Here is a 57,671-nt window from a genome sequence, read left to right on the forward strand (position 1 = left end):
TTGTGTAGTAAAGCTTTTAGCTTACCTTGGTTGTTTCCTTTATCAAATAGCTCGTTATATTTTTCGTTATGAAGGACAAGAGAGCTATAAGGAACAACGTGTAGAAGTTGTTTCGCAATGGCAGTAATTTGATCGTCATTTAAGTTTTTAGAGTCTTTTACACCAAGTTCTTTTAGTAGTGGAATTTGCTTCGCATCCACATATACAGCAACGACTGTCATTGGTCCGAAGAAATCACCAGTACCAACTTCATCAGACCCTACAATAGACATTGTACTGATGGAAGCAGGCGGCGCATAACGGTGTGAATCGACAGATTTTTTTACAGCTGTTTTTGGTGTTTGAGAGACAGTTTGCCAACGAGAAGCTTCTGCTTCAGCGCGGCCTCCTTGGAACATTACTTTTCCAGATTTATACGCTGTAATCGTGCAAGATGGCACCTTTGCCATGAAGATTCCGCCTTGTGGAATTTTCGGGCTAAGCGAATGTTTATATTGTTGTTTCATGTCTTCAATTACTGTAGAATTTGTTTGAATTACGATAGAATTTGACATAATGGTCGCCCCTTTTTTTATATTGTTATTTTTATCATATCGGATTGTTCTTTCTGTTTCCATATTATGAAGGTTCATGGTATGATAAACTTTAGGATTCTGTACGTGATTGGAGGCCGGTGAGTTGTCACAACAAAAGGGAAAGAAAAGTCGAATTAATGTAGAAATCTATGGTCAGCAATATTCAGTTGTTGGCGATGAAAGTACAAGTCATATCCGCATGGTAGCAGCGATTGTGGATGATAAAATGCGCGAACTCAATGCCAAGAATCCTTCGCTTGACACGAGTAGACTAGCGGTATTGACGGCGGTAAACGTCATACACGATTACATAAAATTAAAAGAAGAACATGAGAAATTGAAAGAAAGTATGACAAAAAAAGGAATGGAATAACATGATTGATATTATTATCATTTTACTGCTTGTTATGGGATTTTTCCTCGGCTTACGCAGAGGGTTTATTCTGCAACTTGTAAAGTTAACAAGCTTTATTATCGCATACCTTGTTGCATACTGGTACTGTAAAGATTTAGCGCCAGCACTTGCGAAATTTATTCCGTATCCATTTGATAAAAACGTATCTGTTCCAGAATGGATTGATGCAAATAATATTGAGACAGTATTTTATCAAGCGCTTGCGTTTATCATATTGTTTATTATTACAAAAATAGCACTTTCATTACTTGGTAATTTGTTAAATATGTTTGCAGAAATACCGGTTTTAAAGCAAGTAAATGCGTTTGCGGGGGCAATCCTCGGATTTTTAGAAGTATATATTGTTTTGTTTGTCTTAATTATCATTGGAAACATTCTTCCGATTGAACAAGTACAAACACCATTACAAAAATCATCAATTAGCAAAATAATTGTAGACGATACACCGATTCTATCTGAAAAGGTGAAGGAACTATGGCAGACAGGTAGCAGAGTATAACTTCTCTTTTTTCGGAAAGAGAAGTTTTTTTCTATGAAAGAAAGGCGGGGTAATGATGAAAGTAAATAAAAAACAAGTTATCAAATTATTAGAGACAATCGGGCTTTTTATGGAACTAAAGGGTGCGAATCCATTTAAAATATCTGCATTTCGTAAAGCGGCAGCAGCATTAGAAAGTGACGATCGTAGTCTTTCTGAGATTGAAGATTTCACAAAGATTCCGGGCATCGGAAAAGGAACAGCAGCCGTTATTCAAGAATATATAGAATCGGGAACATCTGAAGTATTACAAGAACTTGAAAAAGAAGTACCGAGTAGCTTATTGCCGTTATTAAAACTACCAGGTCTTGGTGGTAAAAAGGTGGCTAAGTTATATAAAGAGCTAGGCGTTATTGATATGGAGACGTTAAAAGCTGCTTGTGAGGAAAATAAAGTACAAGCTTTAGCTGGTTTCGGTAAGAAGACAGAAGAGAAAATATTAGAAGCAATCGATCAAGTAGGCTCTCGTCCAGAGCGTTTACCAATTGCGATGGTATTGCCTATTGCCGGGGAAATAGAGGAGAAATTGTCGAATATTGCTGAAGTAATTCGTTTCTCTCGCGCTGGTAGTTTGCGCCGTGTTCGTGAAACAGTGAAAGATTTAGATTTTATCATTGCAACGACAGAACCAGCAGCGGTACGTGAGCATTTACTACAATTCGATAATATGATTGAGGTAATCGCAAGTGGGGATACGAAAGTTTCTGTTCGTCTTCAATATGAATATGATATTTCAATCGATTTCCGCTTAGTAAAACCAGAAGAGTTTATTACAACACTTCACCATTTCACAGGATCAAAAGACCATAACGTAAAAATGCGTCAAATCGCAAAAGATAAAGGCGAGAAAATTAGTGAGTACGGTGTAGAGAACTTAGAAACAGGTGAAGTGAAAACATTTGAGACTGAAGAAGACTTCTTTGCTCATTTCGGTCTACCATTTATTCCGCCAGAAGTGCGTGAAGATGGAAAAGAAATTGAATTAATTAAAGAGTATCCGAACTTAATTCAGTTTTCCGATATACAAGGTGATTTACATATGCATACAACTTGGAGTGACGGTGCTTTTTCTATTGAAGAAATGGTACAAGCGTGCCGTGCTCGTGGATATAAGTTTATGGCGATTACTGATCACTCGCAATACTTAAAAGTAGCGAATGGTTTAACGAAAGAGCGTCTTCGTGAGCAAGCGAAAGAAATTGAACGTATGAATGAAAAGTATCCAGACATTACAATTTTACGCGGAATTGAAATGGACATTTTACCAGATGCCTCGCTTGATTTTGATGATGAAGTATTAGAAGAATTAGACTATGTCATTGGAGCGATTCACTCTAGCTTCTCACAAGACCGTGAAACGATCATGAAGCGTCTGCGTACTGCACTTGAGAATAAACATGTCACAATGATTGCTCATCCGACAGGACGTCTTCTCGGGCGCCGTGAGGGTTATGATGTAGATACAGATTTATTAATTGAACTCGCAAAAGAGACAAATACAGTTTTAGAATTAAATGCGAATCCGAACCGTCTAGATTTAAGCGCGAAATTATTAAAACAAGCACAAGATGCTGGTGTAAAAGTAGCGATTAATACAGATGCTCATACACTTGAAATGTTAGAAGATATGGAAACAGGTGTAGCAGCAGCACGTAAAGGTTGGATTCAAAAAGATAACGTGATTAACACATGGGATATTGAACGTTTATTAGACTATATTAAACGTAATAAGTAACGCAAGGGGGACCTGCAACATGTTAGAAAGAACGTTGCGTGTATTAGAATACAATAAAGTAAAAGAACAATTACTTGAACATACAGCCTCTTCACTTGGCCGTGACAAAGTGAAGCATTTAGTGCCGAGCACTGATTTTGAAGAAATTGTAGAAATGCAAGATACAACGGATGAAGCAGCGAAAGTTATTCGTTTAAAAGGTAGTGCACCATTAGGTGGTATTACGGATATTCGCTCAAATGTGAAGCGTGCAAAAATTGGGAGTATGTTAAGTCCAAATGAATTACTTGATATTGCGAATACGATGTATGGTAGTCGTAATATGAAACGTTTCATTGAAGATATGGCTGATAACGGTGTCGAGCTTCCGATTTTAGAAACTCACGTCGCTCAAATTGTATCTTTATATGATTTAGAAAAGAAAATTACAAATTGTATCGGTGACGGCGGTGAAGTAGTCGATAGCGCAAGTGATAAACTGCGTGGTATTCGTACTCAAATTCGTACTGCGGAAAGCCGTATTCGTGAAAAATTAGAAAATATGACGCGCTCTTCAAATGCGCAAAAGATGCTGTCTGACTCGATTGTAACGATTCGTAACGAACGTTACGTAATCCCAGTAAAACAAGAATACCGCGGCGTATATGGTGGTATTGTTCACGATCAATCAGCTTCTGGACAAACGTTATTTATTGAACCGCAAGTCATTGTAGAATTAAATAACGCACTGCAAGAAGCTCGTGTGAAAGAGAAACAAGAAGTCGAACGCATCTTATTGATGTTAACAGAAGAAGTGGCAGTAGAAGCCGATATCGTTTTATCAAACGTAGAAGTAGTTGCGAATCTTGATTTCATTTTTGCGAAAGCTTTTTATGCAAAGCGAATTAAAGCAACGAAACCAATCGTAAATAACGAGCGTTATATGGATTTAAGACAAGCTCGCCATCCGCTAATCGATCCAGAAATTATTGTGCCAAATAACATTATGTTAGGTAAAGATTTCACGACAATTGTTATTACAGGACCGAATACAGGTGGTAAAACAGTTACGCTGAAAACAGTTGGTATTTGTGTTTTAATGGCGCAATCTGGTCTTCACATTCCAGTAATGGATGAGTCAGAGATTTGTGTGTTTAAAAATATATTTGCTGATATCGGTGATGAGCAATCGATTGAACAAAGTTTAAGTACGTTCTCCTCACATATGGTGAACATCGTTGATATTTTAGAAAAAGCTGATTTTGAAAGCTTAGTTTTATTCGATGAATTAGGTGCTGGAACAGACCCACAAGAAGGGGCTGCACTAGCAATTTCGATTTTAGATGAAGTATGTAATCGCGGTGCTCGCGTTGTTGCAACGACGCATTATCCAGAATTAAAAGCATACGGATATAACCGTGAGCAAGTTATTAATGCGAGTGTTGAGTTTGATGTAAATACATTAAGTCCAACTTATAAATTATTAATCGGTGTACCAGGCCGTAGTAATGCCTTTGAAATTTCGAAACGTCTTGGATTATCTGATCGCGTTATTGACCAAGCACGCAACCACATTAGTACAGATACGAATAAAATTGAAAATATGATTGCGAAGTTAGAAGAAAGCCAGAAGAACGCAGAGCGTGACTGGAACGAAGCAGAAGCACTTCGCAAACAATCTGAAAAACTTCATCGTGAATTACAACGTCAAATCATTGAATTTAACGAAGATCGCGATGAACGATTATTAAAAGCGCAAAAAGAAGGGGAAGAAAAAGTCGAAGCTGCAAAGAAAGAAGCAGAAGGCATTATTCAAGAACTTCGTCAATTGCGTAAAGCACAGCTTGCAAACGTGAAAGATCACGAGTTAATTGAAGCGAAGAGCCGTCTAGAAGGCGCAGCACCAGAGCTTGTTAAGAAACAAAAAGTAAACGTGAAAAACACTGCGCCGAAGCAACAGTTACGTGCAGGTGATGAAGTAAAAGTATTAACGTTCGGTCAAAAAGGTCAATTACTTGAAAAAGTAAGCGATACTGAGTGGAGCGTACAAATCGGTATTCTGAAGATGAAAGTAAAAGAATCTAACATGGAATACATTAACACACCGAAGCAAACAGAGAAAAAAGCAGTTGCAACGGTAAAAGGTAGAGACTATCACGTTTCATTAGAACTTGACCTTCGTGGTGAACGATTTGAAAATGCAATGGCGCGCGTTGAGAAATACTTAGACGATGCCCAGCTTGCAAGCTATCCTCGCGTATCAATTATTCACGGTAAGGGGACAGGAGCACTTCGCCAAGGTGTACAAGATTACTTGAAGAAGCATCGCGGTGTAAAAACCTTCCGTTACGGCGACATGGGCGAGGGAGGCCTAGGCGTAACAGTTGTCGAATTAAAATAGAAAACAACGAAACAAAGGGGAAACCATTATATGTTTATGGACAAACTTGCAAAAGTATTGTTAGCTTGTTGCGGAATATTTTTGGTGATTGGGGTTATTTATTTAGTTGTTTTTGCGAAGTGAAAAAGCGTCAATCGTGGCAGAATTATATTGCCATAGATTGACGCTTTTAATATATGTGAAAAGGAATAGAACATGAAAATCAACCAATACATAAGCGAAGCAAAATCATGCTCCAGACGTGAAACAGATCGCCTCATTAAAGCTGGACGCGTGGCTATTAATGGTGAAATATGTACGCACGGTGAACTTGTGAGCGATGGTGATGTTGTAACGATTGATGGGCAAGTTATTGTAAAAGAAGAGAAAGAAAAGGTGTACATAGCCTTTCATAAACCAGTCGGAATTACTTGTACAGCAGCTGATCATATTGAAGATAATATTATTGATTATATCAATTATCCAGAGCGAATCTTTCCAGTTGGACGATTAGATAAAGCATCGGAAGGACTTATCTTATTAACGAATGACGGCGGCATTGCGAATCGAATTTTACATGGTGATCATGAGCACGAGAAGGAATATGTTGTCACAGTCGATAAACCTTTTACGGACTGGTTTATTGATGAGATGTCCAGCGGTGTAAAGATTAAAGATGGAATGACGAAGCCGTGCAAAGTGACAAGAGTCGATCAATCAACATTTCGTATCGTTTTAACGCAAGGAATGAACAGGCAAATTCGTAGAATGAGTCGAGCTTTCGGGTTTACTGTAATAAAGCTAAAGCGAGTACGCATTATGAATATAGAGCTAAATGAGCTTGAAGTTGGAAAGTGGCGGAGCGTTACAGCTGAAGAGTTAGAAATTTTAATAGGGCAGTTATAGGGAGGGAAAATTTTCTCCCTATATTTTTTTTGTCAGAAAAAATAAAACTATTGATTTTTTAAAAAATAGCCCATATAATAAAAAACAACAAGTTTCGACAAGATATTTTATAAAAGTAATGATGAGGACATGAGTTGTATTTTACGATTCTCAGAGAGGGAAGCCTTAGGCTGTGAGCTTCCTAATACGAAAAGACAAGCTTACCACCTCTAAACTTCAAGAGTGAACTGCATACATGATGCATTGTAATTCTTGGCGGATAAAACCGTTATCAATTTACACGAGCTATAAAATGAGCTTATTTCGTTATAAATTCATTTTATTAGAATAAGGGTGGAACCACGATTTCAACACTCGTCCCTTTGTTAGGGACGGGTGTTTTTTGCGTTCTTTTACGGGGAAGTATGCTTGAAAGAGGATATGTGACGGATTTTAATTCAGAATATTTTGTTAATTTATTATTTTAGGAGGTTAGTAGAAATGAAATCATCTTTAAAGTTTTCGGAGATGTTTGCAATAAGTTTAATGTTATTTGCACTGTTTTTTGGTGCAGGTAATATGATTTTTCCACCAGCGTTAGGGCAAGGTGCTGGAACGGACGTATGGATCGCGCTGTTTGGTTTTATCGTAACAGGCGTTGGACTACCTTTATTAGGAGTAATTGTTATAGCTTTAAAGGGAGATATTAATGAGCTAGCAGGACGTGTACATCCTATATTCGCACTTGTTTTTATCACTGCAATTTATTTATGTTTAGGCGTATTCGTAAGTGTGCCGCGTACAGGAACAGTAGCTTATGAGATGAGTGTTGCACCGTTTTTACCAAGTGAGATAGCTGGTCAGTCATATCCACTTGTTATCTTTACACTTATTTTCTTTGCAGTCACTTTCTATTTAGCTTTAAATCCTTCGAAATTAGTGGGTCGTATTGGTAAGGTGCTAACTCCAATATTATTAGCTGTTATTGCAATTATCGTAGGTAAAGCACTTATTACACCAATTGGAGAATTTGGTGCACCGACAGAAGCGTATAGTGCTCCTCTCTTTAAAGGATTTATTGATGGATATTTAACTTTAGATGGACTTGCAGCACTGGTATTCGGAAATGTTGTAATTCATGCGTTAAAAGAAAAAGGAATTACAAATAAAAACAGTATTGCAAAAGTAACAATCTTTGCAGGATTTATTGCAGCGCTTGGTCTACTACTTGTGTATTTAGCACTTGCTTATCTTGGAGCTTCTAGTGTGTCACTTGGAATGGGCGCAAACGGAGGAATTATTTTAACAAATGTCGTGAATCATTTATTTGGTAGCTACGGAACTTTATTACTAGGGATCGCAATTACAGCAGCATGTTTAACAACTTCTGTAGGTATTGTTGCAGCTTGTGGTGATTACTTCTCTTCCTTATTACCAAAGCTTTCTTATCAAAAAGTCGTTTTCATTTTCTGTGTATTAGCATTTATGGTAGCAAATCTTGGGTTAACTCAGTTAAATGCATTAGCATTACCAATCTTAATCGCAATTTATCCAATTGGAATCGTACTTATCGTATTATCACTTGTTGAAAACTACGTTCGTCTTCCATTAGCGATGTATGTGGGCGGGATTGTAGGAGCATTTGCAATAAGTTTCTTTGATGGATTACACAATGCAAACCTTCAAATTGCAGCGCTAGCACCTATTTTAGATAAGATTCCATTATATAGTGTAGGAATTGGTTGGTTAGTTCCAGGCATAATCGGTATAGGATTTGGTTATATAGTTTCTAAGTTTCAAAAGCAGGAAATTGCTGTAGAAAAATAGAGAAAAGAGGCTTTCTATTATAGAAAGTCTCTTTTTTTGTAAAAAAAGCCGCATATAGAGAAATTCAGATATTAAAAATTTTATACGTAATATAGTTGACAAAAAAATTATGAGTAGGCTAAGATTGACTTAGTTGTGGAAATATTGGAAGGGAAGTGAGGGAAAAGGGGTTTCTATAACTATAGTGTTGTTGTGGGAAGAGGTGAAAGAAGAGGAGAAGAGATAGTTTATTTTTTTTGATTTGAATTGAGAATGATAATCAATAAATGCGTTTTATCATTTTTTCTCAGTTTCTATGCCTTCGTATAAGGAATAGGGTGAGATATTATTTTTAATATTAAATGAGAATGATAATCAATAATACTTATGTTACATAAAAGAATGCTAATTAAATAATAGGTAGAAGAGATTATTTTTTTCTTATAAATTGAGAATAATTATCATTTTCAAAAAGTGAAATGAAAGATAACCAAGGAGGAAACAAGAAAAATGAAAAAGGTTTCTGTATTACCCGCTTTTATTATAACGTTCGTATGTATGTTAGCTTTTCTTGTAATGCCATACGGGAATGCATCAGCAAAACTAGCTGATGGTACTTACGATATTAATTACGTAATTCAAAAAGCGGAAAATGATTCAGCTTCAATGGCAAATGACTATTTTGAAAAGCCAGCAAAATTAATAGTGAAAAACGGTGAGATGAGAGTACAAGTTCCGATGAATCATAGTGCTTGGATTACAGAATTTAAAGCACCAGAGAACGGGAATTTTGTTGATGCGAAAGTTGTTAGTAAAGATGAATCGGCAGATAAAAGAACAGTAGAGTTTAAAGTAGATGATTTATCCAAACCGGCAGCTGTAAAAATTCATGTTGTTGTACCAAATGCAAACTATGACCATCACTACACAATTCGTTTTGCATTTGATGCAAATGTAAAAGCTGTAGGTGGCGATAACGGCGTAGCTGCTACAACAAAAAATAATGATCAAGCGAAAACAGATACACAAGTAAAAGAAGAGAAAACAAAAGTAGAGAGTAAGGAAACAGCTAAAGAAGTGAACAAAGAAACAAAAAATGAAAATGGAAAAGCTGAAAAAACAGATAACCCAAAAACAGGCGATGAAGCACGTATTGGATTGTTTGTAGCGTTAATTCTTATTTCAGGTGCTTTCTTAATTCGTAAAGTGAAGTTGAGTAAATAAATCTTTTGAAGGGTGATGAATATATGTTTAAACAATTTAAAATGATTATTGCCGTATTTGCTGTTTTATTTACGTTTATCGCAACACTAGGTTTACAAGATGCAAAGGCTGCTACAAAACTAGCTGATGGAAAATATAATATTGCTTTTACTGTATGGAAAGGCGATAAAGATGAATCGTCTAGAATGAATAGTTATTTTGAAAGCCCAGCAACATTAACAGTTAAAAATGGAAAACAATATGTTTCATTTAAAGTGAAAGATAGTGCTTCTATTAAAAGTTTCCAAGTAGAAAAAGATGGTCAATTTGTAGAAACAAACGTGTTAAGTGAAAACAAAAAAGATAATACTAGAGTAGTAGAATTTGAAGTTGCTGACTTGTCAAAAAAACTAAATGGAAAGGTGAAAATTAATATTCCAATTATTAATTATAATGCTTCATATGATATTCGCTTTGTATTTGATGGGAGCAGTATTAAATAATTTTCAAAAGGGAGAGTCGTTCCATTGAACAGGTATACAAAAATTATTGTTGCTATGTTTTTAATGATATTTACATTCGTATCAACATTACAACCACTTGCAGTTCAAGCAGCTACCAAGTTGGCTGACGGTGAATATTCAATTGGGTTCAAAGTTTTAAAAGATACATCAGATGAAGAATCGATGATGAATCAATATTCAGTAAGCCCAGGGACTTTAAAAGTGAAGGATGGGAAAAAGAAAGTATCCTTTACATTAACGAATAGTTCATGGATTACGAAGTTTGAAACAGAAAAAGCAGGTAAGCTAGTTGCGACAAATGTAATTAGTGAAGATAAAGAAAAAGATACAAGAGTAGTAGAATTTGATGTAGAAGATGTAGAGAAGGTATTAAATGCAAAAGTAAAAGTAGATATTGATTTTTTAAATTATCATCATGAGTACGACGTTCGTATTGCATTTGATCAAAATAGTATTACACCAATTCATGTGGAACAACCAAATGAAAAAGAGGACCCAGCTAATAAGCCAGATCCAAATGAAAAACCGGATCCAAGTCAGAAGCCCGACCAAAAGCCTGACCCAGATCAACAACCAAATTCTAACACAATTACAGATGGTGCGTACAGCATTCCATTTAAAGTGTTAAAAGATCAAACAGATGAAGAATCTAAGATGAATACTTACATGGTAAATCCAGGAGTATTAAAAGTAGAAAACGGTAAGAAAAAAGCAATTGTAACATTAAAAAGTAGCTCATTAATTAAAAATTTTCAAACGGAAAAAGATGGCACATTTGTTGATGCAAAAGTAGTAAGTGAGGATACGGAAAAAGATACAAGAGTAGTAGAGTTTGAAGTAAACGATTTATCTAAAAAACTAAATACAAAAGTATTTATCGAAATGGCATCAAGAAATTATAAGCAAACGCATGATGTACAACTTTTATTTGAACAAGATAAACTTGAACAAATTAAAAATGAAGAGAAACAACCAGAAGCAGAAAAACCAGAAGCAGAAAAACCGGAAGTAGAAAAACCGGAAGTAGAAAAACCAGAAGCAGAAAAACCGGAAGTAGAAAAACCACAAGTAGAAAAACCAGATGAAAATAAAAAACCAGATGCTGAAACAATTAAAGATGGTGAATACAGCATCAATTTCAAAGCATTAAAAGATCAAACAGACGAAATTTCAATGATGAACACATATACAAAAAGTCCAGGTGTGCTAAAAGTAAAAGATGGTAAGAAGTATGTATCATTTACGTTAACGAACAGTTCTTGGATTACAAAATTTGAATTTGAGAAAAATGGTTCGTTTGTTGATGCACATGTAATAAGTGAAGATAAAAAAGCTGATACACGCGTAGTGGAAGTAGAAGTACCAGATTTATCAAAAAAGTTAAATGCAAAAGTAAAAGTAGATATCGATTCAATGAATTATCACCATTTTTACGATATTCAATTTGCATTTGATAAAGGTAGCATTAAGCCGTTAGATAGCCAAGGCGGAAACAACAACCAAGGCGGAAACGACAACCAAGGCGGAAACGACAACCAAGGCGGAAACGACAACCAAGGTGGAAACGACAACCAAGGTGGAAACAATAACCAAGGTGAAAATAATAAACCGAGAGTAATAGTTGATCCGAAAAATTTAGTAGATGGCCAATATGATATTACATTTAAAGTATTAAAAGATAAAACAGATGAGATTTCAAAGATGAATGACTATGTTGTAAATCCAGCGAAATTAATCGTAAAAGATGGTAAAAAATATATTGAGATGACGCTGAAAAATAGTGCGTGGATTACGAAATTCCAAGCGGAAAACAATGAACTATTCGCTGATGCGAAAGTAGTAAGCGAAGATAAAAATGCAAATACGCGAGTAGTACAGTTTGAAGTAGAAGATCTATTTAAAAAATTAAACGCAAAAGTAAAGGTAGACATCGATGAGATGAACTACCATCATTTCTACGATGTACAAATTCAATTTGATACAAATAATATCGGCGCGTTAGGAACTATTAAAGAGGAACCGAAAAATGAACCGAAAAATCCATTGACTACACCGAAAGTAGATAATGTAAAAACAGTAGGTACTCCTGATTTTAACCGAAATGCAGATGGTCAGAAGAAAAAAGAAGATACAAAAAATGATTCAAAAAAAGAGAAAAACTCAAAAACTGCAGATACAGCACAACTTGGTTTATACATGGTGTTACTGCTAGGTTCACTTGCTTTACTAGTTCGTAAATATAGAGCAGGTAGATTGTAATTTTTGGAGTCTTGATGCATGTTCGCGTGCATCAAGACTTGTTTCATATTGTATGGAAAGGAGTGGTGATTGAGAGTGAAGAAAATTGCAAGTGTACTAATGGCTATCATTTTGTTAATGGGTATAGCCGGGTGCTCATCACCAAAAAAAGAATCAGCAAAGCAGGTAAAGAGTGAAAGTAAAGAGCACGTTGTTGCAACAACAGTGGCTGTTACTGAAATTATGGATGCGTTAGAAGTAGATTTAGTCGGCGTTCCAACAAGTTCTAAAACTTTACCGAAGCGATATAAAGGTTTACCTGAAGTTGGGAATCCAATGAGTCCAGATATGGAAAAGGTAAAGTCATTAAAGCCTTCAGAAGTGTTATCTGTGACAACACTTGAATATGAATTAAAGCCAGTTTTTGATGGTGTGGGTATGAAAGCAAACTTTTTAGATTTAACGAGTTTGAAAAATATGCAAAGTTCTATTAGCGATTTAGGTAAGAAATATGGGCGTGAAAAACAGGCCGAAGCAGTAGTAACTAAATTAGATAAAAAGGTTGCTAGCATTCAAAAAGAAGTAAAAGGAAAGAAAGAACCGACAGTGCTTATTTTATTAGGTGTGCCGGGAAGTTATTTAGTAGCAACAGAGCATTCTTATATTGGAGATTTAGTGAAACAACTAGGTGGTAAAAATATTGTGCAAGGTGAACAAGTAGAATATTTAGCTTCTAATACAGAGTATTTAAAGAAAGCTGATCCAGATATTATTTTACGAGCAGCTCATGGTATGCCTGATGAAGTTGTAAAAATGTTTGATAAAGAATTTAAAACAAATGATATTTGGAAACACTTTGCTGCGGTTAAAAATAACCGTGTTTACGATTTAGAAGAGCGTTTATTTGGAACGACAGGTAATTTAGCAGCAATTGAAGCATTAGATGAATTGAAAAAAATGATGTATCCGTGATGCATTTTAATATAAAGGAAGAGTAGAATGAATAAAAAAACTTGGAGTTTCCTCATTGTTACTGCATTGCTTATTGTTATGACATCATTGTCAGCGATGAAAGGTAGTTTAGAAGTAGGTATTGTTGAACTTGTACAAGGGATATTTACAGGTGGAAATGAAGATGTTGAAGTCATTAAAGATTTACGTTTTCCGCGTATTATTATTGCGTTGTTCACTGGAGCGGCTCTCGCTGTTTCAGGTGTGCTTTTTCAAGCTGTTATGAAAAATCCACTCGCTGATGCTGGGGTAATCGGTATATCTTCAGGAGCTAGTTTTATGACACTCGTTATTATTACGTTGTTCCCGCAATTCTTTTTCTGGACACCCGTATTCGCCTTTTTAGGTGGTGCGTTTGCGTGTTATCTCGTTTATTCGTTTTCATGGAAGTCAGGATTAAGCCCGCTTCGCATTATTTTAATTGGTATTGCCATTAATGCAATGTTTACTGGGTTAAATGAATCATTCGTTACGATTTGTGGGTATTTTATTAAGAGTATTAAGCAAACGACGACTTCTAACATAACAATGAAGACGTGGGGCGATGTAGAAATAATGGTGACTTATGGAACGATTGGTCTTATTCTTGCTCTGTTCGTAGGAGCTTGGTGTAACTTATTATCGCTACAAGATAAGACTGCGAAAAACTTAGGCTTGCACGTGACGAGAGTTCGTCTTATTATTTCTGCCATTGCAGTACTCTTAGCGGCAGTATCAACAGCGATTGCAGGTGTTATTGCTTTCGTAGGATTACTAGTTCCGCATATTTCAAGACAATTAGTCGGTTCAGACCATAAAGTATTAATTCCATTTTCTGCTCTTGCAGGGGCGTTATTAATTTTGACGGCAGATACGATTGGAAGGTTAATTGTGCCACCTAACGAAATTCCAGCAGCAACAATTATGGCGGTTATTGGTGGTCCATTCTTAATATTCTTGCTTAGAAAGAGTGATAAAGTTCATGGAAATTAAAAATGTAACCTTTTCATACGATAACGTAACAAATCGATTAAAGTCTGTTAGTAGTGAAATAGAAATTGGGAAAATTACAACAATCATTGGACCGAATGGATGTGGGAAATCAACATTACTTAGTGTCATGTCTAGAAACCACGCTCCTAGCAGTGGAGAAGTAATACTTGATGGGAAAGCGATTAGTGAATATAAACCGAAAGAGTTTGCTAGAAAACTAGCGGTTGTCCATCAACAAAATGAGGCTCCAGCAGATATTACAGTGGAAAAGCTAATAAGCTTCGGGCGTATGCCATATAAAAATATATTCTCTCCGCAAACAGATGAAGATAGAGAAGCGATTGAGCGTGCGCTAGTATGTACGAATTTACAAAGTAAGCGTGATAAGCCAATTTATGCTTTATCTGGTGGAGAGAGGCAGCGAGTTTGGATCGCAATGACATTAGCTCAAAATACACCAATGCTCTTCTTAGATGAGCCGACCACATATTTAGATATTTACTATCAGCTAGAAATATTAGAGTTAGTGAAAGAGTTAAATGACGTGCATGGACTAACGATTGTAATGGTATTACATGATATTAATCAAGCCATTCGTTATAGCGACCATATTATCGTTATGAAAGATGGAGAAATCATTACGAAAGGTAATCCTAATGATGTAATAACAGAAGAAATGATTAAAGCAATATATGGTGTAGATGTCATTGTAAAGCAGGATGAAGATACCGGATTGTACATGGTACCTATGGGAATCTAAAGGCTGAGCATAATCCGTTTTGAGGTGATAATTTGAATAGTAAGAAAGGACGGAAAAAGAATTCTTTTTTTCAACGCATACTTACAATTGTGTTTTTAGGAATCTTTTTCTATTCAATGTATGAGTTGGGCGGGATTTTCATGGATTATTATGAAAATCGTAAAGTAATGGCTGAGGCACAACATATTTATAAAAGAAGTCCAATGGAAGAAAAATCAGAAGATGGAGAGGTACGTAAACAGTTTCAGGATCTCCAGAAAATTAATCCAGAGATAGTCGGATGGATTACGATGGATGATACACAAATTAATTATCCAATCGTTCAAGCAAAAGATAATGATTACTATTTATTTCGTAATTATAAAGGTGAAGATATGAGAGCGGGAAGCATTTTTATGGACCATCGTAATGATGTGAAATCTCAAAATCGAAATACGATTTTATATGGCCATCGTATGAAAGACGGTTCTATGTTTGGTAGTTTAAAAAAGATGTTGGAAGAAGACTTTTTTATGTCTCATCGTAAATTATATTACGATACATTATTTGAAGGATACGACGTGGAAGTTTTTTCAGTATACACGACAACAACGGACTTTTATTACATTGAAACGGATTTTGAAAATGATGCAGCATATACATCGTTCTTAAAGGAAATTCAAGAAAAATCACTGTACAAAACGGATACGGAATTGACGGCTAATGATGAAATCGTAACACTTTCTACTTGTGACTATGCGCTTGATCCAGAGGCTGGAAGGCTAGTTGTACACGCAAAATTAATAAAAAGAAATTAAAGAAAAAAGTATAGAATATGAGAAGTGATAGATAACGCTTCTCATATTCTATACTTTAAAAAAGGACTGTTTTTACTGTGCTGCAGCCATTGGCATACGTACAACTTTTACATCATAGTAAGCAATTTTATTATCAAGAATATATTCTGGCATTCCGCCTTGATGTGAGTGAGCATCTTTAAATGCAGCGCTCTTTGTCCAACCTTGGAAATCTTCTTTTGCATTCCAGCGAGTGCTAATTGTTACTTCATCATAATCAACTGTATTTTGCGTTAAAAGAACTTCTAGACCTAAAAAGCCTGGCATCGTTTCAACTTTACCTACTTTATTAAAACGCTCAATTAATTTATGTCCATTTCCCTTTGTAATTTTAGCTGTATTTGTAACGATAATCATGTTTATTCCTCCTATAAATATAGCCTTTATTTTCGAGAACTCATATACATTAAATGATAATGAAAATCATTATCATTGTCAATGCTAAATGTGAAATATAAAAGTTTTTTATATTATATTGGACAGTAAGATTTCCAGTTCAAAATGTAGTAAATATGTGGCAGTTAAGCGAGAGAATGAGCGAGTTGTACTAGCAAAGCAATAATATGGTATAGTGAAACGAGGCTGTTTTTTCAGTCTCGTTTTTTAAATGCTTCCTGTAGAGAAAGCATGCAAATGGAAAGGAAGTTATTATATGCGATCAGAAGTAACTGTAAAAATAAAACCGAAATTTATAAAAGAAATTAAAAGTGGATATCCGCTTATTTTAAAAGATGCGATTCAAAATTTAAATGATGTTCGTGAAGAAGGAACAATCATTAAAGTAGTAGATGAGAAGAACCAATTTATCGGAAAAGGCTATTATGGAAAACAAAATAAAGGGTACGGCTGGATTTTAACGAGAAAAGAGAGTGAACAAATTAATCAATCTTTCTTTGAAAGTAAAATCAAATCTGCCTTACATAAACGAAAGCAATTTTACAAATCAAGTGATACGACAGCATTCCGTGTGGTGAATGGTGAAGGTGATGGTCTTGGAGGACTAATTATCAATTATTATGATGGCTATTATGTAGTAAGTTGGTATAGTGAAGGGATTTATACTTTCAGAGATGAGATTATAGCCGCTCTTCAAAAAGTAGCAAACTTTAAAGGTATTTATGAGAAAAAGCGTTTTGATACGAAAGGGAAATATATTGAGGGGGATGATTTCGTAGCAGGAGAGCGCGGCGAGTTCCCACTTATCGTAAAAGAGAACGGTGTAAACTTTGCGGTTTATTTAAATGATGGGGCAATGGTTGGGGTATTTTTAGATCAACGTAACGTTCGAAAACAAATTCGTGATAAATATGCAAAAGGAAGAACAGTGTTAAATATGTTCTCTTATACAGGTGCTTTCTCTGTATTTGCAGCTCTTGGCGGAGCGAGTAAAACGACGAGTGTTGACCTTGCAAATCGTAGTTTAAGTAAAACGATTGAGCAGTTTAGTGTAAATGAAGTTGATTATGAAGCGCAAGATATTATTGTAGAAGATGTATTTCTTTACTTCAAATATGCAGCGAAGAAAAAAATGAAATTTGATATGGTCGTACTTGATCCTCCAAGCTTTGCACGCTCAAAAAAATATACATTTAGTGCAGCAAAAGATTATAAAAATTTATTAAAAGAAACAATTGCTATTACAGAAAATAACGGTATTATCGTTGCTTCTACAAACTGTAGCGCATTCGATATGAAAAAGTTTAAAGGCTTTATCGATACAGCCTTTAAAGAAATGAATGGCAAATATAAAATATTAGAAGAACATTCTTTACCAGGAGATTTCCGTACCATTGATCAATTTAAAGAAGGAGACTACTTAAAAGTAGTTTTCATCGAGAAAATTAAAGGTTAATAAAGAAAAGGAGCTCGAGTTTACTTGAGCTCCTTTTCTTATTGAACGATATTTTGTACTCTACCGACTTGTCCGTCCTGCAATCGCACTTTAATGCCATGCGGATGGGAAGGGGAGTTTGTTAAAATATCTTTTACAATTCCACGTGTTAATTTGCCTGTTCGTTGATCTTGTTTTAATACAATATCAACTTCAAGACCGGGGGCGATATTAGAACGTTTTTGTCCGTTCATTTATACACCTGTACGTCTACGTTGGTTGTTTGTTTTCTTTGTTTGTTGGTTTTGTAATTTTTTTGTTTCTTGGCTTTGATTTTTTGCATTTTGACCATTTCCATTTCCTTGCTTTTTCTTAGCAAGTTGTTCACGCATTAAATCAGCTAAGCTTACTTTTTTGTTTTCTGACATGATAAGTCTCCTTTATATAAAGTTAATTATGAACAATCGTAGTGAATTTCATCATATCATTGTTAAGGAAGGAAGGGAAGTTGGTTTGAAAATTCATATAATTGTTTCCAGTCTGTAGTAGTTACGATACAATTGGATTGTTAACGTTTGTAAAAAGGGGATAGACATATGTCACATCATATTTTATTAGTTGAAGATGATATCTCAATTCAAGAGATGGTGGAAAAGTATTTAATAAAGGAAGGCTTTCAAGTTACGATTGCGTCTGATGGAGAAGAAGGCGTGAACACATATTTAAAAGGTTCATTTGATTTGATTATCCTTGACATTATGATGCCAAAGCTAGATGGCTTAGAGGTTGTACGAATCATTCGAGAAAAAAGTGCAGTTCCGATTTTAATGATGTCGGCAAAAGATACAGATGTTGATAAAGCTGTTGGATTAGGACTTGGAGCAGATGATTACATTTGTAAGCCGTTTTCTATGATTGAATTGGCTGCACGTGTAAAAGCAGGTATTCGGAGGTCTACGAAATACTCGGCTACAGAAACAATAGAAAAAATGATTCAAATTGGTGATTTAACAATTGATCCAATTAATTTTACTGTAGAAAAAAACGGGAAGCTTCTCAAACTTACTTTAAAAGAATTTGAGATTTTAAAGCTATTCGTAAAGAACCAAAATCGTGTATTTACGAAAGCGCAAATATATACGTTAGTTTGGAATGAAGAGTATTACGGTGACGATAACGTTATTAATGTTCATATGAGAAGATTGCGTGAGAAAATCGAAAGTGATCCATCTAATCCAGAATATATTAAAACGCTATGGGGCATCGGCTATAAGCTGGAAGTGATGTAATATGATCAATTTGTTAATAGGTATTATTTTTATATTGTTATGTGTTATTTATATGCAATATAAAATGAGAAAAAATAGTAGTAAAAATTTACGATACACATATGAAAAGTTAGAAAGTATTGTAAATGAAAAAACAGGTGAGACGTTACTCGTTATGACAGATGATCTAGAATTGCAAAAATTATTAGTGGCGATTAATCAATTATTAGATGCAAAACAGAAAACGAATGCAGATCATGCAAAAGTAGAAATTTCGATGAGAAAAATGCTTTCAAATATTTCGCATGACTTGAAAACACCACTAACAGTTATTCTTGGATATACAGAAATGTTAAATAAGGATAAAACGATAAATAAAGAAGAACAACAAATATTACTTGAGAAAGTGCATACGAAAACACTAGAAGTGATGGAATTAATTCATAAGTTTTTTGATTTAGCGAAATTAGAATCTGGTGACAAAGCAATTGAAATGACAAAAATAAATATGAATGAAGTTTGCCGCGAGAAGATTTTATCATTTTATGATTTAGTGACGTCGAAAGGTTTTCAAGTTCATATTGATATACCAGAAAGAAATATATATGCACTTGGAAATGTAGAAGTATTAGGTAGGGTATTGAATAATTTAATATCAAATGCAATTACATATGGAGACGATGGAAAGGCACTCGGTATGACGTTAAGAGATGATGACACGGGCGTGTATATAGATGTATGGGATAAAGGAAAAGGGATTGATGAATCTCATATTGATAAAGTGTTTGAGCGTATGTACACACTTGAAGATTCAAGAAATAGATTGTACCAAGGAAGCGGTCTAGGATTAACGATTACGAAACGGCTTGTGGAAGCGATGGACGGAAAAATTCATCTTTCTAGTAAACCGTATGAAAAAACAATTTTTACAATTGCATTAACAAAGATACAGTTTTAGCTTGTAGAGCAGTAGATTCTACAAGCTTTTTTTCAGCGTAAGGAATTTGTAAGAAACGGGTAAGAAAAAAGAGATTTCCGTTGTCTATTATAGAAATATAGAGTATTGCGAAAGGGGAAAGTAACATGACATATATATTAAAAACAAACCAGTTAACGAAAGTGTTTAAAGGGAAAGAAGTTATTTCCGGTGTTAACATGCATGTGAAAAAAGGAGAAATTTACGGTTTTTTAGGACCAAACGGTGCTGGTAAAACAACGATTATGAAAATGATTACAAATTTAATAAAACCGACGAGTGGTGATATTGAAATCTTCGGTGAGAAATTAACAGATACATCTTATGAAGTATTAAAAAGAATGGGGACAATTATTGAATACCCAATCTTTTATGATAAATTAACGGCGAAAGAAAACTTAGACCTACATTGTGAATACATGGGCTACTACGATAAAAATGCAATTGACCATGCTTTACATTTAGTGAAACTACAAGGGGTAGATAATAAAAAAGTAAAAGATTTTTCATTAGGAATGAAACAACGACTCGGTATTGCAAGAGCAATCGTGACAAAGCCAGAATTGCTCATTTTAGATGAACCAATTAACGGTTTAGATCCAATTGGTATTAAAGAGTTACGAGACTTATTTAAAATGCTCTGCAAAGAATATGGCATTACATTATTAGTTTCTAGTCATATTTTAGGTGAAATGGAACTAATGGCCGATACAATTGGTGTGATTCAAAATGGAAAACTAATAAAAGAAGTTTCAATGAAGAGTATTAACGGAAAACAAACAGAGTACATTGAAATCACTGTTCCTGATGTGAAACGTGCAGCTTATATTTTAGAAGATAAACTTGGTATAAAAAACTACAAAATAATGAGTGGAACCATGATTCGTGTGTATGATACGTTAGCGTCTCAGCAGGCCATTTCAAAAGCACTTATTATGAACGATGTGGAAATTGAAAGTATTAATAAGAAACATAGTTCCTTAGAAGAATATTTCTTAAATGTAATGGATGGAGAGGGCATTCATGCTTAATGGATTGTTAGTGAATCTACTAAGTGGATTGATCGTAATGTTCATAAGTGGGATTTTATATTATAGAAAACCTGAGCGGAAATGGTTGTTAATTCTAATAGTAATAGGAATGTTAAGCTTCGTTACTGCTGGAATTAGAATGTTAGCAGCATAAAGACAGTTATATAAAGAATGGAGGAGTGGTTTGTATGCTTAGATTAATGAAGCTCGAATGGAAGAAACATAAATTATCTAGTTACTTTAAAGGGGTAGCAATTTGTATTATAGCAATTTTCGCTGCAGTAAGCCTTATGGCGTTGGGAATGAAAGCCGAGGGAGACGTGCTCTTCTTTGACTTCACGCAACAAATGGTTTTAATAAACACTTTTATTAGGATAACATTCATTATTTTTAGTTCGGTCATTTTATCACGTTTAGTAATTGATGAGTATAAGAACAAAACAATGCAACTACTATTTATGTACCCATTGCAACGAAAAATGCTAATGAGAGCGAAATTAACAATTGTTTTTTGTTTTTGTTTTGTGAGCACGATTATCGCTACTTTCAGTATCAGTTTGCTTGTATATTTTGTGAGTCCAATGATGGGACTGATTGAAACACCAGCTACGATAGGTGAAATAATATCTATCGTTCCAACTACTTTTATAAGTGCATTTATGATATCTGGTATAAGTTTAATTCCTTTATTTTTTGGGATGAGAAAGAAATCGACACCCACAACAATTACTTCTGCAGTAATAATCGGAATGCTAATTAGTAGTAACTTTGGTCCTGGAAACGGTCAAGTAAGTCTGTTTAATTTTATAGCTATCCCAATAGTGCTCTGTTTATTAGGAATTTTCATCAGTTATCTTTCATATCGTAAAATCGACAAGATCGATGTGGCGTGAAGCAAGCTTAAAACAAAAACGAACTGGGGTATGAATAGTGAAAAAAATGATAGTAATTGCAATATTATTCATTACAATTGCTAGTGTAGTTTTTGGTATTAAGGTATTTCAGGGGAAAGATTTTAAGAAAGAAAAGTCTTTTGAGATAAATAATATAAAAGAAATAGAAGTAGACAATGAAAACTGGAATCTTGAATTTAAAAATACAGACGCTAATAAAATAGTAATTTCCGCTCAAGGTGAACAAGCAGATAAAGAGATAGATCCCGTCAAAATAGAAAATGATGAAAATAAAATTGTGATTAAGCAAAAACAAAAGATGAACAGATTTTTTAATGGTTTCACGTTTAGGAAGAAAAATAGTATATCTATAGCTATTCCGAAGAAAGAAATAGATAAAATTGTAGTAAATAATAAATCGGGTGATGTGAAAATAAGAGATATAGTAGTAAAAAATATCATGACAAAAGGCAAGTCTGGAGATGAAATGATTACAGGACTATCAGCCGAGAAAGGTGAATTTATATCGCAAAGTGGAGAGTTAGTTTTAAAAGGTAGTTCAGTACAAGAATTAAATATAAAGTCTACGACTGGTGATAACTATATAACAAATGTAAGTAACTCAAATATGAACATCACATCAACATCTGGGGAAGTATTACTGAAAGATATGACAGAAGGAAAATCATTATTTATAGAAACAAAATCAGGTGATATTGGCGTACGGTATAAAGGTGTCCCTGCATCATTGAAGCTTATGGCTAAAAGTAATTCGGCTGACGTAATAGTGGATTTAAAAGGACTTAAGAAAGATAAAAATACAGACAAAATAAAAGTAGGAACGATTGGTGATGCAAAAAATGAAGCGAAGATTTTAAGTGAAACAGGAGTCATTTATATTGATTAAGTCCAAGGAGGAAGGAGGAATATCATGCTACGTCTTATGAAGTTAGAATTGAAGAAGTTTAAGTTTGGATGGTATGTGAGGGGAGCAGTTATTGCAAATATTATTATACTGGCATTATTAATCTTTGTTAGTTTCATTGCACAAATAGAAGGAGATCCAGAAATAAGAGATCCGCAGATGATTTTGTTAATGGCTAGTACAGTAGTAAGAGCAACATTTATTATTTTTGGTAGTGTATTAATAGCAAGGTTAATAATTGACGAATATAAAAATAAAACAATACTACTCATGTTTTCTTATCCCATTAATCGAAAGAAAATGATGGCTAGTAAGTTGGCTATTACAGCGATAGTAACATTTATAACAGTTATTGTATCTAACATTTTAGTAGTAGGAATTTTCTTTGGGATAGATAGTTGTTTTTCAATTATTCCTCATTCATTCACAGTAGATCAATTGGTGCAAGAAGGAATAAAACTAGTTCCTTTAGCCATTGCAACTGCGGGGATGAGTTTAATCCCATTATATTTCGGAATGCGTAAACGTTCAGTGCCAACTACAATTGTTTCATCTCTTATCGTTGTCTCAATTGCAATGAATACCAACCCAGAGTTTCCTACAGCAACTTTACTTCCCCTTCAACTAGCATTGGCGGCAATTGGAGTTGTGATTGCATATTACGGCATTAAAAATATAGAGAAGGAAGATATAACTGTATGAAAAGAATAAGAAAAAGAGTTGGCGTTACACCAACTCTTTTTTGTATATGTATGTTTCGGTACTACTCTGTAAATTTAGAGTGTGTGCTTAAATACTTTTGCACTCCTGGAGAAATGTTAAAGTTATTAGGACTTTTATATTCGATAGTAAACTCTCCGTCTCCACTTGTTTCAAAGGCGATTGCATAGCTATTCATTTTAGCATCGTAAGAAGTGTTTTTGACTTCTGCATCTAGATTAAAATATTTTGTAATATATTCTTTTGATTCCGTAATTGCTGCTTGTTTTCCCCAAGGGGTACCATAATAGGTGAAATAAAGAGATACACTAATAACTCCAATAATAGAAGTTAATAAAATAGTGCCCATAGCTATTTTTTTATTCTTTGTATTCAATTTGGTTACTCCTCTTCATAGTATGTATTCATTTTAACCTATCTTTTCCATAAAACAACTATTAAGAAAAAATAGTTTCACATGAAACAAGTTACAGAAAAAGACAAGATATGTAAACATCTTGTCTTTTTTGTCGTTACATTTTAGGAGCTTCCATTCCAGCCGCAGCCCATTCTTCTTTTGCGGGGCCATATACGCCAGGAACTGTTAAGCCAGCTTGTCGCATTAAAACCGTCATTTGTCCGCGGTGGTGATTTTGATGATTAATGAGTGTCATTAAAAATATAGAATTCGGCATAGGGCGACCAAAGAAGTCATTAATAGTAGCTAAGTCTTTATCAGTCCATTTACTTTGAAGTGTTTCAACAAAAGCCGCGTTTACTTTACGGTATTCATCTGCAATTGTTTTTGCAGAAGTTGGAACAGGATAATCTTTCGTTTCTCCTTCAAACTTTAGCCCTGTGCCAGATAGTATCACAGGAACTGCCGTCACGATGTGCCAAGCAATTCTTCCTAACGTCCAGTGCCCAGGTGCAATTTCCTGTGATAAAGATGCATCGGTTAATGAATCAAGCATTTTCTGAGTAGACTCAGCCTCGTATGTCCATGATTGTAAAAAGCCTTCAATTGTTTGGTACATAGTTATCCCTCCTATTTTTGTTCATAGATTAAATTCGTGAGAGATAATATAATCCCTGTTCCACAAGAAATAATTAATTAAGCATTGCTACAATATGAAAACAATTAGAAAATATTTGTAAAAGTGTCAGGAAACGAATGTGCTCATTCGTATATATAATGAATAAAGAATGGGATAAAGAGTGGTGATAAGGGTGAAGGATATAGAAATAGTAGAAGGTCTTCGAAAACAAGATATGTTAGCATTACATACAGCGATTGATCGATATGGAGATTTAATTTATAAGGTAGTTCATAGTATTTTAGATACGGCACATAGTAAGGTGTTAGTGGATGAATGTGTTGACGATATTTTATTAATCGTTTGGTACAACATTAGTAGTTATGATGAAAATCGTGGGAAGTTTAGAAACTGGCTTATATCTGTCGCTAAGTTTAAAGCCATTGATTATAAACGAAAAAGTAATAAGGCTTATCAATTACAAGAGTTTCAGCAAGAAAGATATGAAGATAGAAAAAATGTCAATTTAACAAAAGAAGAGAGAGATTATAATTTTTACGTTTTAATTAAAGAATTGAATGAAGAAGATAAGAAAATTTTTATAAAAAGGTATTTAGATGAATATAGCGTACAAGAAATAGCGCTTGAATTCGGTATGACACGAGATACGGTATATAGCAGGCTGTCAAGAGGGAGAAAGAAATTGAAGAAGCTGTTGGGGGGGAAAAGGAATGAATAAAGAAAAGTTACTTCAGGAATTAAATAACTTACAGTATAGCGATAATTTTGTAGATGATTATAGAAATGATGAGAAAATAGATAAAACGAAAATAGATCGTACAAAAGAAACTGTAACCAAAACAATTTTAATGAAACGTTGTTATGAGGTTGTACAAGAAGAGTTACAGGGAAGCGAAGAGATTTTATATAGTATGCTTGCCGAAAATCATCATGTGAAAAATTGGCAGACAGGCACAGCCATGACATTAGGGGTAGGCGTTCTTGCAATGAACTTCGGTATTAATAATGTGTTAATCGTTACAAATAAACGGTTGTATGTGTTTTTTATGGATCGTTATTATAATGAAGTTGATTTAAAGGTATGTGTATTGAATGAAGTAGCTTATATGAAAACAATATTAGACCGTAAAGGTGGAAGCGAGTTTCTGCATATAAAGTATAAAAATGATAAGGAATACGTATTATTGGGAAATGCTGATGATTACAGAGAGTTATTTCAAATAGTAGGTAGGTTGAAAATAGCAAATGGAATAGAATTGAGATTACAAGATAAGAAATTAAAGAGAAAGTTAACTTTAAAACGAAGTGTATTCAATATAATCATGTATTCACTTGTTATATATATTATGTACAAAGCCTATATTAATTTTCTGCCATAATAGGAAAAGACGGCTTCACATATATGAAGTCGTCTTTTAATTAACTTTCTTCCCACTTTTCCTCATCAACCATAAGAAATAAGGTGTTCCAAGTATAGCAACTTTTTTCGCCGGTTTATCTAATTTTGTTTCCCCTTCAGTATGTTTAATTGTTATAGTTTGCTTTTTATCTTCTATCGTTGTTACCTTTTTCTCCTCTTTTTTGCTGTCCGCATTCAACAGCGAATAGAAGAACAACCATGAAAATACTAAGAATTTTCTTCATCTTCTTTCCCAAAATAAGTTTTTTATTCGTAATTATATTTTTAAAATTTTGCTGAAAAATAACGAATTATACGAATATCGTTATGTAAGATTAAAATCCATATGTGTATGAAGAATTTAGAAAAGGAATTTCATTTAACTAGAGAGGCGAAAGTACAAGCAAAAGGAGATAGTATCGCATGTAATAATTATTAGAATGTACGGGATAAATCTATATTTATCTCCACTGAATAAAGCTTTCGGTCTGATTTGATAAATGTTTTTTAATTTCTTACTTGTACTTATAAGATTGAATTTGAAGGAAGGAATCAACATGTCTTCATGGCTCAATAATACAAATGGATATTGTAGTTGTAATAATCAAAATGGTGTACATGTTGATTCGTGTTGTTTTAGTTGTGATGGGACAGTCCCTAAGCTTGGTCCAACAGGTCCAACAGGTCCAATGGGTTCAACAGGTCCAACGGGAGCAACCGGTTCAACAGGATCAACGGGTTCAACAGGTCCAACCGGAGCGACAGGTTCAACAGGTCCGACGGGAGCAACAGGTCCAACGGGAGCAACGGGTTCAACGGGTTCAACAGGAGCAACAGGTCCGACGGGTTCAACAGGTCCGACGGGAGCAACAGGAGCAACAGGTCCAACAGGAGCAACGGGAGCAACAGGAGCAACAGGTCCAACAGGTCCAACGGGTTCAACAGGTCCAACGGGATCAACGGGTTCAACAGGATCAACGGGTTCAACAGGTCCAACCGGAGCGACAGGTTCAACAGGTCCGACGGGAGCGACAGGTTCAACAGGTTCAACAGGTCCAACAGGATCGACAGGATCAACAGGTCCGACGGGATCAACAGGTCCAACAGGATCGACGGGAGCAACAGGTCCAACGGGAGCGACAGGAATAACGGGAGTAACAGGAATAACGGGAGTAACAGGTCCAACGGGAGCAACAGGTCCGACGGGTTCAACCGGTCCGACGGGAGCAACAGGAGCAACAGGAGCAACAGGAGCAACAGGTCCAACGGGTTCAACCGGTCCGACGGGTTCAACCGGTTCAACAGGTCCAACAGGAGCGACAGGTTCAACAGGAGCAACAGGTTCAACCGGTCCGACGGGAGCGACAGGTTCAACAGGTTCAACAGGTCCAACAGGATCGACAGGATCAACAGGTCCGACGGGAGCAACAGGTCCAACAGGATCGACGGGAGCAACAGGTCCAACGGGTTCAACAGGATCAACAGGTCCAACAGGATCGACAGGATCAACAGGTCCGACGGGAGCAACAGGTCCAACGGGTTCAACAGGATCAACAGGTCCGACGGGAGCAACAGGATCAACGGGTTCAACAGGTCCAACCGGAGCAACAGGTACAAGTATCACGGCGACATATGCATTTGCAAATAATACGTCGGGAACAGCGATATCTGTAGTTCTTGGTGGAACGAATGTCCCGCTTCCAAATAATCAAAACATCGGTCCAGGAATTACTGTTTCTGGTGGAAACACAGTATTTACGGTTGCAAATGCTGGTAATTATTATATTTCATATACAATTAATATAACGGCTTCATTATTAGTCAGTTCACGGATTACAATTAATGGAGGGGCACTTGCTGGGACGATTAATGCTCCTGCGGTAGCAACCACATCATTTAGTGCAACAATCATTACAACTCTCGCAGCAGGAGATGCTATTAGCTTGCAATTATTTGGTTTGTTAGCTGTCGCAACATTATCAACAACTACTCCAGGAGCAGTGTTAACGATAATAAGATTAAGTTAAACTATAACTCTCTTACTCTTTTAAGATTAAGAGAGTTTCTACATATAATAAGAAGTTAATGAAGTAAAGCATAGTTATACAAAAGTCAGAATATTATGATTGTAACGCTATGGTGACTATAATATAATGAAAATAACCATCATGAATGAACATTCATTTATTTTTATGTATTTGAAGGGGGAATGAAGGTGGAAAAACCATGGTTGAAAAGTTATCCAGAGGAAATTCCGAGTACGATTTCTTATGATATTCAGCCGCTTCATAGATATGTAGAACAGATGGCTTCTCGCTACCCAGAAAAGAAAGCGCTTCACTTTTTAGGGAAGGATATTACGTTTTCGGACTTCCATGATAAGGTGAAGAGGTTTGCAAATTATCTTCAAAAGCTCGGTGTGGAAAAGGGTGATCGAGTTGCTATTATGTTGCCGAATTGTCCGCAAGCTGTAATTGGTTATTACGGCACATTACTTGCGGGAGGTATCGTAGTACAAACAAATCCACTGTATACAGAGAGAGAATTAGAATATCAGCTTCATGACTCGGGAGCAAAAGTAATTCTTTGTCTCGATTTAGTGTTTCCAAGAGTAACGAATGTTCAATCTGCTACAAAAATTGAGCATATTATCGTAACTCGTATTGCGGACTTTTTACCATTCCCTAAAAATCTATTGTATCCATTTGTGCAGAAAAAACAGTCAAATTTAGTTGTGAAAGTATCAGAGAGTGAAACGATTCATCTTTGGAATTCAGTAGAAAAAGAAGTGAATACGGATGTTGAGGAGCCTTGTGATCCTGAAAATGATCTAGCTCTTTTACAGTACACAGGAGGAACAACCGGATTTCCGAAAGGCGTTATGTTAACGCATAAAAACCTCGTCTCTAACACGTTAATGGGAGTTCAATGGTTATATAATTGCAAAGAAGGAGAAGAAGTCGTTCTTGGGGTTCTTCCATTTTTCCACGTGTACGGCATGACGGCTGTTATGAATTTGAGTGTTATGCAAGGATACAAAATGGTCCTTATTCCAAAGTTTGATATGAAAATGGTTTTTGAAGCGATTAAGAAGCATAAAGTGACACTATTTCCAGGGGCACCAACTATTTATATCGCTCTTTTAAATAGCCCACTTTTAAAAGAATACGATATTTCTTCTATTCGTGCTTGTATTAGTGGATCAGCACCACTGCCAGTAGAAGTACAGGAAAAGTTCGAAACAGTTACAGGTGGTAAACTAGTAGAGGGATATGGTTTAACAGAATCCTCTCCAGTTACACATAGTAATTTTTTATGGGAAAAGCGAGTGCCAGGTAGCATTGGAGTTCCGTGGCCAGATACAGAAGCAATCATTATGTCACTTGAGACTGGTGAGGCATTACCGCCAGGAGAAATAGGGGAAATTGTAGTGAAAGGTCCTCAAATTATGAAAGGATACTGGAATAAGCCAGAGGAAACAGCGGCTGTATTGCAAGATGGCTGGCTCCATACAGGTGATGTTGGCTACATGGATGAAGATGGATTTTTCTATGTAAAAGATCGCAAGAAAGATATGATTGTCGCGAGTGGATTTAATGTGTATCCTCGTGAAGTTGAAGAAGTATTATATGAGCATGAAAAAGTGCAAGAAGTAGTGACAATTGGAGTTCCAGATCCGTACCGAGGAGAGACAGTTAAAGCATTTGTTGTGTTAAAAGAAGGTACGGAGTGCTCTGAGGAAGAATTAAATCAGTTTGCACGTAAATATTTAGCGGCTTATAAAGTGCCGAAAGTATATGAGTTTAGAGATGAATTGCCGAAAACGACAGTAGGGAAAATTTTGCGCCGTGTTCTAATAGATGAAGAGAAGAGAAAGAATGAGGATGAGCAAACGGGCTAAGGCCCTTTCTTTTTGAAAAAATAGGATTGACACTTTTCTAAATAGTCAGTATTATAAGAATATGAATGACTATTCATTCAGTCATCTTCTTGAAGGGGACAGTAAAGTGAAGAAAAATAGACCGAAATACAATCAAATTATTGATGCGGCAGTCATTGTGATTGCGGAGAATGGGTACCACCAAGCGCAAGTTTCTAAAATCGCAAAGCAAGCTGGGGTAGCTGATGGCACGATTTATTTATATTTTAAAAATAAAGAAGATATATTAATATCCTTATTCCAAGAGAAGATGGGAGAATTTGTCGAAACAATTCGTCAAAAAACAGCAGGAATTGAAAGCGCTGTATCGAAGTTATTCATGTTGGTAGAAACGCACTTCTTGCTGTTGTCGCAAAATGATCCTCTTGCTATCGTTACACAATTAGAGCTGAGGCAGTCCAATCAAGACTTGCGCCTTAAAATAAATGAAGTATTAAAAGGCTACTTACAAGTTATGGATGAGATTTTAGAGACTGGTATAAAACAAGGTGAATTTCAAGCAGATTTAAATGTTCGCGTGGCAAGACAAATGATCTTTGGAACAGTGGATGAAGTTGTGACCAATTGGGTAATGAGCGATCATAAGTATGATCTGGTCGCACTTTCAAAAACGGTACACGGGCTACTTATTGCAGCTTGTGGTTATCGTCAATAATGGGAGGGATCATGTTGAAATTCCTATCTGTAAGAGTTGAAGATCATATCGCGGTGGCGACGTTAAATCACGCACCAGCGAATGCGATGTCTTCACAAGTTATGCATGACGTTACTGAATTAATTGATCAAGTGGAAAAGGATGATAACATTCGTGTTGTTGTTATTCATGGTGAAGGACGTTTCTTCTCAGCGGGAGCAGATATTAAAGAATTTACATCTGTTACTGAAGCGAAGCAAGCAACAGAATTAGCACAGCTTGGACAAGTTACGTTTGAGCGTGTTGAAAAATGTTCAAAACCAGTTATTGCGGCAATTCATGGAGCGGCACTGGGCGGCGGCCTTGAGTTTGCTATGTCTTGCCACATGCGCTTTGCAACTGAAAGTGCAAAACTTGGTTTACCTGAATTAACACTGGGATTAATTCCTGGCTTTGCAGGTACACAGCGCTTACCACGTTATGTTGGGAAAGCGAAAGCTTGTGAAATGATGTTAACAAGCACACCAATTACTGGTGCAGAAGCATTAAAGTGGGGACTTGTTAACGGATTGTTCTCTGAAGAATCTCTTTTAGATGATACGCTTAAAGTTGCAAAACAAATTGCTGGAAAAAGTCCAGCAACAACTCGTGCTGTACTAGAGTTATTGCAAACGACAAAATCGTCTCATTACTATGAAGGTGTACAACGTGAATCACAGATTTTTGGTGAAGTATTTACGAGTGAAGATGGAAGAGAAGGTGTAGCTGCATTTTTAGAAAAGCGTAAACCTTCATTTAGTGGCAGGTAGTTCAATTATTTTTTTAATATAAATTAACAGAAAATTAAAATTGATAGAATCTTTCTGAAAAACAAGGGGGTAAATGGAATGAACATCTACGTACTCATGAAACGAACATTTGATACAGAAGAAAAAATCGTAATTAAAAACGGTGCAATTTACGATGGCGAAGCGGAATTCATCATCAACCCTTACGATGAATATGCAATTGAAGAAGCAATTCAAGTAAGAGACGCACAAGGTGGAGAAGTTACAGTTGTAACAGTCGGTGGCGAAGATAGTGAGAAAGAACTTCGTACTGCATTAGCAATGGGCTGTGATAAAGCTGTATTAATTAATATTGAAGATGACGTAGAAAATGGTGACCAGTTCACGACAGCAAAAGTGCTTGCTGAATATTTAAAAGATAAAGATGCAGATTTAATTTTAGGCGGAAACGTTGCAATTGATGGTGCATCTGGACAAGTAGGACCACGCGTAGCTGAAGCGTTAAATATTCCGTATGTAACGACAATTACAAAACTTGAAATTGACGGTACAAATGTGAAGATTGAGCGTGATGTTGAAGGTGATACAGAAGTGATTGCAACTTCATTACCAGTTTTAGTAACAGCACAGCAAGGTTTAAATGAACCGCGTTACCCATCGCTTCCAGGTATTATGAAAGCGAAGAAAAAGCCGCTAGAAGAATTAGAATTAGATGATTTAGATTTAGAAGAAGATGATGTGGAAGCAAAGACAAAAACAATTGAAATCTATTTGCCTCCTAAGAAAGATGCAGGAAAAGTGTTACAAGGCGAGCTGCAAGATCAAGTAAAAGAACTTGTATCGTTGCTCCATACAGAAGCGAAAGTAATCTAATAAAATACGAAATTATATATGCAGGAGGGAAAATCTATGGCTCGTAAAGTATTAGTAATGGGTGAAGTTCGTGATGGATCGCTACGTAACGTTTCTTTTGAAGCGGTAGCAGCAGCAAAAACAATTGCAGAAGGCGGTGAAGTAGTAGGTCTTCTAATTGGAGACAGCGTTGCCTCTTTTGCAAATGAATTGATTCATTACGGTGCAGATCGCGTTGTGACAGTTGAAAATGATAAATTAAAATCATATACATCTGATGGTTATGCACAAGCGTTTTTAGCTGTACATGCTGAAGAAAATCCAGAAGGTATTGTCTTTGGACATACAGCACTTGGCAAAGATTTATCACCAAAATTAGCAGCGAAGCTTGAAGCTGGTTTAATTTCTGACGTAACTGCTTTAGAGGTTGAAGGTGGAAATGTTATCTTCACTCGTCCAATTTACTCTGGTAAAGCATTCGAGAAGAAGATTGTAACAGACGGCATGTTATTTGCGACAGTGCGTCCAAATAACATTGCAACTCTGGAAAAAGATGAGTCTCGCAGCGGTGACGTATCTTCTATTACAGTTGATGTGAAAGATTTACGTACAATCATTCAAGATGTTGTCCGTAAAACGGCAGAAGGTGTGGATCTTTCTGAAGCGAAAGTTATTATCGCTGGTGGACGCGGTGTGAAGAGTGAAGAAGGCTTTAAACCATTAAAAGAGTTAGCTGACGTACTAGGCGGCGCTGTTGGGGCATCTCGTGGTGCTTGTGACGCTGAATACTGTGATTACTCATTACAAATTGGTCAAACTGGTAAAGTTGTTACCCCAGACTTATACATTGCATGTGGTATTTCTGGTGCGATTCAGCATTTAGCAGGTATGTCTAACTCAAAAATAATCGTTGCGATTAATAAAGATCCAGAAGCAAGTATCTTTAAAGTAGCTGACTACGGTATTGTCGGTGACTTATTCGAAGTTGTACCTCTTTTAACAGAAGAGTTTAAAAAGTTAAAAGTACATTCATGATTTTAGTACCCTTGAGTTCCAAGTGAAGTACCCCTATATATAGAAAAAGGTGAGAGATCCCCTGTCTCTCATCTTTTTAGTATTTAATCCGTATTTTTATATAGTATAAAGGAACATTTTTTTGTTACAATACATAACGATACATATTATTCGCCACGTATATAAGTTAATGATATACTCTTGGTAGAATATACTTGAAGGAGGAAATAAAATGGCAATTGTAAACGCAAATGACCAAAGCTTCGCAGCTGAAACTAGCGAAGGTGTTGTATTATTAGATTTCTGGGCACCTTGGTGTGGACCTTGTAAAATGATCGCTCCTGTATTAGAGGAAATCGATGCAGAACTAGGCGAAAAAGTAAAAGTAGTAAAAGTAGACGTTGATGAAAACCAAGAAACTGCTCGTCAATTCGAAGTAATGAGCATTCCAGCTCTTTTCGTATTAAAAGACGGTAAAGTAGTTGATCAAGCGTTAGGTTACAAACCGAAAGAAGCGTTAGTAGAATTAGTTTCTAAACACTTCTAAAATAAAAAAAGCTACCATTTGGTAGCTTTTTTTATTTTCTTTTTTACAGTCTTTCCGTTACAATAAAAGAACGTATGTTGGGTGTTTGGGCATAGTATGTTTTCAAGGGAAAATAAAAATGCTAAGTATGTAGAAATGGAGGGAGACGAGTGCACGAACATTTGAAAGAGAAGTTGGCTATTTTACCAGATCAACCTGGTTGTTATTTGATGAAAGATAAGCAAGGAACGGTTATATATGTCGGAAAGGCAAAAGTGCTTAAAAATCGTGTGCGCTCGTACTTTACTGGTTCACATGATGGGAAAACACTGCGGCTTGTAGGAGAAATTGTTGATTTTGAATATATTGTAACTTCTTCGAATTTAGAAGCACTTATTTTAGAGTTAAATCTAATTAAAAAATATGATCCGAAATATAATATTCAATTAAAAGATGATAAAACATATCCTTTTATTAAAATTACAGCGGAGAAGCAACCTCGCTTACTCATTACTCGAAACGTAAAAAAAGATAAAGGGAAATATTTTGGTCCTTATCCAAATGCACAATCTGCTCATGAAACGAAAAAACTGCTAGATCGTATGTATCCACTTCGGAAATGCACGAATATGCCAGATAAAGTTTGTTTGTATTATCATATGGGTCAATGTTTAGCGCCTTGTGTGAAAGAAGTGACGGAAGAACAAAATAAAGAAATTGTAGATGAAATTATTAAGTTTTTAAATGGTGGACATAAAGAAGTTCGTTCAGAACTAGAAATAAAAATGTATGAGGCCTCAGAGAAACTAGAGTTTGAACGTGCAAAAGAGTTGCGTGATCAAATTGCTCATATTGATGCGATTATGGAAAAGCAAAAGATGATTATGAGTGACTTAGTGGATCGTGATGTGTTTGGATATGCAGTGGATAAAGGATGGATGTGTGTTCAAGTTTTCTTCGTTCGAAAAGGAAAGCTAATTGAACGTGATGTTTCTATGTTTCCAATTTACGATGAACCAGAAGAGGGTTTTTTAACGTTTATCGGCCAATTTTATGAAAACAGTAGTCATTTTAAGCCGAAGGAAATTGTCGTTCCAGGAAGTATAGACTCGGAATTAGTAGAGCGCTTTTTAGAAGTGGAAGCGACGCAGCCGAAACGTGGTAAGAAAAAAGACCTTGTAGAATTGGCAAATAAAAATGCGAAGATTGCTCTTGAAGAGAAGTTTTACTTAATTGAACGTGATGAAGAACGAACGATTAAAGCGGTAGATCATTTAGGGAAGCAGCTTGGGATTGAAACGCCATATCGTATTGAAGCGTTTGATAACTCAAATATTCAAGGAACAAATCCCGTTTCTGCAATGATTGCTTTTATCGATGGGAAACCGGCGAAGAAAGAGTATCGAAAATATAAAATTAAAACGGTTCAAGGACCAGATGATTATGAGTCTATGAGAGAAGTTGTGAGGCGCCGTTATACAAGGGCGCTTAAAGAAAATTCACCTTTACCTGATTTGATTATTATTGATGGAGGAAAAGGCCATCTAGCGGCTGCAAGTGATATTTTAGAGAATGAGCTCGGATTATATATTCCGATGGCAGGTCTTGTAAAAGATGATAAACATAAAACCTCCCATTTAATTATTGGGGATCCACCGGAACCTGTGATGCTTGAGAGAAATAGCCAAGAATTTTATTTATTGCAGCGTATTCAAGATGAGGTGCATCGATTTGCGATTACATTCCATCGTCAATTACACGGGAAATCTGTTATTCAATCAGCATTGGATGATATTCCAGGAATCGGTGATAAACGGAAAAAGGTATTGTTAAAACATTTTGGTTCATTAAAGAAGATGAAAGAAGCTTCTATAGAGGAATTTGTCGAAGCGGGTATGCCGAAAAATGTCGCGGAGACGATTTATACGTATTTAACAGATAAGAAGACGTTGTAGTTTACAACGTCTTCTGTTTTTTGGTATAATTTCTGAAGATTTAAAATAAATGCATCTGAATGAAAATACAAAAAAGTCAACTAAACTGATATGTCTAGTTGACTGTAGGTAATGCTTACACTTCAATGAGATCTTTTATATCCCATTTTACAAGAAATGTAATAGAGTCAGAACGTTTTTTCTTTTCTTCGTATGACTCTGCAACGACGTTCCGTTGCTTTTGGATTTGTTCAGCGATGAATCCGGCTTCTAGTTGATAAGAAGAATGTCGTTTTTGTTTTTGACGTTCTGCGATGAGTGTGCCTTTAAGTTGGAACTGCATTTCACGACGCTTATGTTCAACAATGCTTAAAGTGCCCCAGCCAGCCTTTTCAAAGAACTGAATGACTTCTTCAATTGTTTCTAGCGGATATTTTCTTGCAAGGTTTCTACCAGACCAGTATAAAATACCATCTAAATCGTTGCCGATTAAATCAGGTAGTAATTCTTCACGTAGCAATTCATAAGCGAAGGCGTTCAATGAAACATCTTCTAAAGATGTTGTATCGATTGTATTTTTACTCACAATATTCCCCTCTTTCTATAGGGATTATTATATAACATTTCACATTTATAAAAACAGATTTTTCTTTAGGAAAATCTGAATATATAAGAAGAAAAAAAGAATTGGCAAATTATATGCAAATTATGTATACGTTTTCTTGACGCTTCGACAAAAATAGGAGTAAAATGAACTTGGTATCAAATTATGCTGAAATATTTCGAATAATTTTTTCAGTTTTTCTTATGCCAATAGTGAAAAAACATTATTGTCATAAACTAATCTGAAAACAGCAGTCAAACATTCAAGGGGGGTAATGGGGACATGAAAGGCCGCGAGTATACGTTTCGTAAGTGGCACTCATTAATGGGGGTCATCCCGGTTGGTGTCTTTTTGACGCAACATTTAATTGTAAACAACTTTGCAACACGAGGAGCAGAGGCTTTTAACAAAGCTGCAGGCTTTATGGAGCTCCTTCCATTCCGGTATGCGCTAGAAATTTTCATCATCTTTTTACCGATACTGTACCATGCTATATATGGCTTATATATTGCATTTACAGCTAAGAACAATGCGGTTTCTTACGGTTATTTCCGTAATTGGATGTTCGTTTTCCAAAGAATTTCAGGTATCGTTACGCTGATCTTCATTTCTTGGCACGTCTGGGAAACTCGTATTCAAGCAATGTTAGGTAAAGAGGTAAACTATGATATGATGGCAGATATTTTAAACAATCCAGCTATGTTTGCATTCTACTTAGTTGGTGTTGTTTCAACAATTTTCCACTTTGCAAATGGACTATGGACATTCTGCATCAGCTGGGGAATTACAGTATCTCCACGTTCACAAAGAATCTCTACTTATGTAACATTAGCTATTTTCTTAGGTTTATCTTATGTAGGTGTGAGTGCATTATTAGCGTTCATCGATCCACAGCTAGCAAACCAGTAAGGAGTGGGAGAGCATGAAAGGGAAACTTATAGTAGTCGGCGGTGGCTTGGCTGGCTTAATGGCAACGATTAAAGCGGCAGAAGCAGGAGTAAATGTTGAACTGTTTTCTTTAGTACCAGTAAAACGTTCACATTCTGTATGTGCTCAGGGCGGAATTAACGGTGCCGTAAATACGAAAGGTGAAGGGGATTCTCCATGGATCCACTTTGACGATACAATTTATGGTGGGGACTTCTTAGCGAACCAACCACCAGTTAAAGCAATGTGTGAAGCAGCACCTGGTATCATTCATTTAATGGACCGTATGGGTGTTATGTTCAACCGTACGGAAGAAGGACTTCTTGATTTCCGTCGATTTGGTGGAACGCAACATCACCGTACAGCATTTGCTGGTGCAACAACTGGACAGCAATTACTTTACGCATTAGATGAGCAAGTACGTCGTCACGAAGTAGCAGGACTTGTAACGAAATATGAAGGTTGGGATTTCTTACGAGCTGTTGTTGATGATGAAGGTGTGTGCCGAGGAATCGTTGCACAAGACTTACAAACTATGGAGATTAGAAGTTTCGGAGCAGATGCCGTGATTATGGCAACAGGGGGCCCTGGTATCATTTTCGGAAAATCAACAAACTCCATTATCAATACAGGTACAGCAGCTTCTGCTGTATATCAACAAGGCGCATATTATGCAAACGGTGAGTTCATTCAAATTCACCCAACGGCAATTCCTGGAGACGATAAATTACGTCTTATGAGTGAATCTGCACGTGGTGAAGGTGGACGTGTTTGGACATATAAAGATGGTAAACCATGGTACTTCTTAGAAGAAAAATATCCGGCTTACGGAAACCTTGTACCTCGTGACATCGCAACGCGTGAAATCTTTGATGTTTGCGTAGAGCAAAAACTAGGTATTAACGGTGAAAACATGGTGTACTTAGATCTTTCTCATAAAGATCCAAAAGAACTAGATATTAAACTAGGTGGAATTATTGAAATCTATGAGAAATTTACAGGGGATGATCCTCGTAAACTACCGATGAAAATCTTCCCAGCTGTTCACTATTCAATGGGCGGACTATGGGTTGATTATAAACAGATGACAAATATTCCAGGTTTATTTGCAGCAGGTGAGTGTGATTATTCTATGCACGGTGGTAACCGTCTTGGTGCAAACTCACTATTATCAGCAATTTATGGTGGTATGGTAGCAGGACCAAACGCAATTGAGTATATGAAAGGTCTTTCTAAATCATCTGATGCTGTTTCATCTACTGTATATGAGCAAAATGAATTAATCGAAACAGAGAAATTTAACAATATTTTAACGATGGATGGTAACGAAAATGCGTATGTTCTTCATAAAGAGCTTGGAGAATGGATGACAGATAACGTTACAGTAGTTCGTGAAAATAAAAAATTATTAGAAACAGATGCGAAAATTGAAGAATTAATGGCTCGTTACAAACGTATTAACATTAACGATACAGCAAGATGGAGTAACCAAGGTGCTTCATTTACACGCCAACTTGCAAATATGTTTGAGTTAGCACGTGTTATTACAATTGGCGCATATAACCGTAATGAGAGCCGTGGGGCGCATTACAAACCTGAATTCCCAAATCGTGATGATGCAAACTTCTTAAAAACTACGATGGCAAAATTTGAGGGAGAAGGAAATGCACCAGCATTCCATTACGAGGACGTTGATATTTCGTTAATTAAACCACGTAAACGTGATTATTCTTCAAAACACGATGTAGCTGCTAAGGGTGAAGAGAAGGGGGATAAACAACATGTCTGAGAAAACAATCCGCCTCATCATTACGAGACAAGACGGGCCAGATGCGCAAGCGTTTGACCAAGAGTTTGAAATTCCATATCGTCCGAATATGAATATTATCTCAGCACTTATGGAAATCCGTCGTAATCCTGTTGATTCAAAAGGGAACCAAACAACTCCGATTGCATGGGATATGAACTGCTTAGAGGAAGTATGTGGTGCATGTTCGATGGTGATTAACGGAAAACCACGTCAATCATGTACGGCACTTATCGATCAATTAGAGCAACCAATTCGCTTAAAACCGATGAAGACATTCCCGGTTGTACGTGACTTGCAAGTTGATCGTAGTCGCATGTTTAATGCTCTAAAACGCGTTAAAGCGTGGATTCCAATTGATGGTACGTATGACCTAGGTCCAGGACCAAGAATGCCTGAGAAAAAGCGTCAATGGGCTTATGAGCTTTCAAAATGCATGACATGTGGTGTTTGCTTAGAATCATGTCCAAACGTAAACAGTAAGTCTGACTTTATTGGACCAGCACCGTTATCACAAGCTCGCTTATTCAACTCACATCCAACGGGTGAAATGCATAAAGCAGATCGCTTACGTGCAATTATGGGAGATGGAGGACTAGCAAACTGTGGTAACTCTCAAAACTGTGTGCAATCATGTCCGAAGGGTATTCCTTTAACAACTTCAATTGCGGCATTAAACCGTGATACAACAATTCAATCGTTCAAAGATTTCTTTGGTAGCGATAATAACTATTAATAAATATTGCCTCTTCATATCGAAGAGGCAATATTTATAACTTTATTTTTCTGTTTATTCTGTTTATTTAAAGGTGAAAAGGGGAGATAACAATGAAGAGGATTTCTTATATTGAAGACTTTGAGCAATGGGAAAGTGGTTTTTCGTTTTACAACCCTGTAAAGGTTCGTTTTGGTGAAGTAGATATGTTTGGACATGTAAATAATGTCGTTGCTTTTACTTATTTTGAAGAAGCTCGTATTGCGTTGTTTAAAGAACTTGGATTTATGCAAGAGTGGACACATGCATCATCAGAAACGATGATCGTTGTTGCGGATTTACAATGTAATTTTATTAAGCAAATATATTTTGATGAACAGCTGAAGGTGTATGTAAAGGCAGGATCGGTCGGGAATTCTTCTTTAGATTTACATTATATGGTGAAGAATGCAGCAGGAGAGGTTTGTTTAGTAGGTCGTGGAATGATGGTTCAAGCGTCGAAAAAAACAGGAAGAGGCGAACCATGGCCTGAAGAATGGAAGAAGAAATTACTACAATAATAGAGTGAAAGAAAAATAAGAGAGCAATTTGCTCTCTTATTTTTTGTCTTCCATCGCTTCTTCTAATGTTAAGTGATGTTTATATAGGTATGTAGCGTATGGATTACCAACGTAGCGTAAGTGCCATGGTTCATATGCATATTCTGTTGTATCTGTTTTATCTTCTAAGTAACGAATGACAAAGCCGAATTCATGAGCGTGTTCTGCGACCCATTTTCCTTCTGCTGTCTCCCCGAAGATAGGCTCTAATTGAAATTTAGCTGATTTTGAACTAATATCCATTGCTAAACCCGTTTGGTGTTCACTTGTACCAGGAATTGCGCTTACCGAATTAGCTTCGGCTTTTCCTTGGCGTCTAACGTATGTATCATGCAACGATTTTTGGCGTTTGTATGAACGATAACCAGATACAGCTGTAAGATCAAGCCCTTCTTTTTTCGCAGCTTTAAACATGTTTTCAAGTGCCTCTGCAGCATCTTTTCGCAGCAATGTTTTTTCTTTATCTTTTGGACTAATAAATGGTACATTTGGTCTCGTTAAGTCTTCAGGAATGTATCCATCTGGTAGTTTTCGATGTTTATTAATTAAGACAAGATTAGATTTGGGATTTGTTACCACTGAAAAGTCATTGTCTATTTTCTTTGCATTATGATCAGCTTTTGGAAAAGCAGGAATCTCTTCTTTTTTATGGTTATTATGCTTTTGACTTTCGACAGCTTTTGCTTCATTATGTAGTGGTGTTTTAGAACCAAAGTAAGCGAAAGATGTGATCCCGATTACAATAGTAGTGGCAGAAATAATTATTATCTTTTTCATGATGCCTTGTAATCACAGTCCCTTCTTAATAAAATGTGTAATGTTTTTTTTATTATAAATCTAGTTTGTTGGAAAAGGAATATAAGAGTCATAACGTAATAGAAATGCAAAGAAAATGTCAGAAAATGTGTGAATTTGTAGTATTTTTTTATATAATTCATTTCTTATCTTTCATGAAATGCATTTTTTATGTAATATATATACATAAGAAGATGTAGCGATTATCGAGAATAGAGAACTTCTTGTATAGACTGGGAGTGAATGGGAATGGATTTTGCAACAATTATTGGACTTATTTTAGGATTTGTAGCAGTGGTAGTAGGGATGGTCGTCAAGGGCGCTGACATAACAGCCTTATTAAATCCTGCCGCAGCATTAATTATTTTTATCGGTACATTTGCTGCAGTATGTATTGCATTTCCGATGAATCAACTAAAAAGGGTTCCAAAACTATTTAAAGTTCTTTTTGGTTCAAATAAAAAGGATTTAAGTTATGAACAGTTGCTAGAATTATTTGTTCATTGGACATCTGAAAGTAGAAAATACGGTATTTTGTCTTTAGAGCAACAATTAGACAAAATTCAAGATGAATTTCTTTTGCGCGGTATGAAATTTGTGATTGATGGCGTATCCGCAGAAGATTTGGAGCAGATTTTGGAATCTGAATTAGAGGCAATTGAAGAAAGACATGCAAAGGGAGCTGCTATTTTTTCACAAGCTGGTACGTATGCACCGACATTAGGAGTTTTAGGTGCTGTTATCGGTCTTGTAGCTGCGCTTGGTAACTTAACTGATATTGAAAAGTTAGGTCATGCTATTTCGGGTGCGTTTATTGCAACGATTTTTGGTATTTTTTCAGGTTATGTATTATGGCATCCATTTGCAAATAAGTTAAAGCAAAAATCTTCAGCTGAAATTGAGAAAAAACGTTTAATCATTGATTGTTTATTAATGTTACAAGAAGGTACATATCCGTTTATTATGAAGAACCGCATTTTAGGTGCACTTTCTGCAACTGAGCGTAAAAAGCTAGAAAAAGGAGCAGAAAAAAATGCGGAGTAAGAAAAATAGAAGAGGCAAAAAGAAAAAACATGATGAGCATATCGATGAAACATGGTTAATCCCATATTCTGATATGTTAACGTTGTTATTTGCATTGTTTATCGTTTTATTCGCAATGAGTAGTATAGATGCTGCGAAGTTTAAACAGATGGCAGTTGCTTTTCGAAGTGAATTAGCTGGGGGAACAGGTAACAAAGAATTTTTAAGTGATCAAAAGCCAAATGATGAAAAAGAATTATCAGCAAGTAGCCTTGAGGCAGAACAAACAAAAAAACAAGAAGAAGCTAGAGCTAAAGAAAAAAAAGAGATGGATGAATTGAAAGCATTACAAAAAAAGATTGATCAATATATTAATGAAAAACAATTATCCTCTTCTTTTCAAACTAAATTAACTGAAAAGGGATTAATGGTGACAATATTAGAAAATATACTGTTTGATTCGGGGAAAGCAGATGTGAAATTAGAATCTTTAGGGATTGCAAAAGAGATGTCTAGCTTACTTGTTTCAGCGTCACCTCGTGAAATTACAGTATCGGGTCATACGGATAATGTCCCTATTGCCAATGCGCAGTTTGCGTCGAATTGGGAATTAAGTACGCAGCGGGCAGTTAATTTTATGCAAGTATTACTGCAAAATAAAGAATTACAACCAGAAAAATTTAGTGCGATTGGATACGGAGAATACCGTTCAATTGCTCCAAACGATACACAAGAAGGAAAGGCGAAGAATAGACGTGTGGAAGTATTTATCTTGCCTTTAACAGAGAAAGTAAAATAAAAGAGGATGGCGAATGCCATCCTCTTTTATTTTACTTCAAATGATTTTAAGTTGTCGCGACGGATTTTATCTTTTTCTGCATCTGATTTTTTGAAATCATAATCATATAAAGCGCCTTCCCAATCGCCATACATTGGATTCGGGAAAATAATGAATTTCTCACCAAATTGTGCTTTTGAATCTGCTACTGTTTGGTTACGATCTTTTACAGATTTTCCATCAAAACCTGTGAAATCAGATAAGTTATCACCGAAGAATAAGACAATATCATGAGTTTGAGAAACGAGTTCACGGCGTTTTTCTTTTCCTTTTTCTTTCGGATCTTGTAGTAATATATGTTCTTTCGTTGCTTGAGGAGCACCTACACGCTCAAGATTTTTAATTGTCGCATCTAGTTGATTCGTTTTACGATTTGAGATGTAGTAAATATCTACACCTTTAGACTCTGTATATTTTAAGAAATCAATTGCGCCTGGAAGGGCTTCAGCCTCAGCTTTGTTAATCCAATCATCCCATTTGTAAGGATAGCCTTTGCCTGTTTTTACGCTCATTGCTTGATGAGGACTGTTATCTAAAACAGTTTCGTCTAAATCAAGCACGATAGCAGGTTTTTTCTCTGTCCCTTTTGCAAGAATTGCATCAAGCTTTAATTGACCAATGTTGTACCCTTGGTAGTAAAGTGCTTTCGTTTCACCGGCTGTTTGATACCATAAATCAGCCATTAATTGTTGTTCTGTTAATTTTACTTTCTCTTCTTTTGCCACTGTTTTCTCTGGTGTTCCTGAACATGCTACAAGTGATGTAGATAGAACCGCTACAGATAATAAAGTGGTAATGCCCCTCTTCATCTTCATATGTATCCTCCTTGATGTTAGAAAATCATTTTATATTATATATTAAAATATAATATTTTTATATGAACATTTGCATATTGTCTTTTGTATATATAGTAGTATGTCCTATATTAGAAAGATGAGCAAAATAATAATAGTTGTTTTGACAATTTTTATTGTCGTAATGACAATTATAATTGACAAAAAGAACTTTGTTATTTACAATTTTAACTAAATAGAACAAATGATGGATTAATGACGATGTTTACATATAAGAGGATGAAGCGTGGTGCTATATTTTGTCTTGAATAAACATAGTCTTTGAAAGAGAGTACGAATGATACTAAAGGGGAGGCTTTATACTTGAGTTTACAAATTCAAAACTTAACGAAACAATTTGGGGAATCAAAAGCAGTTAACGGTTTGCAAATTTTGTTACCAAAAGGTGAAGTACTAGGGTTACTTGGACGAAATGGTGCAGGGAAAACAACAACAATCAAAATGCTTCTCGGATTATTAACGCCTAATGAAGGTTCGATTACATGGGATGGAAAAGCATTTGGAAATAGTGGTGTAACAATTGGGTATTTACCAGAAGAAAGAGGTTTATATACAAAAAGTAGAGTAATAGATCAGCTGCGATATTTTGGTAGATTAGAAGGAATGTCGAAGAAAGAAGTAGATCATGCTATTGATCACTGGTTAGAGCGTTTAGCGATACCAGAATATAAATTTAAAACGGCTGGAGAGCTTTCAAAAGGGAATCAGCAAAAAATCCAATTAATTGCTGCTCTTCTTCATAATCCGGAACTTCTCATTTTAGATGAACCATTCAGCGGTCTTGATCCAGTTAATGCTGGGGTGTTAGCTAGTATTATTGAAGAACAAGTACAGAGCGGAAAGACGATTATTTTATCAAGTCATCGTATGGAACAAGTAGAGGCTTTTTGCCAACATGTATGTATTTTGAAAAAAGGTGAAGCAGTCGTAAAAGGACAGCTAAGTGATATTAAGAAAGAATACGGTTTCCGTAATTTAACGATTGAAGATACAGTAGAGAATGAAAAGGGATTAGAAGCTATACATGTATCGTATGAAAAACAACAAGGCCTTCTTTATGTGAAAGTACAAGACGATGCGGAAGCTCTCAAGATTTTGCAACAGTTGCAAGAGCAAGGTGTTAGCTTACGACAATTCAAAATGTTAGAGCCGACGTTAAACGAAATCTTTGTAGAGAGGGCGAAATAACGATGCGTAAATTTTCTCACGTATTTTCATTTTATTTTAGGGAAGCATTTTTATCTAAAAAATCATTAATTACGAGTGCGATTTTATTTTTAGTTGTGTTTGGGATTTTTGCATTTAATCATTTTACTTCAGGCGATGATAAAAATAAGGATAAAGATAAAATTGCAGTTGTAGTAGAGAGTTCCACATATAAAGTACAAAAAGATGAGCTAAATAAGCTATTGCCATCAGCAAAAATAACAATTGGTTCAAAGGATGATTTTGATAAACTGCATAAGCAAGTAGAAGAAGGCGATTTAGATGGTCTATTCCATGTGACGGAAAAGGATGGGGCTCCATCGATTACATATATGTATAATGGATTTCCAAGCCAAGCAACTTCTGCAATTATGGCAGGATATTTAAAGCAACAATATACGATGGTGACGATTGCCAAAAATAATGTTTCACCAGAAATTGCACAGCAATTACAAACAGAAATTCAAGTAAAGCAAGAAGCGATAAAAGATCGTACATCTTCTTTCGGAATTGCCTATTTCTTTACATTTGCTTTATATATGTTTATTGTAGCGTTCGGAAATACAATCGCAATGAATATTGCATCTGAAAAGGCGTCACGTGTAATGGAAGTAATGCTTCCGAAAGTGAAGCCTCTTACGATGATGTATGCGAAAATTTTAGCGGTTGTTTCAACGGCGTTATTGCAACTTGTCATATTGGCGTGTGGTTATCTTATTCCATATTTGTTAGGTTGGGTCGATTTAGAAAGTGCCTCACTATTTGGTATTCCAATTGACTTTACGAAATTAGATGCAAAGGTTATCAGCATGTTTCTTGTTTATTTCATTACGGGATATTTACTTTATGCGATGATGTATGCTGCTGCTGGAGCTGTCGTGTCTAAGACGGAGGATTTACAAGCTGTATCTTTCCCGGTAATGATTTTAATTATGGCTGCATTCTTTATTAGTATTAAATCATTAAGTGATCCGAATAGTACTATCGTCGTTGTAAGTTCTTACATTCCATTCTTTACACCGATGGTTACCTTCTCACGTATTGTAGCTGGTGAAGCAGGTATGCTAGAAATTACGATAACATTAGCAGTCTTATTGGCGACAATTGCGGTATTAAATGCTGTTACAAGCCGCATTTACGTAAACGGCGTAATGAATTACTCAGATAAAGTGAAATTTAAAGATTTAGCGAAATTTATAAAGCGTCAATAATGAGAGAAAAGCGTGATTTCTTATTGAAATCATGCTTTTTCTTTATGTATAAATTAAAAATAGTATATAATGATAAGAGTCGTCTTTTAATAGAATGAATAAAAAGGAGGGTGTGCAGATGGGGATTAGTAGTCGTTTTACAGTAGGTGTTCATATGCTGACATTACTTGCGATAGATCGAAACTCTCGCTGTACCTCTGAATGGATTGCCGGTAGTGTGAATACAAATCCAGTTGTGATTCGTCGCATTACAGGAATGTTGAAGAGAGCAGGACTTGTTGATGTACAAGCTGGTAAAGGTGGTACGACACTTGCTCGAGATTTAGAAGAAATTACATTACTTGATGTATATAAAGCAGTGGAAGTTGTAGAAGAAGGACAGCTATTTTCCTTCCATGAAAATCCCAACATTGAATGTCCAGTAGGAGCTAATATTCAATCAGTATTAGAAATTATTTTAATGCAAGCGCAAGAAGCGATGGAAAACGTACTTGCAAATGTAACGGTAGATCAATTAGTTACAAATTTAAAGTCTAAAATGAAAGAATAAAAAAAGCGAGCTTCCTCATAATGAGGGCTCGCCTTTTTTTATTCAGAAATATTGAAAATTCTATTTTTCAGTATTTAAAATGAATTTACCTACGATAGCTGCGAAGATACCACCAAGAATTGGTGCTACGATGAATACCCATAGTTGAGAAAGTGCTTCTCCACCAACAAATAAAGCTGGTGCGATACTACGAGCTGGGTTAACAGATGTTCCAGTTAACGGAATTCCTAATAAGTGAATTAAAACTAATGTGAAACCAATTACTAGTCCAGCTAAAGAAGAACTTCCTTTTTTACCTGTTACAGCAACGATAACTAAAATAAATACGAAAGTTAAAATGAACTCAACTAAAAATGCTCCAGATAAACCAAGAGTTCCGAAACCATTTTGTCCTAAATTATCTAAAGGTGTTTTAGCAGATTTTAAAATTGTTACTAACGTTGCAGTTCCTAATAAACCACCTAAAATTTGAGCTAATACATAATAACAAAGTTCCATAGCGTTCATTCGTTTGTTGATGAACATAGCTACTGATACTGCTGGGTTAATGTGACATCCAGAAATTGTTCCGATGCTATATGCCATAGCTACAATAGATAGACCGAAAGCCATAGCGATTCCTAATGTTCCAATTCCTTCAATTCCGCCGCCAGTGACAGCTACTCCAGTTCCGAATAATACAAGTACAAATGTACCAATAAATTCAGCGATTGCTTTTTTTAACATAATTTACCTCCTATTAATGCGCATGAAACGTATTATAACATAAGTTTTAGTATAAGCAGCCAATGAAATACTATTCTGATAAGGCGAAATAGGGGGACAATAAAAAAGAGTATGGTTCATCTCTATAGAACCATACCCTTTTTTTATGCTGATTTTTTCTGTTTAACGACTGGAACAGAACGGTTTAAAATACTATTTGCAACCATTCCTAACATGATAATAATCATTCCGATGAGAGAAAGTCCTCCAGGGAGTGAACCATTTAAGAAAATGATTTCTCCAAGTACGGTAAAGACCATCGTTCCAGCTTGTGTTGCTTCAACAGCTCCAAGTAGAGCGAGGTTATCTTTTGCTAAGTCAGTAGCAAAGAAAAATGTCATCGTTGCAATAACGCCGGAACATAATGCTAACAAAAATCCTTGAAGTATTTGGTGGGATGTTGGAATGCCAGTAGTAGAAAATCCGTATATACCAAGCAAGATTGTTATAGGAAGACTTCCAATTGCCATTCCTAATACACGTTGGAACGTATCAAGGCGTCCACCAACAAGCTCCATCATTTTTCGGTTACCGAACGGATATAAGAAAGCGGCTAATACGACAGGTAAAAAACCTGAAATGAACTGAGTCATTGTAATATGGCCTGCGGCAGTTGCTTGCATACAAATTACACCAAGTAAAATAAATAATGCAACATATAAGCTACGAAGTGGAATTTTTCCACGTACAAGTTTCGTACCTGATTTTGTTTCTATTTTCACGAAAAATAGTGGTGATAGTAGTAAACCAGCTAAAATCGTAACTTGCCAAGTTCCAGCAACGAGCCAAGCTGGAGAAAAGACAGCTGCGAAACTTAATAAAGAATAAAAACCAATACCGGCAACAGAACCCCATCCGATCCATGCCAATGGATGTTTTTTTAACTCTTCCCATAATCCCCTAAAGTTTTTGCGAAATAAAACGATAAGGAATAAAATAGGAAGAGCAAATAAAAAACGGAAGGAAGCTGTCCAAGCCCAGCTCGTTCCAGATACATTCATTGCTCTATTAATAATAAAGGTTGCAGAAAAAAAGGCCGATGATAAAAGACCTAATAAAATTGCGCGCATGAAGTATAACACTCCTTTCGAAAATAAATAATTATGTATAGTATGATATACTTTTAATCATTAAAAGTAAACTATTTTATACTTTAAGGTGGTTTTATATATGAAAGAAAATGAAGATATGCAAACGAAAGAAGTCATTCAACAAGTTGGACAGTTATTGAGACAAATTCGAAATGAACAGAAATTAAGTTTAGAAGAATTAGCTCATAAAACAGGAGTTAGTAAATTAACATTAGGAAAGATCGAAAGAGGGGAAACAAATCCGACACTAGCTGTCATTTGGAAAATAACGAAAGGGTTATCAATTCCTTTATCCAGATTAATGGTTGTTGGAGAAGCTGTAGCTGTTGCGCGCTGTGGAGAAGGATTTGCAGTAGATGAAGGACAAGCGTGGCATTTAGAAACGATGTTCCGTTATACGAAAGAAACAGGGATGGAAATGCACCGTGCTTGTTTACGATCAAATAGTATATATGAGCCAGAAGCTCATCATGAAGGTGCGATTGAGCTTGTAACGGTAATGAAAGGGAAAGTGTCTATTCAAGTGGAGAATGATGTATACGAATTAAATGAGTTTGATTCCATTCAATTTGAAGCGAATAAGAAGCATATTTATAAAAATGAAGAAGAAGAAGTAGCGGTATTACATTTAACGATGAAATATTCTTCATGAAAAAATCACCTATAGGATTCTATAGGTGATTTGCTCTTCTTAAGTATGTGAAATAATGCCGTTAGTACGAACGTGGCATAAGTAATAAACAAATGAAATAAACTAAAAATCCTGTCCCAAAACATAAAACAGCAATAACCCAAATGATACGAATAAGAGTAGAGCTAATATCAAAATATTCTCCTAAACCACCACATATACCAAATAGCATTTTATCAGTTTCGGATTTACATAACTTTTTTGACATATTCCAATCAACTCCTTTTTATATCAAACTGCATACTTTTATTCTATATGGAAATTTATGAGAAGACTATGGGGTTGTATTACATTTTTTTGTGAGAAGTGATCGTATTAATTGTCTTAATTTTCAGTGGATATTAAACTTGTAGTTATGAGGTGATTTTTAATAAAGGGTGGGGAAATAGAGATGACAGTATATTGGTTGACTAACGTAATGCTTGAATCAGGATATACATATGAAGAAGAGAGAATTTCACAAACAGAAACAGAATTATGCAGTTTACTTATTGAAGATAGTCGAATTAAAAAAATTATAAAAGGGATTGTTCAAGAGGAAGATATAGTAACTTTTGATGCTAAGAACTTATTAATGTTGCCAGCTTTCAAAGAGATGCACATTCACATTGATAAAACATATTATAGTGGCCCATGGAAAGCTTGTATGCCAGCAGAAAGTATTTTTACACGTTTTAATGAAGAAGAAAAAATTTTACCAAAGCAATTAGCGACTGCCCAAAATAGAGCGGAAAATATGCTAGAGTTACTACTGCAAAATGGTGCAACGAATATTAGAACGCATTGTAATGTTGATCCGATTATTGGGCTTGGTAATCTGGAGGCGACGTTAGCGGCATTAGAAACATATAAAAATCGAGTGTCTAGTAGAATTGTTGCGTTTCCGCAACATGGATTATTGCGCAGTGATTCTGTGCAACTCGTGAAAGATGCGATGCGTATGGGTGCTCATCTAGTCGGAGGAGTAGATCCAGCTACAGTAGATAATGACATTGAAAAGTCATTACATACAATTATGGATATCGCAGTAGAATTTAATGCGGATGTTGATATTCATTTGCACGATGCGAATAATCTTGGAACGTTTACGATGAAGAGATTGGCAAGTTTAACAGAAGAAGCAGGATGGCAAGGCCGTGTAACGATTAGTCATGCACTTGGACTTGGTGGTGTTACTGATAAAGAGGCTGAAGAAGTGGCAGAAAGACTCGCAAATGTAAATATTGATATTACTTCAACAGTGCCAATTGGTAAACAAGTAATCCCAATTCCGTTATTAGATAAAAAAGGTGTTAAGGTTTCATTAGGCAATGATAGCATTACAGATCATTGGTCACCGTTTGGAACAGGTGATATGCTTCAAAAGGTGAATCGATTAGCAGAGCGTTTTGGGTGGAGTGACGAAAGGTCTTTAGGAAAAGCACTCCGCTTTATTACAGGAGGAAAAGAAACGTTAAATAATGAAGGGAAGCGAGTATGGCCGAATATAGGGGATGAAGCGAACTTTGTTTTGACGAATGCGACATGCGCTGCTGAAGCAGTAGCGCGTCAAACAGAAAAACGTTTAGTCGTGTATAAAGGAAATATTGTTGTTGGAAGTTTAAATGAGGTGGAATTAAATAATCTTGTGTAGAAGAATCGTTTAAATATTTTGAGGAGGGTTCTAATGGTGAGTATAGAACTCTTCTTTTTTATTCTTACAATATATTTTTATAGGAAAGCTAGAAGGGATGAAAAAATTGGACAATCAACATAACCAAAATCATATTATGGGAACTTTGCAATGGTTTATATTTTTATTAGCAAATTCAATCGCACTACCAATTGTCGTTGGCGGATTATTTCATCTTACGACGGAAGAAATATTTTATTTAATGCAGCGTACGTTTTTTGTAGTTGGTATATCTTCTTTTTTACAAGGATGGCTTGGGCATAGACTGCCAATTGCGGATGGGCCGGCTGGATCTTGGGTTGGTGTATTTACCGTACTTGCTTATGCAACGGCCGGACAAGATCAATTACATAGTACACTGCAAATTTTAGAATTAGGAATGATAATCTCCGGTGTTATTTTAATAGGATTAGGAGTAACTGGTTTTATAGGACGTATTTTATTTTTATTTACGCCGCTTGTGACAGGGACGTTTTTACTTTTATTATGTTTACAATTAAGTGGTGTATTTTTAAAAGGAATGTTAGGAATTACAGCTACTATTTCTCAAATCGACGGATTTACAGCAATGATTGCGTTTAGTATATTTCTGTTCGTTATTATACTATCTAATTTTGGAAAAGGCTTTGTCAAAAGTTATGCAGTTTTAATAGGATTAATTAGTGGGTGGATTATTTTTCTCATTGCAGGAAAAGTGACAATCCCATCTCAAGTAACTCATTTTGTGCAACTTCCACATATATTTGCTTGGGGACTTCCAAAATGGAATACAGGTATGGCTGTATCAAGTTTCGTTATGGTATGTATTTTAGTTTCGAATACGGTGGCAGCTATTATAGCAATTAATCAAGCAACTATTCATAAAGCGACTATTGAACAAAAACAGTTGAAAGATGGAACATGGGTTGGGGGGATTTCACATCTCATCTCTTCTGTATTTTCAACTGTAGGTGTCGTTCCGTTACCAGCAACGGCAGGATTTATACGTTTAACAAAACAAAAGTATATACGATCGTTCTTAATGGCATGTGCGTTACTAGTCGTAATGTCTCTTTTTCCAAGTATTATTCGTTACTTAGCATCTTTACCATCAGCTGTCGCATCGGCTGTTTTAATGGCTTCGTTCGTACAGTTAATTGGAATTGGATTTAATAATATAAAACAAGTGCCGATGAGTGAAAGGAATGTAACGATTTTAGGCGTTGCAGTATTATTTGGCAGCGGCGTTATGTTTTTACCGTCTGGAGCACTCCAATCCTTGCCGTCTGTTATGCAATATATATTCGGTAATGGTTTATTTGTAGGTACGGTTGTAAGTATATTGCTAGAACAAATATGGCGCGTTGGAAAGTAAGTGGATAAAAAGAGTGTACGCACTGTATAAAAGTCTAAAATAACATAGGAAATAAAGCCCATTTTCATTCACCACCTGCACATTTCGTTCATACAATATCTTGACTAAATAAACACCCAACTTACACATACACAGCTCTGGCTTAAGCAAGGAGGGTTATACCAGTTGAAGGAAAAAGCGTATCAATCTAAACCTTTACTCACAAAGAGAGAGAGAGAAGTATTTGAATTGCTGGTTCAAGATAAAACAACGAAGGAAATTGCAGGTGAACTTTTTATAAGTGAAAAGACAGTTCGCAACCACATCTCAAACGCAATGCAAAAGCTAGGGGTTAAAGGACGTTCACAAGCAGTTGTGGAGCTTCTTCGTATGGGAGAGCTCGAATTATAAGAAAGCAGCCGACTTTTATATAAAAGTCGGCTATTTTTTGTTTGCTTCACTTGCTATATGAATGATAAGAACACTCCATACATAAATAGGTAATAAGGAGGGGATATGTTGAAAAGGATACTGTTAGTTTCAACAAGTGCTCATGATATGAATGGACACCCGACTGGTTTGTGGCTGGAAGAGCTCGCAGCTCCTTATCATGTATTTAAAAAGGCTAAGTTTGATGTTGATATTGTGTCAATAAAAGGTGGGAGAGTACCTATAGATAGAGTGTCTATTCCGAATGGTATACCTCGCGAATTCAAGCATGTAGCTTCTTTATTGCAAAATACGAGGCCGATTTCAAATGTTCATTTTTCGGATTATGATGCGGTTTTATTTGGTGGTGGGCACGGGGCGATTGTAGATTTTCCAGGTAATCCATATGTAGTAAATTTGATTGAGAATATGTATAACAATAACCGGATTGTAGCGGCTGTTTGTCACGGAGTAAGCTCCTTAGTCGGTGTGAAAAATCAGGATGGCTAGTTTTTTGTTGCGGGTAAGCGTATAACAGGTTATACAAACGATGAAGAAAGAGCTGTACATTTAGAAAAGCGCGTTCCGTTTTTGCTAGAAAGTAAGTTGAAAGAAGAAGGAGCTTTGTTTTATGTAGCCCCCAATTTTACGCCGCATGTAGTAGTAGATGGTCATTTAATTACAGGACAAAATCCACAGTCTAGCGTGGAAATAGGTAAGGCTATAAAAAGGGCTGTAAATAAATTATCGTCATTTTAATTTCTGCTCATTTCTTCTTATTAATGGGAATGTCTTCTTTTCAAAAAAAGATGGAGCAATGAATATGCACTTTATATAGAAGAAACCGACTTTCTTATAGAAGGTCGGTTATTTTTCTATCTTGCAAATTACGAAAAAAAGGAGCAAAATAAAAAAGGTCCTAGTCTATACATGGGAAAATGAAAATTTTCATACAGAAGCATTTGAAGTGAGCGAACTTAAAGTGTGTAAAATATAATGATAAGCATAAAAGATGATGAATGAGAAAACGGGTGATGAAGTTGAATAGAGCAATCGGTGTTATCGATTCAGGAGTTGGCGGTTTAACAGTAGCAAAGGAATTAATTCGTCAGTTGCCGAAAGAGCGTATCATATATTTAGGAGATACAGCACGTTGTCCTTATGGTCCACGTTCTCGAGAAGAAGTACGTCAATTTACGTGGGAAATGACGGAGCATTTACTAGATTTAAATATTAAAATGTTAGTTATTGCGTGTAATACAGCAACTGCAGTTGTATTAGAAGAGATGCAAAAACAATTACCAATTCCAGTAGTAGGAGTTATTCACCCAGGATCACGTACAGCTTTAAAAGTGACAAACACGTATCACGTTGGGATTATTGGAACGATTGGAACGGTGAAAAGTGGTGCATACGAAGAGGCGTTAAAGTCTATTAATAACCGTGTTATGGTAGAAAGTTTAGCTTGTCCACCTTTCGTTGAACTTGTAGAGAGTGGGAATTTCGAAAGTGAAATGGCGTATGAAGTTGTAAGAGAAACGCTGCAACCACTGAAAAGTACCGATATTGATACACTTATATTAGGGTGTACACATTATCCGATTTTAGGACCTGTTATTAAAAAAGTAATGGGAGATAAAGTACAACTAATTAGTTCTGGTGATGAAACAGCACGTGAAGTAAGTACAATCTTATATCATAGTAAAATGTTGAATGAAGGAGAAGAACAAAGCGATCATCTCTTCTTAACAACAGGAAAAATAGGCTTGTTTAAAGAAATTGCATCCAAATGGTTCGGTCAACCGATTGAAAATGTGAAGCATATTCATTTAGAAAAAGAATAATAGTAGAATTTATATAAGTGAGCTCCTGAGAAATCAGGAGTTTTTGTTTTATCTTGCTATTTGCTGGGTAGTAAGACCCCTGCTGATTAAAGTTTCAATTTATAAGAGGCACAGCTTGTTCTAAAACGTGAAACAGCTCGTATACATAATAGTACAAACTTAGATTTTAGGGGGGGAATGGCATGCCTAAATCCACTTTTAAATGGGTTGTTGGTGCTACTGTGAGCGCTGTTTTACTAACAGGGTGTGGCTTTATAAATCAAGAGAAAGCAACTGAACAAATTGATCCGCCAAAACAAGTTACGTATACAGAGGGTGGGAAGAAAGAAGTAGCTAAAAAAGATAAGCAAGGGCAAATGGTAAATAGAGAACTATACCTTGTTGATAAAAATGGTTATGTTGTACCACAAACGTTAGCTATACCTACTCCGAAAGCAAATGAGACTGTGAAGCAAACGTTAGAATACCTTGTGAAAGATGGACCGGTAACGAATTTATTACCGAATGGGTTTCGTGCAGTCATTCCGGCGAATACAACGATGACCTTAGATTTGAAAAAGGACGGAACGGCAGTTATTGATTTCTCTAAAGAAATGAAAAACTATGCGAAAGAAGAAGAGCGTCAAATCGTTGAATCTATAGCTTGGACGTTGACGCAATTTACAGAGATAAAACAAGTGCAGTTCCAAATAAATGGTGAGAAATTGGCAAAGATGCCGGTTGGTGGTACACCGCTTGGTGAAGGAGTGAGCCGTGCAAATGGTATTAACTTCGATGATGAACAAGTAGCAGATGTAACAAATACAAAACCAGTCACACTGTATTTTATGGCGCAAAATAATAATAAACAGCAATACTACGTACCAGTCACACGCCGCGTTGCAGAAGGTAAAGAAAATGACTATGCAGCAATTATAGATGAACTTGTAAAAGGTCCGATCCATCAATCGCTCCTGAATGATTTTAATCCAGGCGTTAAGCTTATTACGAATCCGAAATTACAAGACGGAAACCTTACATTAAACTTTAATGAAAATATATTTGTAAACCCAGATAAAAATATGATTTCAAATTACGTATTGAAGTCGTTAGTTTTATCTTTAACAGAAAAGAAAGGTGTGAAAAATATTTCTATTGAAGTAAATGGAAAAGCAAATCTTATAGATGAAAAGGGCGGAAAGTTAATAAAACCTGTAGATCGTCCAGAAAACGTGAATACAGGTAGTTTTTAATCGTCAATAATTTGATATACTTAAGTAAGAAAGAGGAATTGCTTTTTGGGTTCCTCTTCTTTTATTGTATACATATCATACATTTAAATTTGGCTATACTAACGAGTAGTAATTAAGAGGAGGTTATTTTTATGCGAGTAGATGGTAGAGAGAAAACAGAATTACGCCATATACATATTCATACGAATTATTTAAAACATCCAGAGGGATCTGTATTAATTGAAGTTGGGGATACAAAGGTGATTTGCTCAGCAACAATTGAAGAGCGTGTACCGCCATTTATGCGTGGAGAAGGAAAAGGATGGGTAACAGCTGAATACGCGATGATTCCACGTGCGACAGAACAACGTACAATTAGGGAGTCAAGTAAAGGGAAAGTAACAGGACGTACAATGGAAATCCAGCGCTTAATTGGACGAGCATTACGTGCGGTAGTTGACTTAGAAGCGCTTGGTGAGAGAACGGTTTGGATTGATTGTGATGTTATTCAAGCGGATGGTGGAACGAGAACAGCTTCTATTACAGGTGCATATGTAGCGATGGTATTAGCGTTTGAGAAGTTATTACAAGCAGAAAAAGTATCTAAAATTCCAGTAAAAGATTATTTAGCAGCAACGTCAGTAGGGATTGTTGAAGAACAAGGTGTTGTTTTAGATTTAAACTATGCAGAAGATTCTAAAGCAGACGTTGATATGAACGTGATTATGACTGGAAAAGGCCAGTTTGTTGAAGTGCAAGGAACTGGAGAAGAAGCGACGTTTAGTAGAGCGCAGTTAAATGAATTACTTGATGCAGCAGAACAAGGCATTTTCCAACTGATTGATATGCAAAAAGAAGCGTTAGGTGACATCGTATCTCATATAGAGTAGAGGTGGAAAAAATGAAACAAGTTGTTGTAGCGACAAAAAATATGGGGAAAGTACGTGAATTTGCTGAGTTATTTGAGCGATTTGATTTAGAAGTGAAATCATTACACGATTTTCCTCATATTGAAGAAGTCGAAGAAACTGGTGAAACATTTGAAGAAAATGCGATCTTAAAAGCGGATAGTTTGAGTAGACAGTTGAATGCAATTGTAATTGCGGATGATTCAGGTCTTATTGTAGATGCGTTAAACGGGAAACCAGGCGTGTATTCAGCTCGTTTTGCTGGAGAGCCGAAAGATGATCAAGCGAATATTGATAAAGTGTTACAAGAATTAAATGAAGTAGCGTTTGAAAAGCGTAAAGCTCGTTTCTATTGTGCATTAGCAGTTGCTTTCCCTGGAGGTGATAAAAAGCCTGTCATTGTAAACGGGACATGTGAAGGATTTATTTTAGAACAACGCCGCGGGGAAAACGGCTTTGGATATGATCCGATTTTTTATGTGGAAGAATATAAAAAAGCGATGGCGGAACTAAGTTCAGATGAGAAAAATGCTATTAGCCATCGTGGCCGTGCTCTTCGTAAATTAGAAGAAAAAATCCCGGAATGGTTTTTAGGAGAATAAGGGAGAGAGAATGATGAAAGCTTTAATCGTAAGTGATAGTCATAGCTCTGTGAAGGAATTACAGCAGTTGAAAGAGAAATATGAAGGGAAAGTAGATATCATGATTCATTGCGGTGATTCAGAGCTAACGCCTGCTCATGAAGAACTGCAAGGTTTCCGTGTTGTAAAAGGAAACTGTGATTATGCTAACTTTCAAGATGAAATTGTAACTGATGTAGATGGAATTCGCTTCTTAGTTGTGCATGGACATCGCCATAATGTGAAAATGACATTACAAACGCTAGCGTACCATGCTGAAGAAGTGGGAGCGCAAGTTGCATGCTTTGGACATTCTCACGTATTAGGTGCGGAATTAATCGAGGGCGTTTTAT

At 35.9% G+C, this 57,671-nt stretch carries 61 protein-coding genes, 2 pseudogenes and 1 other annotated feature (2 of these 64 only partly in view); of the genes and pseudogenes, 50 read left to right on the plus strand and 13 right to left on the minus strand.

What is annotated here, in order from left to right:
* Positions 1 to 554, minus strand: partial view of a ribonuclease HIII gene (rnhC, locus tag ES895_RS01245; protein ID WP_000071574.1) — the 5' portion only. 382 nt of this gene lie to the left of the window's left edge; the window shows 554 of its 936 coding nt (coding positions 1–554); it begins with the start codon at positions 552 to 554; the stop codon falls past the left edge of the window.
* A gap of 124 nt (positions 555 to 678) precedes the next feature.
* On the opposite strand from rnhC, the gene zapA reads away from it, so the two are divergent.
* From zapA to srtB, 13 genes are all read left to right on the plus strand, one after another.
* On the plus strand, positions 679 to 948 hold the full coding sequence (gene zapA / locus ES895_RS01250; protein ID WP_000082701.1) for a cell division protein ZapA: 270 nt from the start codon (positions 679 to 681) through the stop codon (positions 946 to 948).
* 1 nt (position 949) lies between these two features.
* Complete coding sequence (locus tag ES895_RS01255; protein WP_000565412.1) at positions 950 to 1,489, plus strand: CvpA family protein; 540 nt, start codon at positions 950 to 952, stop codon at positions 1,487 to 1,489.
* A 55-nt stretch (positions 1,490 to 1,544) separates the two neighbouring features.
* Entirely contained in the window at positions 1,545 to 3,263 is a 1,719-nt protein-coding gene (gene polX / locus ES895_RS01260) for a DNA polymerase/3'-5' exonuclease PolX (protein WP_000867517.1), read from the plus strand.
* 19 nt (positions 3,264 to 3,282) lie between these two features.
* On the plus strand, positions 3,283 to 5,643 hold the full coding sequence (locus ES895_RS01265; protein WP_000893716.1) for an endonuclease MutS2: 2,361 nt from the start codon (positions 3,283 to 3,285) through the stop codon (positions 5,641 to 5,643).
* Positions 5,644 to 5,838: 195 nt separating this feature from the next.
* Entirely contained in the window at positions 5,839 to 6,528 is a 690-nt protein-coding gene (locus ES895_RS01270) for a 23S rRNA pseudouridine(2604) synthase RluF (RefSeq protein WP_000700746.1), read from the plus strand.
* A 109-nt stretch (positions 6,529 to 6,637) separates the two neighbouring features.
* Positions 6,638 to 6,893: a binding site (T-box leader), on the plus strand.
* 115 nt (positions 6,894 to 7,008) lie between these two features.
* Positions 7,009 to 8,334 (plus strand): branched-chain amino acid transport system II carrier protein BrnQ6, encoded by a 1,326-nt coding sequence (gene brnQ6, locus ES895_RS01275; RefSeq protein ID WP_000842650.1) that lies wholly within the window; start codon positions 7,009 to 7,011, stop codon positions 8,332 to 8,334.
* A gap of 489 nt (positions 8,335 to 8,823) precedes the next feature.
* Positions 8,824 to 9,537, plus strand: a complete 714-nt coding sequence (isdC, locus tag ES895_RS01280) for a heme uptake protein IsdC (protein ID WP_000757952.1) — start codon at positions 8,824 to 8,826, stop codon at positions 9,535 to 9,537.
* 23 nt (positions 9,538 to 9,560) lie between these two features.
* Complete coding sequence (locus ES895_RS01285) at positions 9,561 to 10,019, plus strand: NEAT domain-containing protein (protein ID WP_000476163.1); 459 nt, start codon at positions 9,561 to 9,563, stop codon at positions 10,017 to 10,019.
* 24 nt (positions 10,020 to 10,043) lie between these two features.
* Positions 10,044 to 12,299 (plus strand): NEAT domain-containing protein, encoded by a 2,256-nt coding sequence (locus ES895_RS01290; RefSeq protein WP_135238137.1) that lies wholly within the window; start codon positions 10,044 to 10,046, stop codon positions 12,297 to 12,299.
* Between the two features lie 69 nt (positions 12,300 to 12,368).
* Positions 12,369 to 13,250 (plus strand): heme ABC transporter substrate-binding protein IsdE, encoded by an 882-nt coding sequence (isdE, locus tag ES895_RS01295; protein ID WP_002101379.1) that lies wholly within the window; start codon positions 12,369 to 12,371, stop codon positions 13,248 to 13,250.
* A 27-nt stretch (positions 13,251 to 13,277) separates the two neighbouring features.
* Complete coding sequence (locus ES895_RS01300) at positions 13,278 to 14,261, plus strand: FecCD family ABC transporter permease (RefSeq protein ID WP_001036841.1); 984 nt, start codon at positions 13,278 to 13,280, stop codon at positions 14,259 to 14,261.
* Complete coding sequence (locus ES895_RS01305; protein WP_135238138.1) at positions 14,251 to 15,021, plus strand: ABC transporter ATP-binding protein; 771 nt, start codon at positions 14,251 to 14,253, stop codon at positions 15,019 to 15,021. Before ES895_RS01300 ends, ES895_RS01305 begins: the two co-directional genes overlap by 11 nt.
* Before the next feature lie 32 nt (positions 15,022 to 15,053).
* Positions 15,054 to 15,818: a class B sortase gene (gene srtB / locus ES895_RS01310; protein ID WP_001086124.1), complete on the plus strand. Its 765-nt coding sequence runs from the start codon at positions 15,054 to 15,056 to the stop codon at positions 15,816 to 15,818.
* Positions 15,819 to 15,890: 72 nt separating this feature from the next.
* Here the strand turns inward: srtB and isdG are convergent, their stop codons facing one another.
* Positions 15,891 to 16,214 carry a heme oxygenase gene (isdG, locus tag ES895_RS01315; protein WP_000587818.1) on the minus strand — a complete coding sequence of 108 codons (324 nt, stop codon included), beginning with the start codon at positions 16,212 to 16,214 and terminating at the stop codon, positions 15,891 to 15,893.
* A 295-nt stretch (positions 16,215 to 16,509) separates the two neighbouring features.
* On the opposite strand from isdG, the gene ES895_RS01320 reads away from it, so the two are divergent.
* Positions 16,510 to 17,709 (plus strand): class I SAM-dependent rRNA methyltransferase, encoded by a 1,200-nt coding sequence (locus ES895_RS01320; protein ID WP_135238139.1) that lies wholly within the window; start codon positions 16,510 to 16,512, stop codon positions 17,707 to 17,709.
* Positions 17,710 to 17,747: 38 nt separating this feature from the next.
* On the opposite strand, the gene ES895_RS01325 is transcribed toward ES895_RS01320, so the two are convergent.
* Positions 17,748 to 17,942 carry a YwbE family protein gene (locus ES895_RS01325; protein ID WP_001014310.1) on the minus strand — a complete coding sequence of 65 codons (195 nt, stop codon included), beginning with the start codon at positions 17,940 to 17,942 and terminating at the stop codon, positions 17,748 to 17,750.
* Complete coding sequence (locus ES895_RS29130; RefSeq protein ID WP_001293578.1) at positions 17,943 to 18,116, minus strand: hypothetical protein; 174 nt, start codon at positions 18,114 to 18,116, stop codon at positions 17,943 to 17,945.
* Between the two features lie 168 nt (positions 18,117 to 18,284).
* Between ES895_RS29130 and ES895_RS01330 the strand changes: the two genes are divergently transcribed.
* From ES895_RS01330 to ES895_RS01355, 7 genes are all read left to right on the plus strand, one after another.
* Positions 18,285 to 18,977: a response regulator transcription factor gene (locus ES895_RS01330; protein ID WP_000018028.1), complete on the plus strand. Its 693-nt coding sequence runs from the start codon at positions 18,285 to 18,287 to the stop codon at positions 18,975 to 18,977.
* 1 nt (position 18,978) lies between these two features.
* Positions 18,979 to 19,914 carry a HAMP domain-containing histidine kinase gene (locus ES895_RS01335; RefSeq protein ID WP_000609139.1) on the plus strand — a complete coding sequence of 312 codons (936 nt, stop codon included), beginning with the start codon at positions 18,979 to 18,981 and terminating at the stop codon, positions 19,912 to 19,914.
* Positions 19,915 to 20,039: 125 nt separating this feature from the next.
* The gene (locus ES895_RS01340) at positions 20,040 to 20,963 is read left to right on the plus strand and encodes an ABC transporter ATP-binding protein (RefSeq protein ID WP_000221066.1); all 924 of its coding nucleotides are present in this window, start codon (positions 20,040 to 20,042) and stop codon (positions 20,961 to 20,963) included.
* Positions 20,956 to 21,117, plus strand: coding sequence for a hypothetical protein (locus ES895_RS29135; protein WP_000931763.1), 162 nt, complete (start codon positions 20,956 to 20,958; stop codon positions 21,115 to 21,117). Before ES895_RS01340 ends, ES895_RS29135 begins: the two co-directional genes overlap by 8 nt.
* A 34-nt stretch (positions 21,118 to 21,151) precedes the next feature.
* Positions 21,152 to 21,856, plus strand: a complete 705-nt coding sequence (locus tag ES895_RS01345; protein WP_000945211.1) for an ABC transporter permease — start codon at positions 21,152 to 21,154, stop codon at positions 21,854 to 21,856.
* A gap of 37 nt (positions 21,857 to 21,893) precedes the next feature.
* The gene (locus tag ES895_RS01350) at positions 21,894 to 22,763 is read left to right on the plus strand and encodes a DUF4097 family beta strand repeat-containing protein (protein WP_000738286.1); all 870 of its coding nucleotides are present in this window, start codon (positions 21,894 to 21,896) and stop codon (positions 22,761 to 22,763) included.
* A gap of 24 nt (positions 22,764 to 22,787) precedes the next feature.
* A complete protein-coding gene (locus ES895_RS01355) occupies positions 22,788 to 23,483 on the plus strand; it encodes an ABC transporter permease (RefSeq protein WP_000945178.1) in 696 nt (231 codons plus the stop codon).
* Between the two features lie 61 nt (positions 23,484 to 23,544).
* Here ES895_RS01355 and ES895_RS01360 read toward each other — a convergent pair whose 3' ends face one another.
* Together ES895_RS01360 and ES895_RS01365 are read right to left on the minus strand one after the other, a co-directional pair.
* On the minus strand, positions 23,545 to 23,877 hold the full coding sequence (locus ES895_RS01360) for a YfjL-like protein (RefSeq protein ID WP_001093293.1): 333 nt from the start codon (positions 23,875 to 23,877) through the stop codon (positions 23,545 to 23,547).
* 136 nt (positions 23,878 to 24,013) lie between these two features.
* The gene (locus ES895_RS01365; protein WP_000284977.1) at positions 24,014 to 24,517 is read right to left on the minus strand and encodes a DinB family protein; all 504 of its coding nucleotides are present in this window, start codon (positions 24,515 to 24,517) and stop codon (positions 24,014 to 24,016) included.
* A 193-nt stretch (positions 24,518 to 24,710) separates the two neighbouring features.
* Here ES895_RS01365 and ES895_RS01370 point away from each other — a divergent pair, with 193 nt between their 5' ends.
* Both ES895_RS01370 and ES895_RS01375 read left to right on the plus strand, forming a co-directional pair.
* Positions 24,711 to 25,256, plus strand: coding sequence for a sigma-70 family RNA polymerase sigma factor (locus ES895_RS01370; protein ID WP_000651615.1), 546 nt, complete (start codon positions 24,711 to 24,713; stop codon positions 25,254 to 25,256).
* Positions 25,249 to 25,917, plus strand: a complete 669-nt coding sequence (locus ES895_RS01375) for a hypothetical protein (RefSeq protein ID WP_001031138.1) — start codon at positions 25,249 to 25,251, stop codon at positions 25,915 to 25,917. The genes ES895_RS01370 and ES895_RS01375 overlap by 8 nt, the downstream gene beginning before the upstream one ends.
* A 78-nt stretch (positions 25,918 to 25,995) precedes the next feature.
* Here ES895_RS01375 and ES895_RS01380 read toward each other — a convergent pair.
* Positions 25,996 to 26,182: pseudogene (locus tag ES895_RS01380) on the minus strand (ABC transporter substrate-binding protein); the annotation flags it as partial.
* A 312-nt stretch (positions 26,183 to 26,494) separates the two neighbouring features.
* Here ES895_RS01380 and ES895_RS30170 point away from each other — a divergent pair.
* The 8 genes from ES895_RS30170 (at position 26,495) to uvrC (ending at position 35,646) form a co-directional block, all read left to right on the plus strand.
* Positions 26,495 to 27,964, plus strand: coding sequence for a BclA C-terminal domain-containing protein (locus ES895_RS30170; protein WP_135238140.1), 1,470 nt, complete (start codon positions 26,495 to 26,497; stop codon positions 27,962 to 27,964).
* Positions 27,965 to 28,152: 188 nt separating this feature from the next.
* Positions 28,153 to 29,838 carry a long-chain-fatty-acid--CoA ligase gene (locus ES895_RS01390; RefSeq protein ID WP_000414742.1) on the plus strand — a complete coding sequence of 562 codons (1,686 nt, stop codon included), beginning with the start codon at positions 28,153 to 28,155 and terminating at the stop codon, positions 29,836 to 29,838.
* Positions 29,839 to 29,944: 106 nt separating this feature from the next.
* A complete protein-coding gene (locus ES895_RS01395) occupies positions 29,945 to 30,532 on the plus strand; it encodes a TetR/AcrR family transcriptional regulator (RefSeq protein ID WP_000742223.1) in 588 nt (195 codons plus the stop codon).
* An 11-nt stretch (positions 30,533 to 30,543) separates the two neighbouring features.
* Positions 30,544 to 31,320 carry an enoyl-CoA hydratase gene (locus tag ES895_RS01400; protein WP_000911292.1) on the plus strand — a complete coding sequence of 259 codons (777 nt, stop codon included), beginning with the start codon at positions 30,544 to 30,546 and terminating at the stop codon, positions 31,318 to 31,320.
* Positions 31,321 to 31,398: 78 nt separating this feature from the next.
* Positions 31,399 to 32,172: an electron transfer flavoprotein subunit beta gene (gene etfB / locus ES895_RS01405; RefSeq protein WP_001029028.1), complete on the plus strand. Its 774-nt coding sequence runs from the start codon at positions 31,399 to 31,401 to the stop codon at positions 32,170 to 32,172.
* Between the two features lie 36 nt (positions 32,173 to 32,208).
* The gene (etfA, locus tag ES895_RS01410) at positions 32,209 to 33,186 is read left to right on the plus strand and encodes an electron transfer flavoprotein subunit alpha (RefSeq protein WP_000101944.1); all 978 of its coding nucleotides are present in this window, start codon (positions 32,209 to 32,211) and stop codon (positions 33,184 to 33,186) included.
* Positions 33,187 to 33,397: 211 nt separating this feature from the next.
* A complete protein-coding gene (trxA, locus tag ES895_RS01415) occupies positions 33,398 to 33,712 on the plus strand; it encodes a thioredoxin (protein ID WP_001018943.1) in 315 nt (104 codons plus the stop codon).
* A gap of 149 nt (positions 33,713 to 33,861) precedes the next feature.
* Positions 33,862 to 35,646, plus strand: a complete 1,785-nt coding sequence (uvrC, locus tag ES895_RS01420; protein WP_000544296.1) for an excinuclease ABC subunit C — start codon at positions 33,862 to 33,864, stop codon at positions 35,644 to 35,646.
* 115 nt (positions 35,647 to 35,761) lie between these two features.
* Here the strand turns inward: uvrC and ES895_RS01425 are convergent, their stop codons facing one another.
* The gene (locus ES895_RS01425; RefSeq protein WP_000042226.1) at positions 35,762 to 36,211 is read right to left on the minus strand and encodes a YslB family protein; all 450 of its coding nucleotides are present in this window, start codon (positions 36,209 to 36,211) and stop codon (positions 35,762 to 35,764) included.
* A gap of 300 nt (positions 36,212 to 36,511) precedes the next feature.
* Between ES895_RS01425 and sdhC the strand changes: the two genes are divergently transcribed.
* From sdhC to ES895_RS01445, 4 genes are all read left to right on the plus strand, one after another.
* Positions 36,512 to 37,138 (plus strand): succinate dehydrogenase cytochrome B558, encoded by a 627-nt coding sequence (gene sdhC / locus ES895_RS01430; protein WP_000678354.1) that lies wholly within the window; start codon positions 36,512 to 36,514, stop codon positions 37,136 to 37,138.
* A gap of 13 nt (positions 37,139 to 37,151) precedes the next feature.
* Positions 37,152 to 38,945 carry a succinate dehydrogenase flavoprotein subunit gene (sdhA, locus tag ES895_RS01435; RefSeq protein WP_000676750.1) on the plus strand — a complete coding sequence of 598 codons (1,794 nt, stop codon included), beginning with the start codon at positions 37,152 to 37,154 and terminating at the stop codon, positions 38,943 to 38,945.
* Positions 38,938 to 39,699: a succinate dehydrogenase iron-sulfur subunit gene (gene sdhB / locus ES895_RS01440; protein ID WP_001291827.1), complete on the plus strand. Its 762-nt coding sequence runs from the start codon at positions 38,938 to 38,940 to the stop codon at positions 39,697 to 39,699. Before sdhA ends, sdhB begins: the two co-directional genes overlap by 8 nt.
* A gap of 92 nt (positions 39,700 to 39,791) precedes the next feature.
* On the plus strand, positions 39,792 to 40,238 hold the full coding sequence (locus tag ES895_RS01445) for an acyl-CoA thioesterase (RefSeq protein WP_000822734.1): 447 nt from the start codon (positions 39,792 to 39,794) through the stop codon (positions 40,236 to 40,238).
* 36 nt (positions 40,239 to 40,274) lie between these two features.
* Here the strand turns inward: ES895_RS01445 and ES895_RS01450 are convergent, their stop codons facing one another.
* On the minus strand, positions 40,275 to 41,054 hold the full coding sequence (locus tag ES895_RS01450; RefSeq protein ID WP_000720201.1) for a M15 family metallopeptidase: 780 nt from the start codon (positions 41,052 to 41,054) through the stop codon (positions 40,275 to 40,277).
* A gap of 267 nt (positions 41,055 to 41,321) precedes the next feature.
* On the opposite strand from ES895_RS01450, the gene motA reads away from it, so the two are divergent.
* Both motA and motB read left to right on the plus strand, forming a co-directional pair.
* Entirely contained in the window at positions 41,322 to 42,116 is a 795-nt protein-coding gene (gene motA / locus ES895_RS01455) for a flagellar motor stator protein MotA (protein WP_000344853.1), read from the plus strand.
* A complete protein-coding gene (gene motB / locus ES895_RS01460; RefSeq protein WP_001256735.1) occupies positions 42,106 to 42,894 on the plus strand; it encodes a flagellar motor protein MotB in 789 nt (262 codons plus the stop codon). Before motA ends, motB begins: the two co-directional genes overlap by 11 nt.
* A gap of 26 nt (positions 42,895 to 42,920) precedes the next feature.
* Here motB and ES895_RS01465 read toward each other — a convergent pair whose 3' ends face one another.
* On the minus strand, positions 42,921 to 43,748 hold the full coding sequence (locus tag ES895_RS01465; RefSeq protein ID WP_000782768.1) for a 5'-nucleotidase, lipoprotein e(P4) family: 828 nt from the start codon (positions 43,746 to 43,748) through the stop codon (positions 42,921 to 42,923).
* Between the two features lie 342 nt (positions 43,749 to 44,090).
* On the opposite strand from ES895_RS01465, the gene ES895_RS01470 reads away from it, so the two are divergent.
* The 3 genes from ES895_RS01470 (at position 44,091) to ES895_RS01480 (ending at position 46,754) form a co-directional block, all read left to right on the plus strand.
* Positions 44,091 to 44,975 carry an ABC transporter ATP-binding protein gene (locus tag ES895_RS01470; RefSeq protein ID WP_070756970.1) on the plus strand — a complete coding sequence of 295 codons (885 nt, stop codon included), beginning with the start codon at positions 44,091 to 44,093 and terminating at the stop codon, positions 44,973 to 44,975.
* A 2-nt stretch (positions 44,976 to 44,977) separates the two neighbouring features.
* Positions 44,978 to 46,204: an ABC transporter permease gene (locus ES895_RS01475; RefSeq protein WP_016118684.1), complete on the plus strand. Its 1,227-nt coding sequence runs from the start codon at positions 44,978 to 44,980 to the stop codon at positions 46,202 to 46,204.
* 118 nt (positions 46,205 to 46,322) lie between these two features.
* Positions 46,323 to 46,754: an Rrf2 family transcriptional regulator gene (locus tag ES895_RS01480; protein ID WP_000512998.1), complete on the plus strand. Its 432-nt coding sequence runs from the start codon at positions 46,323 to 46,325 to the stop codon at positions 46,752 to 46,754.
* A gap of 60 nt (positions 46,755 to 46,814) precedes the next feature.
* Here the strand turns inward: ES895_RS01480 and ES895_RS01485 are convergent, their stop codons facing one another.
* Positions 46,815 to 47,480, minus strand: a complete 666-nt coding sequence (locus ES895_RS01485; protein WP_000913213.1) for an aquaporin — start codon at positions 47,478 to 47,480, stop codon at positions 46,815 to 46,817.
* Between the two features lie 143 nt (positions 47,481 to 47,623).
* Positions 47,624 to 48,589, minus strand: coding sequence for a DMT family transporter (locus tag ES895_RS01490; RefSeq protein ID WP_135238141.1), 966 nt, complete (start codon positions 48,587 to 48,589; stop codon positions 47,624 to 47,626).
* 100 nt (positions 48,590 to 48,689) lie between these two features.
* Here ES895_RS01490 and ES895_RS01495 point away from each other — a divergent pair, with 100 nt between their 5' ends.
* On the plus strand, positions 48,690 to 49,262 hold the full coding sequence (locus ES895_RS01495; protein ID WP_098382378.1) for a helix-turn-helix domain-containing protein: 573 nt from the start codon (positions 48,690 to 48,692) through the stop codon (positions 49,260 to 49,262).
* Positions 49,263 to 49,323: 61 nt separating this feature from the next.
* Here ES895_RS01495 and ES895_RS01500 read toward each other — a convergent pair whose 3' ends face one another.
* A complete protein-coding gene (locus ES895_RS01500; protein WP_000038411.1) occupies positions 49,324 to 49,509 on the minus strand; it encodes a PspC domain-containing protein in 186 nt (61 codons plus the stop codon).
* 183 nt (positions 49,510 to 49,692) lie between these two features.
* On the opposite strand from ES895_RS01500, the gene ES895_RS01505 reads away from it, so the two are divergent.
* The 9 genes and pseudogenes from ES895_RS01505 to ES895_RS01545 form a co-directional block, all read left to right on the plus strand.
* Entirely contained in the window at positions 49,693 to 50,934 is a 1,242-nt protein-coding gene (locus tag ES895_RS01505; protein WP_135238142.1) for an amidohydrolase family protein, read from the plus strand.
* Between the two features lie 97 nt (positions 50,935 to 51,031).
* Positions 51,032 to 52,327 carry a purine/pyrimidine permease gene (locus ES895_RS01510; RefSeq protein WP_000732141.1) on the plus strand — a complete coding sequence of 432 codons (1,296 nt, stop codon included), beginning with the start codon at positions 51,032 to 51,034 and terminating at the stop codon, positions 52,325 to 52,327.
* 165 nt (positions 52,328 to 52,492) lie between these two features.
* On the plus strand, positions 52,493 to 52,717 hold the full coding sequence (gene gerE / locus ES895_RS01515; protein WP_000659484.1) for a spore germination transcription factor GerE: 225 nt from the start codon (positions 52,493 to 52,495) through the stop codon (positions 52,715 to 52,717).
* A gap of 105 nt (positions 52,718 to 52,822) precedes the next feature.
* Positions 52,823 to 53,494: pseudogene (locus ES895_RS01520) on the plus strand (type 1 glutamine amidotransferase domain-containing protein).
* A 275-nt stretch (positions 53,495 to 53,769) separates the two neighbouring features.
* The gene (gene racE / locus ES895_RS01525) at positions 53,770 to 54,579 is read left to right on the plus strand and encodes a glutamate racemase (protein ID WP_000774005.1); all 810 of its coding nucleotides are present in this window, start codon (positions 53,770 to 53,772) and stop codon (positions 54,577 to 54,579) included.
* 182 nt (positions 54,580 to 54,761) lie between these two features.
* Positions 54,762 to 55,811, plus strand: a complete 1,050-nt coding sequence (gerM, locus tag ES895_RS01530; protein ID WP_001126746.1) for a spore germination protein GerM — start codon at positions 54,762 to 54,764, stop codon at positions 55,809 to 55,811.
* Between the two features lie 131 nt (positions 55,812 to 55,942).
* Positions 55,943 to 56,680 (plus strand): ribonuclease PH, encoded by a 738-nt coding sequence (gene rph, locus ES895_RS01535; RefSeq protein ID WP_001261765.1) that lies wholly within the window; start codon positions 55,943 to 55,945, stop codon positions 56,678 to 56,680.
* Positions 56,681 to 56,691: 11 nt separating this feature from the next.
* A complete protein-coding gene (locus ES895_RS01540) occupies positions 56,692 to 57,300 on the plus strand; it encodes an XTP/dITP diphosphatase (protein ID WP_135238143.1) in 609 nt (202 codons plus the stop codon).
* 13 nt (positions 57,301 to 57,313) lie between these two features.
* A protein-coding gene (locus ES895_RS01545; protein ID WP_000645506.1) for a metallophosphoesterase crosses the window boundary here: on the plus strand, positions 57,314 to 57,671 show its 5' portion. Its footprint extends 146 nt past the window's final position; 358 of the gene's 504 nt are visible here — the first part of the coding sequence; it begins with the start codon at positions 57,314 to 57,316; the stop codon falls past the right edge of the window.

Origin of the sequence: Bacillus sp. 007/AIA-02/001, assembly GCF_004634455.1 — a bacterium.
Taxonomy (GTDB): Bacteria; Bacillota; Bacilli; order Bacillales; family Bacillaceae_G; genus Bacillus_A; species Bacillus_A cereus.

Bases quoted from the DNA above. Each gene is read 5' to 3' on its own strand.
- ES895_RS01255 (WP_000565412.1), top strand. From the start codon at position 950: ATGATTGATATTATTATCATTTTACTGCTTGTTATGGGATTTTTCCTC.
- polX (WP_000867517.1), top strand. From the start codon at position 1,545: ATGAAAGTAAATAAAAAACAAGTTATCAAATTATTAGAGACAATCGGG.
- ES895_RS01265 (WP_000893716.1), top strand. From the start codon at position 3,283: ATGTTAGAAAGAACGTTGCGTGTATTAGAATACAATAAAGTAAAAGAA.
- ES895_RS01270 (WP_000700746.1), top strand. From the start codon at position 5,839: ATGAAAATCAACCAATACATAAGCGAAGCAAAATCATGCTCCAGACGT.
- brnQ6 (WP_000842650.1), top strand. From the start codon at position 7,009: ATGAAATCATCTTTAAAGTTTTCGGAGATGTTTGCAATAAGTTTAATG.
- isdC (WP_000757952.1), top strand. From the start codon at position 8,824: ATGAAAAAGGTTTCTGTATTACCCGCTTTTATTATAACGTTCGTATGT.
- ES895_RS01285 (WP_000476163.1), top strand. From the start codon at position 9,561: ATGTTTAAACAATTTAAAATGATTATTGCCGTATTTGCTGTTTTATTT.
- ES895_RS01300 (WP_001036841.1), top strand. From the start codon at position 13,278: ATGAATAAAAAAACTTGGAGTTTCCTCATTGTTACTGCATTGCTTATT.
- ES895_RS01305 (WP_135238138.1), top strand. From the start codon at position 14,251: ATGGAAATTAAAAATGTAACCTTTTCATACGATAACGTAACAAATCGA.
- isdG (WP_000587818.1), bottom strand. From the start codon at position 16,214: ATGATTATCGTTACAAATACAGCTAAAATTACAAAGGGAAATGGACAT.
- ES895_RS01320 (WP_135238139.1), top strand. From the start codon at position 16,510: ATGCGATCAGAAGTAACTGTAAAAATAAAACCGAAATTTATAAAAGAA.
- ES895_RS01325 (WP_001014310.1), bottom strand. From the start codon at position 17,942: ATGAACGGACAAAAACGTTCTAATATCGCCCCCGGTCTTGAAGTTGAT.
- ES895_RS29130 (WP_001293578.1), bottom strand. From the start codon at position 18,116: ATGTCAGAAAACAAAAAAGTAAGCTTAGCTGATTTAATGCGTGAACAA.
- ES895_RS01330 (WP_000018028.1), top strand. From the start codon at position 18,285: ATGTCACATCATATTTTATTAGTTGAAGATGATATCTCAATTCAAGAG.
- ES895_RS01335 (WP_000609139.1), top strand. From the start codon at position 18,979: ATGATCAATTTGTTAATAGGTATTATTTTTATATTGTTATGTGTTATT.
- ES895_RS01340 (WP_000221066.1), top strand. From the start codon at position 20,040: ATGACATATATATTAAAAACAAACCAGTTAACGAAAGTGTTTAAAGGG.
- ES895_RS29135 (WP_000931763.1), top strand. From the start codon at position 20,956: ATGCTTAATGGATTGTTAGTGAATCTACTAAGTGGATTGATCGTAATG.
- ES895_RS01345 (WP_000945211.1), top strand. From the start codon at position 21,152: ATGCTTAGATTAATGAAGCTCGAATGGAAGAAACATAAATTATCTAGT.
- ES895_RS01355 (WP_000945178.1), top strand. From the start codon at position 22,788: ATGCTACGTCTTATGAAGTTAGAATTGAAGAAGTTTAAGTTTGGATGG.
- ES895_RS01365 (WP_000284977.1), bottom strand. From the start codon at position 24,517: ATGTACCAAACAATTGAAGGCTTTTTACAATCATGGACATACGAGGCT.
- ES895_RS01375 (WP_001031138.1), top strand. From the start codon at position 25,249: ATGAATAAAGAAAAGTTACTTCAGGAATTAAATAACTTACAGTATAGC.
- ES895_RS30170 (WP_135238140.1), top strand. From the start codon at position 26,495: ATGTCTTCATGGCTCAATAATACAAATGGATATTGTAGTTGTAATAAT.
- ES895_RS01400 (WP_000911292.1), top strand. From the start codon at position 30,544: ATGTTGAAATTCCTATCTGTAAGAGTTGAAGATCATATCGCGGTGGCG.
- etfB (WP_001029028.1), top strand. From the start codon at position 31,399: ATGAACATCTACGTACTCATGAAACGAACATTTGATACAGAAGAAAAA.
- etfA (WP_000101944.1), top strand. From the start codon at position 32,209: ATGGCTCGTAAAGTATTAGTAATGGGTGAAGTTCGTGATGGATCGCTA.
- trxA (WP_001018943.1), top strand. From the start codon at position 33,398: ATGGCAATTGTAAACGCAAATGACCAAAGCTTCGCAGCTGAAACTAGC.
- sdhC (WP_000678354.1), top strand. From the start codon at position 36,512: ATGAAAGGCCGCGAGTATACGTTTCGTAAGTGGCACTCATTAATGGGG.
- sdhA (WP_000676750.1), top strand. From the start codon at position 37,152: ATGAAAGGGAAACTTATAGTAGTCGGCGGTGGCTTGGCTGGCTTAATG.
- sdhB (WP_001291827.1), top strand. From the start codon at position 38,938: ATGTCTGAGAAAACAATCCGCCTCATCATTACGAGACAAGACGGGCCA.
- ES895_RS01445 (WP_000822734.1), top strand. From the start codon at position 39,792: ATGAAGAGGATTTCTTATATTGAAGACTTTGAGCAATGGGAAAGTGGT.
- ES895_RS01450 (WP_000720201.1), bottom strand. From the start codon at position 41,054: ATGAAAAAGATAATAATTATTTCTGCCACTACTATTGTAATCGGGATC.
- motA (WP_000344853.1), top strand. From the start codon at position 41,322: ATGGATTTTGCAACAATTATTGGACTTATTTTAGGATTTGTAGCAGTG.
- motB (WP_001256735.1), top strand. From the start codon at position 42,106: ATGCGGAGTAAGAAAAATAGAAGAGGCAAAAAGAAAAAACATGATGAG.
- ES895_RS01465 (WP_000782768.1), bottom strand. From the start codon at position 43,748: ATGAAGATGAAGAGGGGCATTACCACTTTATTATCTGTAGCGGTTCTA.
- ES895_RS01475 (WP_016118684.1), top strand. From the start codon at position 44,978: ATGCGTAAATTTTCTCACGTATTTTCATTTTATTTTAGGGAAGCATTT.
- ES895_RS01480 (WP_000512998.1), top strand. From the start codon at position 46,323: ATGGGGATTAGTAGTCGTTTTACAGTAGGTGTTCATATGCTGACATTA.
- ES895_RS01485 (WP_000913213.1), bottom strand. From the start codon at position 47,480: ATGTTAAAAAAAGCAATCGCTGAATTTATTGGTACATTTGTACTTGTA.
- ES895_RS01490 (WP_135238141.1), bottom strand. From the start codon at position 48,589: ATGCGCGCAATTTTATTAGGTCTTTTATCATCGGCCTTTTTTTCTGCA.
- ES895_RS01495 (WP_098382378.1), top strand. From the start codon at position 48,690: ATGAAAGAAAATGAAGATATGCAAACGAAAGAAGTCATTCAACAAGTT.
- ES895_RS01500 (WP_000038411.1), bottom strand. From the start codon at position 49,509: ATGTCAAAAAAGTTATGTAAATCCGAAACTGATAAAATGCTATTTGGT.
- ES895_RS01505 (WP_135238142.1), top strand. From the start codon at position 49,693: ATGACAGTATATTGGTTGACTAACGTAATGCTTGAATCAGGATATACA.
- ES895_RS01510 (WP_000732141.1), top strand. From the start codon at position 51,032: ATGAAAAAATTGGACAATCAACATAACCAAAATCATATTATGGGAACT.
- racE (WP_000774005.1), top strand. From the start codon at position 53,770: ATGAAGTTGAATAGAGCAATCGGTGTTATCGATTCAGGAGTTGGCGGT.
- gerM (WP_001126746.1), top strand. From the start codon at position 54,762: ATGCCTAAATCCACTTTTAAATGGGTTGTTGGTGCTACTGTGAGCGCT.
- rph (WP_001261765.1), top strand. From the start codon at position 55,943: ATGCGAGTAGATGGTAGAGAGAAAACAGAATTACGCCATATACATATT.
- ES895_RS01540 (WP_135238143.1), top strand. From the start codon at position 56,692: ATGAAACAAGTTGTTGTAGCGACAAAAAATATGGGGAAAGTACGTGAA.